Source organism: Vibrio sp. 1-Bac 57, from assembly GCF_037546855.1.
Classification (GTDB): domain Bacteria; phylum Pseudomonadota; class Gammaproteobacteria; order Enterobacterales; family Psychromonadaceae; genus Psychromonas.
The window spans coordinates 1-57671 of sequence record NZ_JALAAC010000017.1 but is presented as its reverse complement, the minus strand read 5'-3'; the positions used below and the strand labels follow the sequence as shown (position 1 = coordinate 57671).

51 protein-coding genes are annotated in these 57671 nt (G+C 36.9%); 37 read left to right on the top strand and 14 right to left on the bottom strand.

The window, feature by feature from the left end:
- Positions 1-451: 451 nt before the first annotated feature.
- From MT391_RS12310 to MT391_RS12295, 4 genes are all read left to right on the top strand, one after another.
- Complete coding sequence (locus MT391_RS12310) at positions 452-1669, top strand: ammonium transporter (protein ID WP_499498302.1); 1218 nt, start codon at positions 452-454, stop codon at positions 1667-1669.
- Positions 1670-1855: 186 nt separating this feature from the next.
- Complete coding sequence (gene upp, locus MT391_RS12305; protein ID WP_166370545.1) at positions 1856-2482, top strand: uracil phosphoribosyltransferase; 627 nt, start codon at positions 1856-1858, stop codon at positions 2480-2482.
- A gap of 122 nt (positions 2483-2604) precedes the next feature.
- The gene (locus tag MT391_RS12300; RefSeq protein ID WP_166370543.1) at positions 2605-3879 is read left to right on the top strand and encodes a uracil-xanthine permease family protein; all 1275 of its coding nucleotides are present in this window, start codon (positions 2605-2607) and stop codon (positions 3877-3879) included.
- A gap of 206 nt (positions 3880-4085) precedes the next feature.
- Positions 4086-6500, top strand: a complete 2415-nt coding sequence (locus tag MT391_RS12295; RefSeq protein ID WP_499498300.1) for a DNA polymerase II — start codon at positions 4086-4088, stop codon at positions 6498-6500.
- Positions 6501-6776: 276 nt separating this feature from the next.
- On the opposite strand, the gene MT391_RS12290 is transcribed toward MT391_RS12295, so the two are convergent.
- Positions 6777-7829, bottom strand: coding sequence for an aldo/keto reductase (locus MT391_RS12290; protein WP_499498298.1), 1053 nt, complete (start codon positions 7827-7829; stop codon positions 6777-6779).
- A 363-nt stretch (positions 7830-8192) separates the two neighbouring features.
- Here MT391_RS12290 and MT391_RS12285 point away from each other — a divergent pair, with 363 nt between their 5' ends.
- The gene (locus MT391_RS12285; protein WP_166370537.1) at positions 8193-8429 is read left to right on the top strand and encodes a PA3496 family putative envelope integrity protein; all 237 of its coding nucleotides are present in this window, start codon (positions 8193-8195) and stop codon (positions 8427-8429) included.
- A gap of 518 nt (positions 8430-8947) precedes the next feature.
- The gene (locus MT391_RS12280; protein ID WP_166370535.1) at positions 8948-9499 is read left to right on the top strand and encodes an NADPH-dependent FMN reductase; all 552 of its coding nucleotides are present in this window, start codon (positions 8948-8950) and stop codon (positions 9497-9499) included.
- Between the two features lie 161 nt (positions 9500-9660).
- On the opposite strand, the gene MT391_RS12275 is transcribed toward MT391_RS12280, so the two are convergent.
- Positions 9661-10260 carry a hypothetical protein gene (locus MT391_RS12275; RefSeq protein WP_166370533.1) on the bottom strand — a complete coding sequence of 200 codons (600 nt, stop codon included), beginning with the start codon at positions 10258-10260 and terminating at the stop codon, positions 9661-9663.
- 279 nt (positions 10261-10539) lie between these two features.
- Here MT391_RS12275 and MT391_RS12270 point away from each other — a divergent pair, with 279 nt between their 5' ends.
- The 3 genes from MT391_RS12270 to MT391_RS12260 all read left to right on the top strand — a co-directional run bounded on the left by MT391_RS12270 (position 10540) and on the right by MT391_RS12260 (position 14405).
- Positions 10540-12510, top strand: a complete 1971-nt coding sequence (locus MT391_RS12270) for a DNA topoisomerase III (protein WP_499498296.1) — start codon at positions 10540-10542, stop codon at positions 12508-12510.
- Positions 12511-12605: 95 nt separating this feature from the next.
- Positions 12606-13313 (top strand): helix-turn-helix domain-containing protein, encoded by a 708-nt coding sequence (locus MT391_RS12265; RefSeq protein ID WP_499498294.1) that lies wholly within the window; start codon positions 12606-12608, stop codon positions 13311-13313.
- Positions 13314-13496: 183 nt separating this feature from the next.
- Complete coding sequence (locus MT391_RS12260) at positions 13497-14405, top strand: DMT family transporter (protein WP_499498293.1); 909 nt, start codon at positions 13497-13499, stop codon at positions 14403-14405.
- Positions 14406-14551: 146 nt separating this feature from the next.
- Here MT391_RS12260 and MT391_RS12255 read toward each other — a convergent pair whose 3' ends face one another.
- Together MT391_RS12255 and MT391_RS12250 are read right to left on the bottom strand one after the other, a co-directional pair.
- Complete coding sequence (locus tag MT391_RS12255) at positions 14552-15382, bottom strand: hypothetical protein (protein ID WP_499498291.1); 831 nt, start codon at positions 15380-15382, stop codon at positions 14552-14554.
- Positions 15322-15690 (bottom strand): hypothetical protein, encoded by a 369-nt coding sequence (locus tag MT391_RS12250; protein ID WP_499498289.1) that lies wholly within the window; start codon positions 15688-15690, stop codon positions 15322-15324. Before MT391_RS12250 ends, MT391_RS12255 begins: the two co-directional genes overlap by 61 nt.
- A gap of 93 nt (positions 15691-15783) precedes the next feature.
- Here MT391_RS12250 and MT391_RS12245 point away from each other — a divergent pair, with 93 nt between their 5' ends.
- Positions 15784-16182, top strand: a complete 399-nt coding sequence (locus tag MT391_RS12245; RefSeq protein WP_299665650.1) for a universal stress protein — start codon at positions 15784-15786, stop codon at positions 16180-16182.
- 194 nt (positions 16183-16376) lie between these two features.
- Positions 16377-17159: a TSUP family transporter gene (locus MT391_RS12240; protein ID WP_166370523.1), complete on the top strand. Its 783-nt coding sequence runs from the start codon at positions 16377-16379 to the stop codon at positions 17157-17159.
- Here the strand turns inward: MT391_RS12240 and MT391_RS12235 are convergent.
- Together MT391_RS12235 and MT391_RS12230 are read right to left on the bottom strand one after the other, a co-directional pair.
- Entirely contained in the window at positions 17110-17955 is an 846-nt protein-coding gene (locus MT391_RS12235; protein ID WP_499442386.1) for a LysR family transcriptional regulator, read from the bottom strand. The two genes, MT391_RS12240 and MT391_RS12235, sit on opposite strands and share 50 nt — an antisense overlap.
- Before the next feature lie 114 nt (positions 17956-18069).
- Positions 18070-18984 (bottom strand): LysR family transcriptional regulator, encoded by a 915-nt coding sequence (locus MT391_RS12230; RefSeq protein WP_499442384.1) that lies wholly within the window; start codon positions 18982-18984, stop codon positions 18070-18072.
- Positions 18985-19252: 268 nt separating this feature from the next.
- On the opposite strand from MT391_RS12230, the gene MT391_RS12225 reads away from it, so the two are divergent.
- Both MT391_RS12225 and MT391_RS12220 read left to right on the top strand, forming a co-directional pair.
- Entirely contained in the window at positions 19253-19714 is a 462-nt protein-coding gene (locus MT391_RS12225; RefSeq protein ID WP_166370517.1) for a DoxX family protein, read from the top strand.
- Positions 19715-19938: 224 nt separating this feature from the next.
- Positions 19939-20748 (top strand): DODA-type extradiol aromatic ring-opening family dioxygenase, encoded by an 810-nt coding sequence (locus MT391_RS12220; RefSeq protein WP_499498287.1) that lies wholly within the window; start codon positions 19939-19941, stop codon positions 20746-20748.
- A gap of 398 nt (positions 20749-21146) precedes the next feature.
- On the opposite strand, the gene MT391_RS12215 is transcribed toward MT391_RS12220, so the two are convergent.
- From MT391_RS12215 to ylqF, 3 genes are all read right to left on the bottom strand, one after another.
- On the bottom strand, positions 21147-24758 hold the full coding sequence (locus MT391_RS12215) for a PAS domain S-box protein (RefSeq protein WP_499498285.1): 3612 nt from the start codon (positions 24756-24758) through the stop codon (positions 21147-21149).
- Positions 24759-25263: 505 nt separating this feature from the next.
- Entirely contained in the window at positions 25264-27669 is a 2406-nt protein-coding gene (locus MT391_RS12210) for a diguanylate cyclase (RefSeq protein ID WP_499498284.1), read from the bottom strand.
- A 368-nt stretch (positions 27670-28037) separates the two neighbouring features.
- The gene (ylqF, locus tag MT391_RS12205; RefSeq protein WP_166370509.1) at positions 28038-28979 is read right to left on the bottom strand and encodes a ribosome biogenesis GTPase YlqF; all 942 of its coding nucleotides are present in this window, start codon (positions 28977-28979) and stop codon (positions 28038-28040) included.
- 419 nt (positions 28980-29398) lie between these two features.
- Here ylqF and MT391_RS12200 point away from each other — a divergent pair, with 419 nt between their 5' ends.
- From MT391_RS12200 to cyoE, 6 genes are all read left to right on the top strand, one after another.
- Positions 29399-29824, top strand: a complete 426-nt coding sequence (locus MT391_RS12200; protein WP_166370507.1) for a hypothetical protein — start codon at positions 29399-29401, stop codon at positions 29822-29824.
- A gap of 354 nt (positions 29825-30178) precedes the next feature.
- A complete protein-coding gene (gene cyoA, locus MT391_RS12195) occupies positions 30179-31090 on the top strand; it encodes a ubiquinol oxidase subunit II (RefSeq protein WP_499498332.1) in 912 nt (303 codons plus the stop codon).
- Between the two features lie 2 nt (positions 31091-31092).
- Entirely contained in the window at positions 31093-33081 is a 1989-nt protein-coding gene (gene cyoB / locus MT391_RS12190; protein WP_499498282.1) for a cytochrome o ubiquinol oxidase subunit I, read from the top strand.
- A complete protein-coding gene (gene cyoC / locus MT391_RS12185; RefSeq protein ID WP_499442359.1) occupies positions 33078-33698 on the top strand; it encodes a cytochrome o ubiquinol oxidase subunit III in 621 nt (206 codons plus the stop codon). Before cyoB ends, cyoC begins: the two co-directional genes overlap by 4 nt.
- Positions 33698-34027, top strand: a complete 330-nt coding sequence (cyoD, locus tag MT391_RS12180; protein ID WP_499442358.1) for a cytochrome o ubiquinol oxidase subunit IV — start codon at positions 33698-33700, stop codon at positions 34025-34027. The genes cyoC and cyoD overlap by 1 nt, the downstream gene beginning before the upstream one ends.
- Positions 34028-34159: 132 nt before the next feature.
- On the top strand, positions 34160-35044 hold the full coding sequence (cyoE, locus tag MT391_RS12175; RefSeq protein ID WP_166370497.1) for a heme o synthase: 885 nt from the start codon (positions 34160-34162) through the stop codon (positions 35042-35044).
- 244 nt (positions 35045-35288) lie between these two features.
- On the opposite strand, the gene MT391_RS12170 is transcribed toward cyoE, so the two are convergent.
- Entirely contained in the window at positions 35289-36659 is a 1371-nt protein-coding gene (locus tag MT391_RS12170; RefSeq protein ID WP_499498280.1) for an MFS transporter, read from the bottom strand.
- 319 nt (positions 36660-36978) lie between these two features.
- Here MT391_RS12170 and MT391_RS12165 point away from each other — a divergent pair, with 319 nt between their 5' ends.
- From MT391_RS12165 to MT391_RS12130, 8 genes are all read left to right on the top strand, one after another.
- A complete protein-coding gene (locus MT391_RS12165; protein WP_499498278.1) occupies positions 36979-37416 on the top strand; it encodes a GNAT family N-acetyltransferase in 438 nt (145 codons plus the stop codon).
- Between the two features lie 150 nt (positions 37417-37566).
- Positions 37567-38013 carry a GNAT family N-acetyltransferase gene (locus MT391_RS12160; protein WP_166370491.1) on the top strand — a complete coding sequence of 149 codons (447 nt, stop codon included), beginning with the start codon at positions 37567-37569 and terminating at the stop codon, positions 38011-38013.
- Positions 38014-38204: 191 nt separating this feature from the next.
- Positions 38205-39089, top strand: coding sequence for a chemotaxis protein (locus tag MT391_RS12155; RefSeq protein WP_499498276.1), 885 nt, complete (start codon positions 38205-38207; stop codon positions 39087-39089).
- A 119-nt stretch (positions 39090-39208) separates the two neighbouring features.
- Positions 39209-39694 (top strand): cupin domain-containing protein, encoded by a 486-nt coding sequence (locus MT391_RS12150; protein WP_499498274.1) that lies wholly within the window; start codon positions 39209-39211, stop codon positions 39692-39694.
- 170 nt (positions 39695-39864) lie between these two features.
- Positions 39865-40653 carry a DUF3047 domain-containing protein gene (locus MT391_RS12145; RefSeq protein ID WP_499498272.1) on the top strand — a complete coding sequence of 263 codons (789 nt, stop codon included), beginning with the start codon at positions 39865-39867 and terminating at the stop codon, positions 40651-40653.
- Between the two features lie 111 nt (positions 40654-40764).
- Complete coding sequence (locus MT391_RS12140) at positions 40765-41667, top strand: DUF6279 family lipoprotein (protein ID WP_499498271.1); 903 nt, start codon at positions 40765-40767, stop codon at positions 41665-41667.
- A 53-nt stretch (positions 41668-41720) separates the two neighbouring features.
- The gene (locus MT391_RS12135) at positions 41721-42059 is read left to right on the top strand and encodes a DUF4144 family protein (RefSeq protein ID WP_499498269.1); all 339 of its coding nucleotides are present in this window, start codon (positions 41721-41723) and stop codon (positions 42057-42059) included.
- A 150-nt stretch (positions 42060-42209) separates the two neighbouring features.
- A complete protein-coding gene (locus MT391_RS12130) occupies positions 42210-42821 on the top strand; it encodes a glutathione S-transferase N-terminal domain-containing protein (RefSeq protein WP_499498268.1) in 612 nt (203 codons plus the stop codon).
- A 173-nt stretch (positions 42822-42994) separates the two neighbouring features.
- On the opposite strand, the gene MT391_RS12125 is transcribed toward MT391_RS12130, so the two are convergent.
- The 3 genes from MT391_RS12125 to MT391_RS12115 form a co-directional block, all read right to left on the bottom strand.
- Complete coding sequence (locus MT391_RS12125; protein WP_499498267.1) at positions 42995-46105, bottom strand: efflux RND transporter permease subunit; 3111 nt, start codon at positions 46103-46105, stop codon at positions 42995-42997.
- Positions 46106-46109: 4 nt separating this feature from the next.
- Positions 46110-47285, bottom strand: coding sequence for an efflux RND transporter periplasmic adaptor subunit (locus MT391_RS12120; protein WP_499498265.1), 1176 nt, complete (start codon positions 47283-47285; stop codon positions 46110-46112).
- Between the two features lie 233 nt (positions 47286-47518).
- On the bottom strand, positions 47519-49387 hold the full coding sequence (locus tag MT391_RS12115) for a DUF294 nucleotidyltransferase-like domain-containing protein (protein ID WP_499498264.1): 1869 nt from the start codon (positions 49385-49387) through the stop codon (positions 47519-47521).
- Positions 49388-49772: 385 nt separating this feature from the next.
- Here MT391_RS12115 and MT391_RS12110 point away from each other — a divergent pair, with 385 nt between their 5' ends.
- The 5 genes from MT391_RS12110 (at position 49773) to MT391_RS12090 (ending at position 54347) form a co-directional block, all read left to right on the top strand.
- Complete coding sequence (locus tag MT391_RS12110) at positions 49773-51089, top strand: CinA family nicotinamide mononucleotide deamidase-related protein (RefSeq protein WP_499498262.1); 1317 nt, start codon at positions 49773-49775, stop codon at positions 51087-51089.
- 69 nt (positions 51090-51158) lie between these two features.
- Positions 51159-51494, top strand: a complete 336-nt coding sequence (locus MT391_RS12105) for a rhodanese-like domain-containing protein (protein WP_166370473.1) — start codon at positions 51159-51161, stop codon at positions 51492-51494.
- A gap of 355 nt (positions 51495-51849) precedes the next feature.
- Positions 51850-52815 carry an endonuclease/exonuclease/phosphatase family protein gene (locus tag MT391_RS12100; RefSeq protein WP_499498261.1) on the top strand — a complete coding sequence of 322 codons (966 nt, stop codon included), beginning with the start codon at positions 51850-51852 and terminating at the stop codon, positions 52813-52815.
- Positions 52816-53174: 359 nt separating this feature from the next.
- The gene (locus tag MT391_RS12095; RefSeq protein WP_028870287.1) at positions 53175-53366 is read left to right on the top strand and encodes a CsbD family protein; all 192 of its coding nucleotides are present in this window, start codon (positions 53175-53177) and stop codon (positions 53364-53366) included.
- 396 nt (positions 53367-53762) lie between these two features.
- A complete protein-coding gene (locus MT391_RS12090) occupies positions 53763-54347 on the top strand; it encodes a YqaA family protein (protein WP_166370469.1) in 585 nt (194 codons plus the stop codon).
- A 199-nt stretch (positions 54348-54546) separates the two neighbouring features.
- On the opposite strand, the gene MT391_RS12085 is transcribed toward MT391_RS12090, so the two are convergent.
- Entirely contained in the window at positions 54547-54723 is a 177-nt protein-coding gene (locus tag MT391_RS12085) for a DUF6435 family protein (RefSeq protein ID WP_166370467.1), read from the bottom strand.
- Positions 54724-54841: 118 nt separating this feature from the next.
- Between MT391_RS12085 and MT391_RS12080 the strand changes: the two genes are divergently transcribed.
- The 5 genes from MT391_RS12080 to MT391_RS12060 form a co-directional block, all read left to right on the top strand.
- A complete protein-coding gene (locus MT391_RS12080) occupies positions 54842-55201 on the top strand; it encodes a MerR family transcriptional regulator (RefSeq protein WP_499498260.1) in 360 nt (119 codons plus the stop codon).
- 338 nt (positions 55202-55539) lie between these two features.
- Positions 55540-55926, top strand: a complete 387-nt coding sequence (locus MT391_RS12075; RefSeq protein WP_166370463.1) for a carboxymuconolactone decarboxylase family protein — start codon at positions 55540-55542, stop codon at positions 55924-55926.
- A gap of 264 nt (positions 55927-56190) precedes the next feature.
- Positions 56191-56640 (top strand): GyrI-like domain-containing protein, encoded by a 450-nt coding sequence (locus tag MT391_RS12070; RefSeq protein WP_499498258.1) that lies wholly within the window; start codon positions 56191-56193, stop codon positions 56638-56640.
- A gap of 143 nt (positions 56641-56783) precedes the next feature.
- On the top strand, positions 56784-57299 hold the full coding sequence (locus tag MT391_RS12065; RefSeq protein WP_166370459.1) for a GNAT family N-acetyltransferase: 516 nt from the start codon (positions 56784-56786) through the stop codon (positions 57297-57299).
- Positions 57300-57533: 234 nt separating this feature from the next.
- The coding region (locus MT391_RS12060; RefSeq protein WP_499498331.1) for a thiamine pyrophosphate-binding protein at positions 57534-57671 on the top strand (138 nt) is incomplete at its 3' end.

The following is a 57671-nucleotide window of genomic DNA, read 5'->3' as shown; positions in this document are numbered from 1 at the left end:
CATTTTTAACTCCGTGGATAACAAAATGTGAGCGCTGTTATTTGGTGCGGAAATACTTAATTTTTTCATCCCTCAATTTAATCTGGCTGCATGTTGATGCCTTTAAAATTGCACTGCAATAATTGCAATTTTATTGGTGATTTAATGGCATTACGCTCAGTATTGACTGCTAAGCACTATTGATAAAATTTCTAAGCTAATAAACACTAATATTTAGCATGAATAGTCTAAATTCTATGAGTTGATATTATTTATTTAATATAAATTTAAGCGAAGTAAATGTCTTATTTTTATAAATTTCGTTATTTAGCTGTTTTTTTATTCTATTTTTATCACTAATATTGATTTATGGTTAAAGAAACAGCGAATATAGCCATAAAAATATGTTAACTAGCTGGCTGATCGGTTAAGGTTCTGTTGAATTTTTTTAAGGGCTTTAGAGAGGGATTTTATGGAGTCAGTACAAAACCATGTTACTGCATTAATTAGTAGTGCAGATACATTATTCATATTATTAGGCGCAATCATGGTATTTGCCATGCATGCGGGGTTTGCTTTTTTAGAAGTAGGCACCGTGCGCCATAAAAACCAAGTTAATGCCTTGGTTAAAATCATGTCTGACTTCGGCGTGTCTGCGCTAGTCTATTTCTTTTTTGGTTATTGGCTCGCTTATGGGGTGACATTTTTTGATGGCGCTGCTGTTTTAGCTGAAAACAATGGTTATGAACTCGTTAAATTTTTCTTTCTAATGACTTTTGCGGCAGCTATACCGGCTATTATTTCGGGTGGTGTTGCAGAACGTGCCAAATTTAATCCAATGTTAATTGCAGCGGCTCTTTGTGTCGGTCTTGTTTATCCTTTCTTTGAAGGTTTAATGTGGAACGGTAATTACGGTTTTCAAGATTGGTTAGCAGCTAATTTTGGTGCAGCTTTCCATGATTTTGCTGGTTCGATTGTTGTGCATGCTGTTGGAGGATGGATTGCTTTTGCTGCTATTATTGTTTTAGGTAGCCGTAATGGTCGTTACCGTAATGGCAAAGTAGTGGCTTTTGCACCATCTAACATTCCATTGTTGGCATTAGGTGCTTGGATATTATCTATTGGTTGGTTTGGTTTTAATGTTATGTCAGCTCAGGCAATTGAAGGTATTAGCGGTTTAGTTGCAATGAACTCTTTAATGGCAATGGTCGGCGGTATTATTAGCTCATTGGTAATTGGTAAAAAGGACCCAGGTTTCATTCACAATGGTCCCTTAGCTGGCTTAGTCGCAGTTTGTGCCGGTTCGGATTTAATGCATCCTATTGGTGCTTTAATGACGGGATTAGTCGCTGGTGGTTTGTTTGTATGGCTATTTACTTATGTGCAAAGTAAATTTTCAAGTTTTGATGATGTCTTAGGTGTATGGCCTTTACATGGTATTTGCGGGTTATGGGGTGGTATCGCTGCGGGGATATTTGGCCTTGAAAGCTTCGGTGGTTTAGGTGGGGTAACCTTTATGAGCCAATTTATTGGATCTATTGCTGGTGTTATTTTTGCGGTTACGGGGGGCTTTATTGTTTATAAAGTGGTGAATACAATCATGCCGGTACGCCTTAGTGAAGAAGATGAATTTAATGGCGCAGATGTTGCCATTCATAAAATCGGTGCCACTAACCTGAATAATAATTAATTATATGATTATCAATCAAAAGGCTAAGAAGTGATTCTTAGCCTTTTTTTTAAATTTTTTATTCTTTATCTTTTATTTTTTAAAACAACTGCGCATTTTCAATTTATAATGACGCAAAACATTATCCTAATATATTGAGCTGTTATTATCAGCCAATTTTAAATTTTACCCTTTTGGAGAAATATCATGAAAGTAGTTGAAGTAAAACATCCCCTTATCCAACATAAATTAGGTTTATTACGCGAAGCGGATATTAGCACCAAACGTTTTCGTGAGTTAGCTCGTGAAGTTGCCAGTTTATTAACCTATGAAGCAACTAAAGACTTAGAGCTAGAAACAGTGACAATCCAAGGTTGGGAAGGTGAGTTAGAAGTTCAACAAATTGCAGGTAAAAAAGTTACTGTTGTGCCTATCTTACGTGCTGGTTTAGGTATGATGGATGGGGTTTTAGATTATATTCCAAGTGCTAAAGTAAGTGTGGTGGGTATTTATCGTGATGAAGAAACGTTAGAGCCTGTTCCTTATTTTCAAAAATTGGTAAGCCAAATTGATCAACGTTTAGCATTAGTCGTTGATCCAATGCTAGCAACGGGTGGTTCAATGATCTCTACATTGGATCTTATCAAAGAAAGTGGTTGTACTAATATTAAAGTATTAATTTTAGTTGCCGCACCAGAAGGTCTAAAAGCACTGGAAGAAAAACACCCTGATATTGAAGTTTACACGGCTTCTATAGATTCTCATCTTAACGATCATGGTTACATCGTACCTGGTCTAGGTGATGCGGGTGATAAAATATTTGGTACCAAATAGTCATAATCACGCCTTATAAAATATGAGCATGTTCACTGGATTCCATTTTATGATGGATATTTTAAAAGTAGCATGCTTAAAAAATGAACTTGTCAATTTGAAATTATTAAAGGGAATTATTCATGTCTGAAATTGCTTCAGAACATCAATCGAAACCGCCTGAGCAAGATATCACAGCCAATCTTAATGTATTTCAGCAACTACTTGCTGGCTCTCAAATGCTATTTGTTGCCTTTGGTGCGTTGGTCTTAATGCCATTAATCACTGGATTAGACCCTAATGTCGCATTATTTACTGCGGGTATTGGTACGCTCTTGTTTCAATTGGTAACAAAAGGACAGGTACCAATCTTTTTAGCCTCTTCTTTTGCATTTATTGCGCCCATTGCCTATGGGGTTCAAACTTGGGGTATTCCAGCGACTATGTCAGGCTTATTTGCTGCTGGCGTTGTTTATATGCTGATGTCTTATGCAGTGAAGCTTAAAGGTGTTGATTTTATTCATCGGTTATTACCTCCAGTTGTTGTGGGGCCTGTGATCATGGTGATTGGTCTTGGCCTTGCTCCTGTTGCTGTTAATATGGCGCTCGGTAAAACGGGTGATGCAAGTATGGTATTAATTGAACAAGATATCGCGATGATTATCTCTTTTTCTTCTTTAATTACCACACTATTAGTATCAACCTTAGCAAGAGGGATCTTTAAATTAGTACCTATTTTTTGCGGTGTGATTGTTGGTTATTTATTATCACTATTTTTCGGTATTCTTGATTTCAGCGCGATTTCTGAAGCTGCTTGGTTAAGTGTTCCACAGTTTGTTACACCCGAGTGGAATTGGCATGCGGTATTATTCATGATCCCAGTAGCGATAGCACCAGCGGTTGAACATGTGGGCGATATTCTTGCTATTAGTAACGTCACTGGTAAAGACTACCTTAAAAAACCAGGATTACATCGTACTCTGTTTGGTGATGGTATTGCGACCAGTGCTGCTTCGTTATTTGGTGGTCCACCTAATACAACTTATTCAGAAGTGACTGGTGCGGTCATGTTAACACGTAACTTTAATCCAAAAATAATGATGTGGGCTGCAGCCATTGCCATTTTATTAGCCTTTGTTGGTAAGTTTGGTGCTGTATTACAAACTATACCAGGTGCAGTCATGGGCGGCATCATGATGTTGTTATTTGGTACGATTGCTTCTGTTGGTTTAAATACAATGATCCGCCATCGCGTTGATCTATCACTGCCACGTAATATGTGTATTGTTTCAGTTACCTTAGTGTTTGGTATTGGCGGTATGGCACTTGGTATTGGTTCCTTTAGCCTGCAAGGTGTGAGCCTTTGCGGTATAGTGGCAATCTTATTGAATTTGTTATTACCTCGTCACCGAGCGTAGTTTTTAATGGTTTAAGTATTCATGTATTGAAGTGCTTCTAATTGCTATTCACAATTAGTCGCATGAAATATTACATCTAAAAAGAGGCTGATTATCAGCCTCTTTTTTTGCCTTTTTTATTTCTTTTTAATTGTTTGCAATGCTTTGTTTTTAATTACTTTTATTAAGCGGTAACGTTTACGTTGAAACTATCCTAAAATAGCAATATGACTGAATCTTCTATTACCTCTCTATCCGGTTTAATTCTATCGCGTCAGCAAGTTGAGACAGCGAATGGTGTTGATCTTATTTTTTGGTTAAGCACCGACCGTGGGCCGTGCAGACTTGTAGTACCACAACAACGTTATGTGTTTTTAATTGAACAGGATCAACTTGAGCAAGCGGAGCAAGTTTGGAAACAAGAAAACTGCCAACCTAATTTTATTCGTCCGCTTGATATTAAAACCTTTAATGGCAAAAAAATATGTGCTATTTACACCTTTAAACAACAACTTCATAAATGGTGCCAATTAGCATTAATGCAACAAAGTATTGCCACCTATGAAGGAGATATTAAACTCAGCGACCGATTTCTAATGGAGCGCTTCATTTATGGCTTGGTGAAAGTTTCTGGTCAAATTGAATGGTTAGGCAAGTATTGGTCCTGTCAGCAAGCAACTTTATCTAATGAAATTAATCCCGATGTCATTAGCGCCAATGTAACCTTAAATATGGTGTCACTCGATGTGGAATGTAGTCCGCAAAGTGAGCTATATAGTATCGCATTGAGTATGCATAATGTCGGTGACAAAAAGCAAGCACATCATTCGGTATTGATGATAGGCAGGTCCCAATCTGCTAACGATATTAATATCATTTGGGTTAAAGATGAACGGTCATTATTATTGCAATTAATTGCTTGGTTTGAACAATATGATCCCGATGCAATCATCGGTTGGGCAGTTGCTAACTTTGATATGCGTTTATTAGCACAACGCGCTCAAATTCTTAATGTCCCATTAACCATTGGCCGAGATGGTAGTGCCTTAAAATGGTTAACACATAGAGATGATCCGGATAGTGGCTCCGTCATACTAAACGGACGCGTGGTGTTAGATGGTATCGACGCATTAAAGAATGCCAGTTTACATTTTGAAAGCTATAGCTTGGAATTTGTCAGCCAGAGTTTATTTGGTGAAGGTAAGTTAATTGAAACCAATAGCGATAAAGGGTTAGAGATTAAACGCCAATTTGAGCAAGAGCCTGTCACACTTGCACGTTACAACTTGCAGGACTGTTTATTAGTTGAGCGTATTTTTGAAGATAAACAACTCGCAGAATATACGATCCAACGAGCACGATTAACAGGACTCGCTTTAGATAGAAGGGGAGCATCAGTTGCCGCCTTTACTAATTTATATTTACCATTATTACACCGTAGCGGTTATATCGCACCTAATCTAGGAGATGTTCAAGCACAACATTCTCCCGGCGGGTTTGTGATGGATTCGATTCCAGGTTTGTATGAGTGGGTGTTAGTACTAGATTTTAAATCCCTTTATCCAAATATCATTCGCAGCTTTAAAATTGATCCAATGGGCATGATTGAAGGTTTATTAGCGCCTGAAGAAGAAACTATTCCAGGGTTTAGAGGGGCAAGGTTTAGCCGAACTGAACACCATTTACCTAGTTTATTAAACACATTAACCAGCGCGCGAGAGCAAGCCAAAAAAGAAAAAAATAATGCATTTCAGCATGCAATAAAAATTATTATGAACAGTATGTATGGGGTATTAGGATCTGCAGGGTGTCGGTTTCATGATACGCGCTTAGCCAGTTCAATCACCTTGCGCGGCCATCAAATTATGCAACAAACTGCTCGCTTTATTGAAAACAAAGGGCAAAAAGTCATCTATGGGGATACTGATTCAACTTTTGTTTATCTTAAAGATTGTAATAATTTACAACAAGCGAATGAAATAGGTCAACAATTAGCCTTAGACATTAATCAGTATTGGGCAGATTTATTACGGCAGGACTTTGACCTTGACTGCTTTTTAGAGATTGAGTTTGAAACGGCTTTTTCTAAATTTTTTATGCCAACTTTACGTGGCCAAGATACCGGCTCTAAGAAACGCTATGCAGGGTTAACCGCCACAGAAAGCGGTGAAAAAATGGTATTTAAAGGATTGGAAACCGTACGCTCAGATTGGACTGAATTAGCACAAACATTTCAGAAAACGTTATATCAAAAAATATTTGCCGAGTTACCGGTGGAAGCATATATCACTGATACCATTGAGCAACTAAAACAAGGTTTATTAGATGATAAGCTCGTCTATCATAAAAGGTTGCGCCGTCCTTTGGCTGATTATATTAAAAACATTCCCCCGCAAGTACGTGCCGCACGGTTAGCAGATCAACAAAATGCAGCGTTGGGGTTACCACTTCGCTATCAGCAACGGGGGCGCATTGGTTATTTATTAACAGTAAATGGGCCAGAGCCACAAGAGTATTGTCATTCTGATATTGATTATCAGCAGTATATTGATAAACAACTAAAACCTATTGCGGAGGCAATTTTGCCTGTATTAGGTAAAGATTTTAATATGATCACGTCGGATCAAATGTCTCTATTTTAGAGATGGAGGGGAACTGCTATTAAGCCAGTTAGTTTGTGCTTTAGAGAAAGTTATCAAGACTAAGTGTCAAGGTTAAGTATCGAAAGTAGGAAGTGTTGTTCCCGGCAATTCTTAAATACAGTAGAAAGTGAAATGATAAAAGCGCCGAAGTGTTTACTGGAAGCTTCGGCACTTGATTTAGGTATGGCTCATCAGTTGATAAATTAATAGCTTAATAAGCTAATAGGTTATTTACTCTCACTTACCAGTTGCTACAGATGATCGTTTGAGTCATTGTTAATAAGGCGCTGGGTACTTTTTAAATATCGTATTGATATCACTTAACGCTTGTTCAGATAAAGGCGCTTTAAATGCCTCGATATTCTCTTTTAATTGCGTCATTTTAGTTGCGCCAATAATGGTCGAAGTCACTCCATCTATTTGGTCGCACCATTTCAAGGCCAATTGTGCTGTGGTAATGCCATTCTGATGGGCGATATCTTGATAAGCTTTTACCGCTGCTTCACTTTCAGGCGTATCTCTAAATAAACCATTACGCTGCTTAATGCTCCAACGACTCCCTGCTGGGCATTGCCCATCTAAATACTTACCACTTAGCATACCCGTTGCTAATGGTGACCAAGGTAAGTACGCAATATCTTCATGTACACAGTTTTCAATTAAATATGGCCAATCTTTGGTATGTAATAAATTAAACTCATTTTGAATCGATACCATACGCGGTAAGTTATGCTGTTCACTAAGTTTCAAGAAGCTATTAATGCCCCAAGGTGTATCGTCTGATAAACCGCAGTATCTTATTTTCCCAGCTTTAACACACTTATCTAAACCTTGAAGTATATCGAGCATCGAATCTGTTTGTTGTGCTGTCTCACTATCAGAGAATTTAAACGTATTAGGTGTGTGACGTCCAAAATGAGGAGACTGGCGATTTGGCCAATGTAATTGGTAAAGGTCAATGTAATCCGTTTGTAAGCGTTTTAAAGAAGCTTCTACTGAACTAATCACTGCTTCACCTGTTATGTCGCCGCCGTTTCTTACCCAAGGTAGGCCTGATCCGGCAATTTTAGAGGCTAAAATAATATCTTTACGTTGACTGGCATTATTATGTAAATAATGTCCAATGATTGATTCTGTTTTTCCATATGTATCAGCAGAAGGAGGTACTGCGTACATTTCAGCGGTATCGATGAAATTAATACCCTGCGTTAATGCATAGGCTATTTGCTGGTCTGCATCTTGTTGATTATTCTGCAACCCCCAGGTCATGCTTCCTAAACAAATTCGAGAAACTGATTCACCACTGCTGCCTAACGTTGAAAACTGCATATTCACCCTTTTATGTCTTGAAAAAGACCCTTAATGTAACTGCTTATGAAGCTGTTGTATATTATCCAATTGATGAAAAATAGAGTGATAATTATTATCGTCAATGTTTTTTTATCATTAAATCGACTAAATCATCACGAAAATGGCTATTTAATCTCATATTTTATAGAAAGTGCTTTTTAATCTTGTTTTTTATGTAAATTTTTATCGAATTATTTTAAATAATGAGTTAAAAAGACTAGGTATGGTTTTTTATTTAATCGTAGATAAAAGTCTCCCGTACTTAATATTTAAAATTAGTTTTTTGTAGTTATAAATAAGCCTATAACGGCATAGCAATACTGTCATGATTGGAGAATTAAAATGGCACACTCAAATAGAAACTCTCTACAAACTGAAGATGAGACTCAAGATATCACTGATTTTTTTCCTGAAGATGATTGGGATGAAAACAATGCATCGATGAAGAAAAAACAAGCATTATTAAACGATAGAAAAAGAGGCAAAGTTCGCCGTAGTATTGAAGAATTAAAAGAAAGAAGACGTTTAAAAGAACTATTAGGTGATGATTACGACGACTTAGATTACTTAGATAGTTAATATATTTTTATAGATAAATTAAGAATTTTGCTTTGTAACTTACTTACAAAAAGTTAGATTCATTAAACATTAATTTAGTGATTTAGCTTAAGTCAAAGTACAGGGCAATTATCGTTTTATCTGTTAAAAAGGGTTGATGGAAACATCAGCCTTTTTTTTACATTTATTTTTCTACACTTATTATGCTAATTTAGAATTCAATTGATTTTACAACTGCCATTCTAAGGTATTAAGCTATTCCACCACATTTAACCAAGCTGCTTTGTTCATTTTCTTACTATTCATATGATTCTGTTAGTGATGTCACTAAACCCGATAGTAATTAATATCGATCAGCCATACCAATTTAGCGCTGAATATGGCCTAATATTGTTAGGCAAAAATCAGTTAGTTATATATGAAAGAACAATTAATTAACAAAATTAATATACCTTATCGTATTCCATTAATAGAATCGTTTTCGGTGTGTTTTAATTCTTATCCTCATTTAAAAAGTGATCATCAGTAAGGGATTCCGCATGAAAGTATTAGCATTGGCAGCCAGTAATTCAAAAAACTCAATGAATCGGAAGTTAGCAAACTACACCGCACATTTAATAGAAGGAGCTGAAGTAGAACTATTGGATCTTAATGATTTTGAAATGCCAATTTACAGTATTCAACGAGAAGTAGAGTTAGGAAAGCCACAACAGGCACAGGACTTTTACGATAAAATTACCGAAGCTGACGCGATTGTCATTTCTTATGCAGAGCATAACGGGTCATTCACGGCGGCTTATAAAAACCTTTTTGACTGGACCTCACGTATCGATATTAAAGTGTATCAAAATAAACCGATGTTAATGTTGTCAGCTTCTCCTGGTCCAGGTGGTGCTGCATCAGTATTGGCCTCGGCGGTGGGTTCTGCTCCTTATTTTGCGGCTGATTTAAAAGGTTCGTTGTCTATGCCAAACTTTTTTGATAACTATAATATTGAAACTCGTTCGGTAAAGAATACAGAAATCGATGCCAAACTAAGAGATTTAGTTACACTGTTAGTTAATGATATAGGTGCTAGCACTGTAATTTAATTTTATGTTTTGTTCCTCATAAAGATGCATTAATTTAATGCATCTTTATTGCACTTATCAAACGAATAAGCAGAGGGGCATGCTATATGTTTCTTGTGTCATTTTTTGGCTTAATTAATTTTTTACATAGTTAAATTTAGCATGGTTAAATCATGACATAGCTAAATTTCATCAGGTTCAAAAGCTTGGTTTGCTTTATCAAAAGCATCTTCTTTAGTTGGTTCATTTGACTCTTCAAATATTTTATCTAATTTCTCACTACCTTCTTGCCATAACTCTTTACTTGATTGTTTGCCATCCTTCCAAAGTTCTTCGCTAGTTTCTTTGCTTTTATCCCAAATTTCTTGGCTAGATTTTTTACTACTTTCCCAAAGTTCTTTGCTTTTTTCTTTGCTACTTTCCCACATTTTTTTGCTGGATTCTGTGCCTTCTTTCCAAGCACCAGTGGTGGTATCTTTTCCTGCTTCTATCGCATCTTGGCTGATTTTTTTACTTTTTTCCCAAACTTCTTCGCTGGATTTTTTAACTTCGTCCCAAGATTTAGTAGACTCAGTTTTTTTGGCTGCTGAAGTTTTATATAGCGTATCTGCGTTAATCACAGTGTCCACCGTTGCTTTTGCTTGGCTTACCTGTTTGGTGCTTAATGGTGCGTCAACCACTGTTATTGGAGAATCTTGGTTGATTTCATCGGCATTACAGGCCACAACAAATAGCACACTACATAGACATAATGATGATGTTACTTTTTTGGTTAGTTTCATATTTGGTTCTCTCGTTAAATTCTTTATCAAATGTACTATTTCAATGATTTTATAAATCTGTTGGGTTCTTTCAAAACAATGACATTTAATCAATCTGGCGTTCTATTAAGGTAAGCATATGACAATAATGCAAAGTAATACCAATATTATAAAAGACACATATTCAAAAGTATTGTTTATTAGTCAAGCAATTGTGAACATAGTTGCAAATAAAAGCGTCCAATACTTGAATTATGGCAGTAGATAAAATACTGTCTATAAAAACAGTTGGAGTGTACGTTGAAACTATATATTGCTGAAAAACCAAGTTTAGGGCGTGCCGTTGCAGACGCATTACCTAAACCACACCGAAAAGCCGATGGTTGTATTTATGCCGGAAATGGCGACGTGGTAAGTTGGTGTATCGGCCATTTATTAACGCAAGTTGACCCAGAAGCTTATGATCCCGCTTTTAAGCAATGGAAGTTTGAGCACTTACCTATCATTCCCGTTCAGTGGAAGTTGAAGTCTGTTGCCAACACCAACAAGCAATTAAGCATTTTAAAAAAATTAATTAAACAAGCTGATCAACTAGTGCATGTTGGGGACCCTGATCGAGAAGGTCAACTGTTGGTTGATGAAGTGATTCATTTTAGTGGTGTTAAAGGCAATAAATTAAAACAAGTCGAGCGTTGTTTAATAAGCGATTTAACGGTTAATGCAGTGAAGCGTTCCATTCAAAATTTACGTTCAAACCAAGATTTTATTCCACTTTCAACTTCAGCATTAGCAAGAACGCGTGCCGACTGGTTGTATGGTTTAAATTTAACCCGTGCTTATACTTTATTAGCCCAAAAATCGGGTTATAAAGGGGTTATTTCAGTGGGGAGAGTACAAACGCCATTGTTAGGGTTAGTGGCAAGGCGTGACTATGAAATCGAGCAGTTTGTTAGTAAACCATTTTATGAAGTACTAGCGCATTTAAATGTTAATCAAGATAAAAGTACTCAACAACCTTTTACTGCTAAATGGCAACCTAGTGACGCTTGCGCTCCTTATCAAGATTCAGAAGGGCGAGTGCTAGTTAAAGCCTTAGCTGAAAATGTTGCCGCACGTATTACAGATCAACCCGCCACTGTTATTAGCTTTATTAATAAAAATAAAAAGCAGGTTGCACCTTTACCTTATAATTTATCTGGGCTACAAATTGATGCCGCTAAACGTTTTGGCTACAGCGCACAACAAGTATTAGATGCCGCCCAAGCTCTTTATGAGCGATATAAACTAATTACCTATCCACGTTCAGATTCCCGTTATTTACCGCGTAATCATCATCAACAAGCTAAGTTTGTTACACAGGCAATTGCTAGCAACGAACCGCAAATGCAACAAGCGGTGCAGGGTGCTAACTTATCAATTAAAGGCCGTGCTTGGAATGACAGTAAGGTTGATGCGCACCACGCGATTATTCCGACAGATACTAAAAAATCCACTAGTTCATTAGATATTGTTGCTAAAAATATTTATCAATTGGTTGCTCGTCAGTACCTTAGTCAGTTTTATGATGATTATTGTTATGCAGAATGTATTGCTGAAATTGAAATAAATAAAGGGCTGTTCATCAGTAAAGCGAAGTCAAAGCAAAGTGACGGTTGGAAAGTTTTGTTTCCTCAAAAAGAAACTGAAAGCTTTTTACCGACATTAAAAAAAGGCCAGATATTATATTGTGAGCGTGGTGAAGTGATTGATAAAAATACACAACCTCCAGCACACTTTACTGATGCAACCTTACTCGCTGCGATGAGCAATATTGCACGTTTTATTAAGGATGCTGAGCTAAAAAAAGTACTTAAAGAAACCGATGGTTTAGGCACTGAAGCGACTAGAGCTGGCATTATCGAGTTGTTGTTTAAGCGTCAATTTTTACAGCGCATTGGTAAAACGATTCAAGCAACAGAGGTTGGTAGAAAATTAATTGAGAGTCTTCCTGACAAATTAACCTTGCCAGATATGACTGCTTTGTGGGAAATGCAGTTAAATGCAATTAGTCAAAAGCAACAAAGTTATCTGGGGTTTGTCTCTCCATTACAAGAACAGCTTGGTGATATTATCAAAAAAGCGATTGCTGATGGCCCACAAGCATTAGTCAACCTGCCTGCAAGCCCTGCTGGGTTTAAAAAGTCATTTGCTAAAAGAAAACCAGCTGCTAAAAAAAGTGCTAGTGCTAGTAAAACCACAAAAACAAAAAGAGCTGCCACAAAATCTCGCTAAAGGTTTAATATCATTGTGAAATTCTTCGATATTATGGTAATTGTCTGATAATAAATAGCTAATAAACACGGCAATATTTAATGAGGGGCACTGCGATGCAAGATAATTTAAGCATAAGAGCATATAGCAAGCAGCGAAGAGGGCATGTGCACTGTTATCACCAGCTAGTTTTGCCGATATTAGGCACTATTATTATCGAGCTTGAAGGATACCAAGGTAAAGTCTCCGTTGGAGAGTGTGTTGTGATCCAATCCGAGACCTTTCACTTATTCAGAGCCAATGAAGAAGCTCGATTTATTGTCGCAGACCTTAATCTATTACCTGATAATTTATTAAACATGGACTCTGTTGTTTTCTCTGTCTCTTCGCCACTTAGAAGTTATCTCTTTTTTATTGAAAAACAATTACAACACAAAGTCGATAGTTCGATTGAAAGCTTGATGCAGCAGATGTTTTTTCAACTGTTGCAGCAACAAAGAGTGGGCGAACAAATAGACTCTAGGGTGAGATCCGTAATTCAGCATATATCCGATGACCTATCATTAACATTCACTATTAACGGGTTAGCCGACATCGCTTGCTTGAGCCCAACACAATTTAAGAAAATATTTAAGCAGTCGATGGGTCAAAGTGTGCTGCAATATATAACGATTCAAAGAATGGAAAAGGCAAAGGCATTATTAACGCATACCGATTCACCAGTGCAGCTAATATCGGAACAAGTAGGATATGGAGATATCTCTGCTTTTAGTCGCCGCTTTTCACACTTTTTTGGTTTGTCGCCTCGCCAATTAAGACGTTAATAAGTTCAATGCATAGATTCACCTGTAAACCTAACTTCATAAAGCCTAGCCTTATAAAACCTAACGCTATAAAAACAGTCTTGAAAAATGTAGTCTGATAAAACAATATAAGCGTCTTTTCTGCAAACTAATTTGTTAGCTCCAGATTTATACTTCGACTCATTAATCGTCTAAAGGATCAACATGAGCAAGTTAAGCATAACTAATAAGTCAGAAACATACGGTGTATCAGCTATCTTATTTGCTTCTTTATTATGGGGCACAACAGGCACGGCTGCATCGTTTGCATCTACCGTGAATCCACTAGCCATCGGATCCTTTTCTATGGGCGTCGGTGGTTTAATGTTAGCTATTTTTGGTGCGAAAAATCTACGACATGATGCAAAGTGCCTGCTAAAAGAAGGTAAACTACTTTGCATAGGGGCTATTGCCTTAGCCGTTTACCCATTAGCCTTTTATAGTTCAATGCGCTTATCGGGTGTCGCAATAGGCACGGTTATCTCAATCGCTAGTGCTCCTTTTTTTGTCGCCTTAATTGAGTGTCTTTTTAGCAAACAAAACAACATCGACCGTCGTTGGGTACTGAGTTTATTTATCGGGTCTGTTGGCATTGTATTGTTAGCTAGTTCAGAAACAAACCTGACTGAACAGACCCTTGATGATTCAAGCAAAGTGATTGGTATCGTCCTTGGTTTTATTGCAGGTCTCGCTTATGCACTTTATTCATGGGCCGCAAAAGCATTGATTAATCGCGGAATAAGTTCGAAATCAGCAATGGGTAGCATCTTTGGTATTGGTGCGGTACTGCTTCTCCCTATTTTATTATTGAATAGCAATGATCTGTTTGCGACACCCATCAATACTGCGGTGGTGCTTTATATCGCAGTAATACCTATGTTTATCGGTTATATTTGCTTTGGATATGGGCTTAACACTATTCATGCAAGCAAAGCCACTTTGTTGACTTTGTTTGAACCTGCTGTTGCTGCTGTATTTGCAGTGGTTGTGGTCGGAGAATCAATTTCTGTATTAGGGTGGGCTGGTGTTGTCCTTATTATGCTGTGTTTATTACTGCAGTCGTATAAGTCTTAACTTAACATATTTCTGACAGCCTATTAACGCTCAAGTTAATAAGCTGACTAGCTTTTCTTCAGATTTATTTAGTTGATTAATTTAAAATTGTTTCTAAGTATGGCCTCCTTCAGGGCTGATTTCTTCATTATTACTTCAGTAGAGGGTTATGTATCAATATTAGCCACATTAATTGTTTCAACACCTGCTATTGCTTGGTGCTTTTCTTTTTCAATAGCAAAAACAACCAATGCAATTAAACGATAAAAACCATGAATAAATTTACCATAGGGCATGGAAAGAAAAAATGTCATGACAATACCTAAATGTAAGCTTAATACCAAACCTACCCATTGTGTATCCTTTACTAACATCAGTAAAAGCCCAGAAATACTAGTCAATAAAAGTAATGCGAGAAAACTCACATCCATGCCTTTATTGGTTTTTCCTTTCATTTCATTGGGTGCTCGATATTTGATCGAGAGTAAGCCAATCGGTCCTACAATTAATCCTATGCCACCCAAGATCCCAAATAGCTTTGGTAAGCTAATGTAGTGATAGGGTGCTGGTAAATTAAATCCATAATGCATGACTGTCGCCGTTGATGTCGCAGCAAAGCACAGCATAAAACCCCAAAATGTCATTTGATGATACCAGCGGCGTGCCATGGAAGGTTGTTCAGTTTCGTGAGAGCAACCTTGACCATTACCCCCATCTAAATATTTTAATGTTAATGCATCTTTCACACCTTGTCTTACCTGTTTCCAGTTCAAGCTAAACGGAGAAGGCAGGCACATGGTTTTCCAGAATTTGATGATCGAGGCAAGCATTGCAATCGCTACAAAAGCAGAGACAGTGGAAAATATAAAGGCCATTGTATTGTGCGAAATTACGCCGTAAAAGGCTTGCTCTTGTACAGTCCAAAAACCATCCCCAGTTATATCTTGGTGATTATAAAGAAGCTTGTAATGACTATAATTGATAATAACGACATCCATAAACCATTATTGGCAAAAAGCTTCCCCATAAATCCTGGCCATGCATATATACCATAATTTTCTTGTCGCAGTTCTGCCATCGCAGCAGGTACGTTAAGGTCAAATTCATGTGGAGCAGTATATTGACAGTTGTGATAGCAAGAGCCGCAGTTATGGCAAAGGTTGGCTAAATAATCTAAATTATCTGCGTTAAATTCTAAACGTAATTCCATCGCTTGAAACACTGCACAATGACCTTCGCAATAACGACATGCATTACAAATGGTCATGACTCTTTGTGCTTCTGTTACTTTATTAGTTGTTCGCATAATCAGCAGCCTCATTTCCTGCAATTCTTCCAAATACATTACCAATGGTTATGCCTATGACACTAACACCACTAGTATGATGCATTACCTGTATTGGTTAGGTGCATTGATTGTGAGTTTTCGCCTAAAACGATTGTAATTGCTTGGAATGGAGATGATGCAGGAGCTCGTGCCGTCAGTGCTGCTATTCCTGTTTTACAAAAGGCAGATAGAGTTGTCATTGTTACTAGCGAGCGATCATTATTGAAAAAGCCCACACAGCAAGATTTACAGGTGTTTTTAAAACGCCATCTAATCGACTCTGAATGTGTGTCTTTTTCTACCAGCCGCTTAAATACACCGCGCAATATATTAAAAGAGGCGCTGGATCAAGAGGCTGATCTCATTGTCGCAGGTGCACTTGTACATCAGAAGTTACATAAGCAAATGTTTGGTGGCGTAACGCAAAAATTATTACGCCACACTCATATTCCTCTGTTTATGATGGCATAACCCTCCATTCATTAGTCAACCTATTTAGCCAATCCAATAGCCAGTTTATTAGGCTTCTCTGAAAGATGGTGAACAGTGCTAGTTACTGTCACCATCTCCTATGAAAAATAGGAATACATTAATTTCCATGCTTTTGCTCATCTAACTAGCTGCTCAGTGTTATAGTCGCGGCCTTAATAATGATAAGGAAAAGTATGGAAATTTCACTAGAGGTCATGGCGTTTCTCGTCGCTGTTGCAACATTAGCCGGATTTATCGATGCAATGGCTGGTGGTGGGGGATTGTTGACCGTTCCTGCTTTACTCGCTGCGGGTATTCCACCTGCACAAGCATTAGCAACGAATAAACTACAAAGCTCTTTTGGTAGTTTCTCCGCAAGCTTATATTTTGTTCGTAATGGTATTGTGCAGTTAAAACCGATGCGTTTACCCATTTTATGTACCTTTGTCGGCGCCGCAATAGGGGCTGAAATCGTACAACATGTAAAAGCTGATTTATTATTGAGTATTATTCCAATTATACTGATTGCGATTTCAAGTTACTTTCTTTTCTCTTCTTCAATCACGCCACATCCTGACGATAAACCGAAACTGTCAGAAACTGCCTTTGCTTTTGTGATTGGTGGAAGTGTGGGGTTTTATGATGGATTTTTAGGTCCAGGTACGGGCTCTATTTTTACGGTCTGTTTTGTTGCACTAGGGCGTTATGGCTTGATAGCAGCAACAGCGCGCACCAAAGTGTTAAATTTCACCTCAAATATAGCAGCGTTGCTGTTTTTTATAATTGCAGGGTTACCAATATGGGAGTTGGGATTATTGATGGCCATTGGCGGCTTTTTTGGCGCGCGTTTAGGTGCAAGAGTGGTGTTAGGTAATGGTCAAAAAATCATTCGACCATTAGTGATCATTATGTCGATGACCATGGCTATTAAGTTGTTATGGGAACAGCACTCGTTATGGCTTTTATCAATGTTTTAACTCTTTGGTTCTGATAATTGTTGGGCCGTAAGCAGATGTGAATTGGGCGATATAAAGGCCTTAACTGTTCAAAGGTAAAACAGTCCTTAGCTTGTATTTTCATGGTTTTTACAATAGAAAGTGGCACTAATGCAGGCGCTATACCGCCGAGTGCAAGTTGCGCTGAAGCGGTATAAGAGTCCATTTGCATTAGTGGCTCAATACCTAGTGTCGTTAATATATCTAACTGGTAACGGTTAGCTGGGTTCGATAGGTCATTGGTTAATATTTGCTTAGGCAGTGTTAATAATGCGGATTCGCTGACCAATACAAAAGGCTCTTGCCATAGACAAATCATTTTTAGTCCGTGATGTGCTGGGATCTGACCAGCACAAAAGCCGATCGTCGCTTTACCCGATTGCACGCGTTCAATAATCCTTGGGGTATGGTGGGTGCTAATACGAATCGCGGCATCCTGTTGACAATAATCCCCCATGATACTGGCAAGGTATCCTGCGACTAAGGTTTCCGAGCAAGCAAGGGAAATAATCGTTTCATCTTTTAACGTATGTTGTTCGTAAATACGTCCCTGTAATTCTTGAAATGTAGGCCCAATGCTAGCGATCAACTCATTCGCTGCAGGCGTTAAGCGTACATGCCGCCCATCAGGTGCAATCAACTTTTTACCTAATTTCTTTTCTAATAATGCGATACGTTTGCTTACCGCAGACTGGCTAATATAAAGCTGACTACCTACTCTGCTCATGGTTTTTTCATGGCTGAGCATTAACAACGTTTCAATGCCTTCAAGTAACATAAGATAAAGGGACCTAATATTTAAACAATAAATTATCAATGCTTATTTGGAATAGGTGAAAATACTATCGCAAAAAATAGCAACTAGCGAGTAGGATAACAATAATCTTTAGGCTTATTTACTTATCGCTTGATCCCAGTAGGGCGGTGAACCGTAATAGTGCTCGATAAAATCAATAAAGCATCGAACTTTGTTAGGTAATAGTTTTCTATTAGCATAGACCGCATATAACCCCACTTGCTCAGGCTCGAAATCAGGTAATACTGGTATTAATTGACCTTTTTCAAGCGCCTCATGTACTATAAAAGTGGGTTGCAATATTAATCCTGCACCTGCTATAGCAGCTTCCGTTAATACGTCTCCATTATTACTATGGAATGCACCAAGATGATTAGTATTTTTAGCTTTTAACCATTGATAAACGTCCCCTTTTCCTTCGATGTCCATATAACTGTAGTGGAGGTAGCGATGATTTTTGAGCGCTTCAGGGTGGCTTGGTACGCCATTTTCTTGCAGATATTCAGGAGATGCACATAATATAAGACGAATAGGGGTGAGATATTTTGCAATTAAAGATGAGCTTTTAAGACGTCCAATACGTAATGCAATATCAACACCTTCTTCAACGATATCTACTTTACGATCGTTTAGCTGTAAATCGACATTCACTAACGGATATTGCATTTGAAAATCGGCAATTAATTTAGCCATGTGCCTTAAAGCAAAAGAGACAGGTGCATTGATACGAAGTGTGCCTTTAGGAGTTTGTTGTAATCCTCCTAACTGAGAATCCATTTCATCAATGCTTAACAATATTTGTTGTGCATGCTGAAAATAATGGGTCCCCGCCTCGGTTAAACTAACTTTACGTGTGGTTCTGTGTAATAAGCGCACATCTAATCGCTCTTCAAGCTTAGAAACATATTTACTGACTAGCTGTGGTGATAATTGCAAAGTTGTTGCCGCATTGCTGAAACTACCTTCTATAACAACGGATACAAAAGCCCGCATCGCATCAATTCTATCCATTTTACTTGTTCCTTTAGCTGACTTATTTTATTTTTTAATTAACTATCTATTCAACTTTTCTATTTAAGTTATTCATTTGACTTTTTTATTTAATCAGCACAACTAATTTATTTATTACAAATTAAATCTTAAAAACTCAATTAACAACATTTTGTTGTTAATTATTCGTTATTATACATATTACTCTTTTATTTTGTTGATAGTAAAGTACATACATCCCACAACAGGGGCAACACTATTAATTATTAACTTTATCAAGGAACAACCCATGAAATCATCATTGTTAAACAAAGTACTGTCATCTAAAGCAGGCGTTGCTGCATTAATACTACGTGCGCCAATTGGCCTTATTTTAGCTGCTCATGGTGCGCAAAAATTGTTTGCGTGGTTTGGGGGCTATGGACTAGAGGGGACTGGACAGTGGATGGCAAGTATAGGAATGACTCCTGGTTACCTAATGGCATTACTTGCTGGAAGTGCAGAGTTCTTTGGTGGATTAGCCATTCTATTAGGTTTGTTAACTCGTCCTGCGGCAGTGGTTGCGGCTTTCACTATGGTCGTCGCTATATTCTCCGTACACATTAATAATGGTTTATTTATGGCTAATAATGGGTATGAATATGCATTAACACTTTTAGTTGTATTGGTTGCTATCGCTGTACAAGGTGGTGGTAGTTATAGTCTTGATCACTTCTTACTTGAATTGAATAGTAAAAAGCAGAGTAAATAATTTAATTATTCCCTCTTTCTTACTTTATTCTTTCTTACGTAATTCATTGTTGCGACTCAGTGCGCGACAATGATTTATTAGTAAGTTTTGAGCTACTTTTAGACTTTTATCAGTCTACTTAAACACTTGATATTTTCGCTTAGCGAGCTTTACCAGTGTTGAACTCAGTAGCTAGCTAGTACTCAATTGAACACCTTAAACCTAATTTATTGTTTGGAGTTAATATGAAAAACGTAAATATCGCTTTTATTTCTCATGGTGGTGGCCCTATGCCATTGTTTGATGACCCTGCGCACGCTGAAATGGTGTCTTATTTAAAATCGCTACCCCAAAAAATATCTAAACCAAGTGCTATTTTATTGATTAGTGCGCATTGGGAAGCAGAACAGGTGATGATCACTGCGCAGCCAAACCCTGAATTGATCTACGATTACTACGGCTTTCCTGCTCCAGCATATGAAGTGAAGTATCCAAGCCCAGGAGAACCTGAGCTTGCAAAACAAGTACAGCAGGTATTAAAGCAATCTGGCATACCAGCTAAACTTGAATATAAAAGAGGTTATGACCACGGTGTCTATGTTCCATTGACGTTAATGTATCCCGCTGCTGATATTCCTGTTATTCAGCTTTCATTAGTGAATAGTCTAGATCCTGCGCAGCATCTAGCCATTGGGAAAGCACTACAGTTACTTGATTATGATAATTTACTAGTGATAGGGTCAGGCTTCTCATTTCATAATATGAAAGCATTCTTTGCACCTAATACGGCTGATAACCAATTAAAAAATCAACAGTTTGAAGATTGGTTAAGTATAACGTTGAGCGACAAAAATATTCGCGAAGATGATCGTAATGAAAGAATGACAAACTGGGCTCAGGCTCCGCATGCTCGCTATTGTCATCCACGAGAAGAACATTTATTACCTTTGCATGTTTGTTATGGGCTGGCGGGAAGAGCAAGTGATGAACATGAAAATATAACTATTCTTAACAAACAATCTAGCGCCTTTATATGGCATAGCCAAGTAAAATAATGAAATGAAGGATTAAAATCATAGAGTTTGATCTCTTTATGTAATTGAATATGAAATGGATATTACTTAATCGTTTACTTGTATTTTTTAGCATTATATCAAGGAAATTAGGTTAAATTACAAAAGTATAGTGGCCTATTAAAATTAGTCATCACTGCCTCGGCTAGCCTATCAATAGATTCAATTTCATCATATTGATATATTGATTTTATTCCGTATTTGTATAGCCGAGTGTCACTTATGTAAAGTGATTCTAATTTAGTTGAGATTACCGGCGGCATAAATCTTTTTTATTGAAAATCTAAAAATAAGATATCGGCTATTTCTACCTCTAGTCAGGATATATATAGCCGTTGCCAACCAATATTAGTCATAACGTAAAGGTTAACTAATATTTCCTATAGGCCAATTGTGTTGTTCATTTCAATAAAAGCCAAATCAAGCTCAGCTAAGTCAGCGCGTGCCGATTCTAGTTCTCCGGCTTGGTATTTAAGCTGTAACGAATAAGCTATTTTATGTATTTTGTCATGAGCATTTTCAAGCTGTTGCATCTCTTCTTCTGTAAATAACTGCTCTTGTTTCCTTAGGAAAGTCCAGTTACCACAATGACATAGTTGATTATCAAGTATTGGCCAAACTATTTTGTTATTCGGGGGTAATAAAATCTGTTTTCTTAGTTTATCTTTCCACTGTGTGGTAATTAGCTTAAATATTTTCAGATTTTTTTGTTTATTATTGTGCTCTTTTTTACTGCAAGTGATCCAGGTTTGGTTAGGAATATAGCCACTTAACCATTTCGACAGGGCTGGTGCTGACATCGGTTTCGCTATTCCATAACCTTGAGCTTGTTGGCATCCCATCAATAACAGCATCAATCCATGCTCATTAGTTTCAACGCCTTCAGCAATAACATTACGATTAAATGATTTTGTTAATGAAATAACACCATCAATAATTGAGTAATCACTTGGATCATCTAGCATGTCTCTGACGAAACTTTGATCAATCTTAATCGTTTCCGCAGGTAAACTTCTTAAATGAGTTAATGATGAGTAACCTGTGCCAAAATCATCCAAAGCAAAACTGACACCTAACAGCGTTTGACACTCCTTGATAATATGAGTAATTGTTTTGAGATCACCTAAAGTAGAGCTTTCCAAAATTTCTAATTGCAAACATTGAGGTTTAATTGCAGGGTGTTCAGCTAAGCACTGTTCAAGCACAATAAAAAAAGAGGAAGAGAGCAGGTGATAAGAAGCAATATTGATACTCACTTCAAGTTCAATACCTTGTAGCTGCCAGTTTTCAAGTTGTTGCAGGGCCTCATTGATAACCCATTCTCCAATCTTAATTTCTAATGATGTTCCGTCGATAAATGGTAAGAAATCTAGTGGTGGTATCATGCCTCTTTCTGGGTGAAGCCAGCGAATTAAGGCTTCGGCTCCAAACACCTCACCTGTTGCCATATTAACTTTCGGTTGATAGTACAATTGAAATTCATTATTGATTAAAGCGCGATTAATTTCTTCTAATTGAAGGTTGTGTTGAATTATACGTTGGTCTGAATCTGGACTATATAATTGAGAGCGATTTTTACCCGCTAATTTAGATTGGTACATTGCATGGTCAGCATGACGTAATAGAGTATCTATATCAGCATTATCTGATGGATAAAGGGTAACACCACTAGAGACAGTAAGATGATGCTCAATATCATCAATTATATAAGGTATGGCTAACGCTTTATGAATGCGTTTGACGGTTGCTTCATATTGTGAAGGCGATTTAATATCATTCAATAAGATGGCAAACTCATCACCACCTTGGCGGGAAACCGTGTCTTCTTCTCGGATGCAACCAATAATACGTTCTGATACTTCAATTAATAAATGGTCACCCGCTTCGTGACCATAGGTATCATTTACAGGTTTGAAATTATCTAAATCTAGGAAGCACACCGCTAGTTGATGGCCTGTACGAATACTATGGGCAATAGATTGATGAAAACGATCTATAAATAAAGCTCTATTAGGTAATTTAGTCAGTACATCATAGTGCGCCATCAGGTTAAGTTTTTCTTGTTGTTGCTTAATGCTGGTAATATCGGAAAATACACCTATGTAGTGAGTGACTCGATTTTGTTGATTGGTTAGTGATGAGATATTGAGCAGTTCAGCATAGAGTTCTCCTTGTTTTGTTCTGTTCCAAACTTCGCCTTGCCAATGCCCGTGGGTTTTAATTGATGACCACATCTCTTCATAAAACTGCGGGCTTTGCTTACCAGACCCTAAGAAGCTGGGCAGTTTACCCATAACTTCCTGTTTGCTAAAGCCTGTTATTCTAACGAAGGCTGGATTAACATCCACAATAAGTTGCTGAGCATCTGTAATGACAATACCTTCATTAGTATCACTAAATACTTTAGAGGATAGTAGTAATCTTTCTTCTGCTTTTTTACGTTGGCTAATATCCTGAGCAACGACAAGAATAGTTTTAGCTAGGCCGCCGACTTTACGAGTAAGGGAAATGGTCTGCTCAACCCAAACGATATGCCCATCTTTGTGCATATAACGTTTATCCATTGTTGTAGATTGTTCTTTACCACTTATTACTTTATTTCGTTTATGTAAACTGCTTTTTAGATCATCAGGGTGTGTGATTTTTTCAAAAATATTAGGGTCTGACATTTCTTCTTTACTGTAGCCAACCATATCGCAAAACTGTTGATTAATACGAATGACCTTTTTGATATCAAAACTGACCAATGCAACGCCAACCGATGCTTGTTCAAAAATAGTACGAAATAGTTGTTCACTGACCTCTAAAGATTCTCTGGATTCATATTGATCTGTAACATTACGAACAACACACACAAGTTGGTCATGCAAATGAATTCTATTAAGTCGAGCTTCCAAGTGAGCTACTTGATTATTAGTAGATAATTGATAATTAAAAGTAACTACCTTATCTACCTGCATGATCTCATCTATTTTTGATTGGAATAATGCGCCAGTATCTTTTGGTAAAATATCTTGCATGCGTTTACCAATAAATTGTTCGGGTACTTTAAACAGCTCGCTTTTATTTTGTGTACGATAATCTAGAATTTTTCCATCGGATTGTATACGAAAGTAAGTATCTGGTAGCGCGTTAAATATGCTTTGTAGTTCAGCACTATGTTGTAAATTAGCATGCTCTGCTTTTTTTAGATCGGTTATATCTTGTACTATTCCGACCATTAACTTTGATTGACCTGGTGCGTCAATCACATGTCCACCTGAAGCTAAAATCCAACGAATTTCACCATCGGTTCGAATAATTCGACACTCAATTTTCCAATTCATTTTATTTGCAATAGCTTGTTGGAGTTTGTTAGTTACCTCTATTTGTTCTTCAGGGATGACGTGTTGAAGAAATGTATCTGCAGTCCAATGGGGTACCAATGAGTCGTAACCAAATATTTGGTCGTGTGTCAGAGAACGTTGAGAACTCTGGTTAACAAGATTAAGAGACCAATTACCAACCTTGCTTTGTTCTAGAACCAGCTCTAAGTCAGTATCATCTTTTTTTGTTGTATCTTCTATTTGTCTATATTTTTGTCTGTGTTTTGTCGTATCAATAGCTTGGATCATATAACCAGAGAGTTGGTTATTAGGGGTATAAATAGCAGTTGTCGATACATCAGTATAATAAACAGAGCCATCTGCAAGTTTGTAACTATCTTCCGTTATTACCGCTTTTTGTTGACTGGACGCTTTAGCTAAGCGTTTCATCCAAAGACTCTCCCATTCAGGCAAGTTAGACCATGCAGGGGATTTCCAAAATAGCTTGCCAATATAATCTTCTTTTTTCACACCTTTTGATGTTAATGCTAAGTCATTAACGTCTAAGACATTTCCTTCCGGTGAGAGTATTGCCATGAAATAAAATGGTTGATTGAAAGCCATTTTAAATAACAGCTCCGTATCATTAATCAGTAGGTGAGGTGACTTTGAATTGTTTAATTTCATAGTTTCACATTATACAAAGTTGGTAGAAAAAATAGGCTAGGAAAACTGAGCGTGCTTAAAGGAAGTTGGACGTTTATAAGTTTTTGCATTGAGAGAAAAATAGTAGATTTTTTTATATAAATTTTAGCGCTTATTTGTGGTTCAAGGTTTGTCATTTTTTATCCTTGCTATTTAAGCTGAGTAGCTAATATAAGCTTACTATTAATAGATGGCTTCGGGGACAACTTGAATGGTCTGATAGTGAGGGAGTAGACCTAATATTAGATGAAAATAGTATATAAATTTTATATGAAAACAAATATAGCTGATAAATGTATATCAATGTAAATCATTGATCACAGCTTAAAAAAAATCATTTAATATATCTTGATAATAACTATTTTTAAGAGATTTAAACTCTGAAAGTAATATGGCGTTTACCAGTATGATGTACAGGCTCAAAAATATAACTAGTTTTATTGTCTGCAACCTCCGCCTAGAACCTTTTGCTTTGAATCTAAGTTGTTTATTTCTTAATAATTGTTTGTACTTGATTTCTGCCTTTATTTTTGGCGGTATATAATGCTGAATCAGCTTTGCCGATGAATTGTTCTAAGGAATCGCCAGTTTCATATTCTCCAACACCTATGCTAACTGTAATCTTGATTAAATTCATTCCTTCATCCAGTTGATAAGGATGCAACTCTATATGTTTTCGTAGTTTTTCTGCAACGATTAAACTTTGTTGTAAATCCTCTTTAGGTAGCAGTAAAATAAATTCTTCTCCGCCATAGCGCACCAGTAAATCATCAGCTCTTAAGGTTTTTCTAATATTGTTAACAAAATGAGTTAACACTTTATCTCCAACAATATGTCCATGAACATCATTTACTTTTTTAAAATAATCGATATCAATTAATAATAGAGAGAGAGGTTGATTAAGCATATCGGCTTGTTTAAAAAAGCATAGCGACTTTTCATCTAAATAATGTCGATTAAAAACACCGGTTAAATTATCTTTGTAAGCAACGTCTTGTAATAGACGTTTTGAATGTTCGATTTGCTGAGTGCGCTGTTCTATTTTTAGCTCTAAGCTTTCATTTAGTTCCTGTAAGGCTTTTGTTTTTTCTGCAACTTTTTCATTCAATTTATTATTTAAATCTTTCAACAAACTCTGTCTGTATACAAAGGCCGCAATAATGACTAATACAATTAATAATAACCACCATAATAATTGATAGTTAAATTTATCAACATATTGAATGGATGCACTTTTATCGGTAATGCTCTTGATTGATTTTTGCGATAAGTTATCAATTAGTTTGTTAAATATACTTAATAAAAGGGGGTGGTCATTTCTAACGCCAAGACCTAGCTCCCTTTTTTGGTCAAATTTCCCACTGACTTTTAACTGTCCTAAGAAATCTTCTTGTAAAAAATAGCCAACAGCATCTAAAGCATCAATGAAACCATAAAGTTCGCCGTTAGCTACTTTATTAAGGCCATCTTTTATCGACTTAACATTTACTATAATGATATTGGGATAAGTATTTTTAATCATATCCTGTTGTGCGTAGCCTTGAACCATGCCAATTTTTTTATCTATTAAGAGAGTAAAATTGTTAACGAATGGCAAGTCTGGTTTAGTTACTAATACACGGGGGAAAGTTAAGTAAGGAGCCGTAAAGTTAAGATACTCTTTTCTCTCTTCAGTGACACCAGCAAATGATAAAAGGTCACACTTCCTTTGTTTGGCAAAAAGCACTGATTCAACCCATGATTTAGTTCTTACGACTTCTAATGGAATAGATAGGCGCTTTCTAAAGATATCAAGAAACTCAGTATTCAACCCAATATGTTGACCTGTATTATCAAAAGCATCATAGGGTAACCAGTTAGGATCAATACATACTGTTATCTTTTGCTTATTCTTTAAATAGCTTTTTTCCTGCGATGTTAAGAACAGAAAAGGGTTCGTTTTATCGTAAATGAACTGACTGAAATCAATCGGTCCTTTATCAACCCCTAGTACCTTATATAAATCAAAGCTCTTTTTTAGTTTATTCTCATCAATAACACCAAGTGTTGGTGTATTGAGGTAGGCTAATTTTTTAAGTGCTTTTGCTTCAAATAAAAGGGCTGATTTACTTATGTTTTGTTCATTGTATTTTTCAAATATTATATCAACGGCTTCATCTATATTATCAAACGCATATTGCCAGCCTTTTAAAGATGCGGCTCTAAAGGCTTCGGCCTGTAGTTTATTATTAGCCATAAAATTTTGGCTGGTATACAAAAAATCGCTATACAAATCAAAACCATAATCTTGTGGTGAAAAAGTATTAAAGGGTACACCTAAGGCTTCTAAATCGTGTGGGGTTTTTGATACATAACCAGAGATTAAATCAGTTTTGTTATTGATGAGGTCTTTTATATCATGCGTATGAGTTAAATAAGTTAAGTCTGATTCTTGCACATGGTGTGAACTCAACATGGACTTCAATGAGACTTGCTGAGCATCGGCCTGGGTGGTCATGATCCGTTTACCTAGGAAATCTTTGAATGTATCAATATGAGATTTTTTAGTGCTGAAAATAGCTAAGGGACTGGATTGAAAAAGGGCATACAAAGCAATTATTTTTTTATGTTGAGCTTGCTCTAAAATGAGGTTTTCTTTACCAACTGCAAAATCTACTTTGCCATCAGTGACTAATTGAGCGATCTCATTTTGTATCTCAATGTGAAAAGGTTTTATTGTCAGTGCTAAACCAACTTCATTATAAAAGCCTTTTTCTTTGGCCATATAGTAGCCAGCAAATTGAAATTGCTCAAACCAAGAAGCTTGCAAAGTTATTTGCTTGAATTCTTTTGCATGCAGTGTATTAACAAACAATGCAAAAAAACAAATACACACTCTGATATTGATGGGCACTCAGAATTCCTTTTTTGACAATGCAGATTTACATATCAGATATTAAATAATACTAATGCTCAATTATTAATGATAACAGATATTGCAGAGTGCATATAAACCTTTTTTTGATAAAGGAGTTATATAAATCAATTTAAAATCTGCGCGATAAAATATCTATGTATATTGTGGATAAAAAACAAGGAATAGGTAGGTAGGATTGATTGTTACAACAATGTCATCACATTAGTATTAGCATTATTTACAGGGTTTATAAAAAATGTAAAAAGCCAATGTGATGTTTATCTAAGACTTATCTAATAGCTATATTTTCCTATCTCATGCTTAAACACTTTAGCGTTAATTCGCATAGTAAGAAGTTATCGATATTATCTATTTTTCTTGTATCTTTTTCTTCTTGCTTCTTTAACTTCAATTTTCTTTTTCAGTTTTTCTGCCATGATCACTTCAACTTCCAGTTTTTCAACCGCCACCATTTCAGGTATTTCTAAACTTAATAAACCTAATGCGCCAGAACGCAGCTCGTTTAACAGGATTGTTGATACTTTGTAGATATCAAAATGCCCACCTGCACGCAATGCACCGCGACGTTTAGCAATCAGTTCCATTAACTCATGGTCCGATTGCGGAGTTTCCTCAAACTCATAACGCTGCTGTAAACGAGGCAAATAGTGTTTTATTAAATATTCCGCTGCGTAATATGCAATATCTTCATACTCAATAGCAGTATCTTTAATCGCTCCCGTTACCGCTAAACGATAACCAGAATTTGCATTCTCAATTTTAGGCCATAAAAAACCTGGTGTATCGGACAACATAATGCCACTTGGTAAGCGGATACGTTGCTGATTTTTAGTCACTGCAGGTTCATTACCCGTTTTAGCAATAATACGATCAGCTAAAATATTAATGATGGTGGATTTACCTACATTAGGAATACCCATGATCATGGCTCGAATTTGTTTATCTTGCCCTAATCGATTAGGTAACATCTTTTCACAGAGTTTAGTGATCTGATGCACTTGCTCAGGTTTGCTAGTGGTAATGGCAATCGCTTTTACATCTTGATCTTGTTCTAAATACTCAATCCATCTGGCGGTAATTTCTGGATCCGCAAGGTCCGCTTTATTTAATACTTTAATACAAGGCGTTTTCTTTCTAATAGCTGCTATCAGTGGGTTTTCGCTACTGTAAGGGATACGTGCATCAACAACTTCAATAATAATATCAACTTGTGGAAGTACTTCTTGAATTTGTTTGTGTGCTTTGTGCATGTGTCCAGGAAACCACTGGATATTCGCTTTACTCATTTAATTTTACTGCCTTTGGAATTTTTATATCATGACTGATATTTAAGCTTAACATGACTTGAAACCCTGCTTGAAAATTAAATTCGTTAATCGGGGGAAGGTTTTTAAGTACAATGTTGATAATTTGTTATTTTAACTGATGATCGGATAGATAGACATGTAATTAATGGTTAATAATAAGCCATAGCCATAAAAAGCTATTTGAACCTGATGGCAACAAATTTTTACTGCTTTATTGGTATTGAAAATTAATTCATTTATTACTTAACGTCTTTTCTACTTGTCGCGCTCAACGACTTTGTTATACTGCCGAAAATTCCCTTGCTTCTTACTAGTTTGTTGATTTACATCATGCAAATATATTTGGAAATGAAGTAGGAGGTTTAATTGATTTTTCCGGATCATTAAGGTAATAACTTTTGAGTGTACTGTTTCCTCTACAATATTGTCAGCAAATTAAATCGCAATCCACAGTTAGTGGATTAGGTTTGAGTGCCCGTGCAATAGGAATGGAGGGCAAGTTACTGCCTATTTTAACGCTATTATGCATTTATGTATTCATGTTGTTGAATGGCTTAATTGACGATATTAGCGAATTAAATCATCTATTAAGTGAAGGGGCTTTTTCTGAGTCTATGTCAGTTAATAGTGGCAGCCTTTTTGATGACTCATTAATGTCGAGTCAACTATTAATTGGTTTATGCTGGTTATTATTTTTATACTTTCCTGCTCGCCGAACGGCGATGGTGTTACGTAAAACAGCGGTTTCTTTTTGCGAAACCCTACAATCTTTTATTTCCCTCAGTATTCACGGTTGCCGTGCTCCCCCAGCTGTAAATGGTTAATCGCTACCTGTAGCTTAGCTGTTTTAGTTTTTTAATCATCTTTGTTTTTTGTAGCCGCATGTGTTTGCGATTCACCTCCCTTATTCAATCTACTGTTATTTTTTGTCACCCTATTTTTGTGTTGAGTAAAAAAATATCAGAGAATTTCTACTCCGTTGTTTTATGTACCGACTTTATAGTCGCTGTGGTGCATCAAATAACATCTTTTAAATTTTAGGTTATATCAATTCACTTAATTACATGTGTTTAGTTGATTTACTACAGTAAGTTAGCTTTTTCATTAGTTATGTGAATTGGTATTAGTAGGATAGTCCATTGTTAATTCGCAACCTTTGTAATATAGCCTTAGCTAGCATGGTGCTGGTTTTGTCCGGCTGCTCAGGCGGAGTGCTCGACCCAAAAGGTCAAATAGGTATTGATGAGAAAAACTTAATCATCATCGCTACTGTACTCATGCTACTCGTCGTGATCCCCGTTATTGTAATGACTTTATATTTCGCTTGGAAATATAGAGACACACAGACCCACGAAATTTATGCGCCGAAATGGGCCCACTCAAATAAAATAGAAGCTTTTGTTTGGGCAGTTCCAATCCTTATCGTGATTATTTTAGGCGTGATTACTTGGCAATCAACTCATAGCTTAGACCCTTACAAGCCGATTGAAGGTAAAGGCAAACACCTTACTGTTGAAGTTGTTTCCTTAAACTGGAAATGGTTATTTATTTATCCGGAACAAGGTATTGCGACAGTCAATGAATTGGTGTTCCCAGCAAATGTACCGGTTGAATACAAAATCACCTCAGAAAGCACCATGAATTCGTTCTTTATTCCACAGTTAGGTAGTCAAATTTACTCAATGGCCGGTATGCAAACTAAGTTGCATTTGATCGCTAATGAGCCAGGTACCTTCAAAGGTATTTCTGCTAACTACAGTGGTGCTGGTTTCTCTGGTATGAAATTTAATGCGATTGCAACGCCTACACAAGCTGACTTTGATCAATGGGTGAGTGATGTTAAAGCGCAGGGGGGCTCATTAACGAAAGCAAATTATGATCAATTAGCTTTAGCCAGTGAGAACAATCCTGTGACTTATTACGGCAGCGTTGATAAAGGCTTGTTCCATACCATTATCATGAAATACATGGCTGGTATGAATGGCTCGCGCAATATGGATAAAAATAAAGAGATGGGAAGTATGAAACATTTGCATCATGAAATGGCTGAACATTCAGTTAGCTCAGCTAACAGCCAAGGCGAGGAGTAATTATGTCGTTTTTAGGTAAATTATCGATAGATGCCATTCCGTTCCATGAACCTATTTTAGTGTTCACTATGGGTGCCATCGCTATCGGTGGCATTGCACTTTTTGCACTCATTACAAAGTATAAAAAGTGGGGTATTTTATGGACTGAGTGGATCACATCCGTAGACCATAAACGTTTAGGTATTATGTACATCCTTCTTGCTTTAGTGATGTTGTTCCGTGGTTTCAGCGATGCGATCATGATGCGTTCACAACTTGCATTAGCAACCAGTGGTGCGCCGGGTTATCTTCCGCCTGAACATTATGACCAAATATTTACGGCACATGGTGTGATTATGATCATCTTTATGGCGATGCCATTTATGGTGGGATTAATGAACATCATTTTACCGTTACAAATTGGTGCGCGTGATGTTGCTTTTCCTTTCTTAAACAATTTAAGTTTTTGGTTAACAGCCAGCGGTGCCATTTTAATTAATATGTCACTTGTGTTTGGTGAGTTTGCTAAAACAGGTTGGGTTGCTTATCCACCACTTTCGGAGCTGACATTTAGCCCTGGAGTGGGAGTAGATTATTATATTTGGGCCCTACAAATATCTGGGTTGGGTACATTATTAACATCTGTTAACTTTTTAGTGACGGTCTTAAAAATGCGTGCACCAGGTATGACATTAATGAAAATGCCTATTTTCACTTGGACCTGTACTTGGGCAAATATTTTAATTGCAGCATCTTTCCCAATCTTAACCGCATTGTTAACAATGCTAACACTTGACCGTTACCTTGGTTTCCACTTCTTTACTAATGATGGTGGTGGTAACGCCATGATGTACATCAACCTGTTTTGGGCTTGGGGTCATCCTGAAGTTTATATCTTAGTACTACCTGCTTTTGGTATATTCTCTGAAATTATCTCAACCTTTACCAGTAAACGTTTATTTGGTTATACGTCAATGGTTTATGCAAGTGGTGCAATTTCAATCTTAGGTTTCATCGTGTGGTTACATCACTTCTTTACCATGGGGTCGAGTGCCAACGTTAATTCCTTCTTTGGTATGGCGACCATGGTTATCGCTGTGCCAACAGGGGTGAAGCTTTTCAACTGGTTATTTACTATTTACCGTGGTCGTTTACAAATGACTGTCCCAGTAATGTGGACACTTGGATTTATGGTTACCTTTACTGTCGGTGGTATGACGGGGGTGTTATTAGCGATTCCAGGTGCTGATTATGTTCTACATAATAGTCTGTTCTTAATTGCACATTTCCATAATACGATCATTGGTGGTGCGGTATTTGGTTACCTTGCTGGTTTCACTTTCTGGTTCCCTAAAGCGATGGGCTTTAAGCTTAACGAACGTTGGGGTAAAGGTGCTTTTTGGTGTTGGTTAATTGGTTTCTTCCTTGCGTTTATGCCACTTTATGTACTTGGCTTCCTCGGTATGACTCGTCGTTTAAATCACACTAATAATCCTGATTGGAACATCTGGTTACACATTGCCATGGTGGGTGCTGTGATCATTATGTTCGGTATTATTTGCCAAGTGATTCAATTGTACGTGAGCTTTAGAGACCGTGAGGCCCTTGATGATAAAACGGGTGATCCGTGGAATGGCCATACACTTGAATGGGCAACATCTTCTCCTCCACAGTCTTATAATTTCGCCGAAATTCCACATATCGATGATATTGATGCATGGACGGATATGAAAGAAAAAGGCCAAGTTTATCAAACTAAAGCGAGCTATGAACCTATCCATATGCCTAAAAACACAACGGCAGGCGTATTTATGGGGATCACTTTAACGGCGTTCTGTTTTGCCATGATCTGGCATATTTGGTGGTTAGCGATTGTAGGTTTGGTGGGCGGTATTGCTGTCTTTATCCAACGTTGTTACAGCAAAGATGTCGATTTTTATGTGCAACCACAAGAAATATTAGCAACAGAAAAAGCCCATAATTTAAGCGCAAGTAAGGGGATAAATGCATGAGTACTGTTAGTGCACAAATAGATACTAAAGCAGTATCTCATGAGCATCATGAACACCATGATACTTCCGGAGATACGATTTTTGGTTTTTGGTTATACCTAATGACTGACTGCTTGTTATTTGCCTCGTTCTTCGCGACTTATGCTGTTTTATTTATGAATACAGCGGGTGGTGTATCGGGTAAAGATATCTTTGAACTCGATTTTGTAGCAGTAGAAACAGCCGCATTATTGATCAGTAGTATTACTTTTGGTTTTGCCATGATTGCTGCACAAAGACAAAAAAAGGGATGGACCTTAAATTGGTTGTTGATCACTTTTTGCTTAGGTGCTTCGTTCATCGCTATGGAACTTTATGAGTTTACTCACCTTATCGAGCATGGTAATGGCCCTCAAGGAAGTGCTTTCTTGAGTTCATTTTTTGCCTTAGTCGGATTACATGGTTTACATGTAACAGCGGGTTTGATCTGGATGACGGTAATGATAATAGAAGTTGCTCGTCGTGGTCTTGGCAATGCAACAGTGACTCGTTTGAGTTGCTTAAGCTTATTCTGGCACTTTTTAGATATTGTTTGGATCTGTGTTTTCACTGTTGTTTATTTAATGGGAGCAATGTAATGAGCCATAACGAAATAGAGCATGATGCCTCTCATGGTAGCGTCAAAACCTATCTAATTGGTTTTGTATTATCTGTTATTTTAACTGCCATTCCATTTTATGTGGTGATCAGTGGAGACTTTTCAAAAGTCACCACTCTGTGGAGCATTGTTATTTTAGCAATAGTACAAATTTGGGTGCATTTGAAATACTTTTTACACCTTAATTTTATTACCGAAAACGGTCGTTTAAACAGCTTCTCATTCCTGTTCAGTGCGATGATTATCATTATGGTAGTGGGATTATCTGTTTGGATTATTTATGCATCAAACGCAATGATGATGTATTAAATTAATCAACCCTGCGGCAATCGTTTGTTGCAGGGTTATTTTCAATCAGAGTTGATACTAGGATACGTAAAAGTTTACAAACTTAGTAAAGCGTATTAAACCGAGTTATAGATGGCAAAAAAGAGGTTAAAGATGTTTCGTCGTTATTGGAGTGTGACCAAGCCGGGTATCATTATGGGGAATTTTATCAGTGTGGCGGGTGGTTTTTTACTCGCGTCACGTGGTGATATTGATCCATGGTTGATGATCGCAACATTATTAGGTTTATCTTTTGTGATTGCTTCTGGGTGTGTCATTAATAATGTGATTGATAGAGATATTGATATCAAAATGGCGCGCACGCGTACGCGAGTAACTGTGACTGGCGAGATGTCTGCGCTAGCAGCTTTATGCCACGGTGTTGTATTAGGGGTGATTGGTTTTGGTTTATTGATTGCTTATACAACGTCGGCTGCTGTATTTTTTGCTGTATTTGGTTATGTTATTTATGTGGGTGTTTATAGCCTCTATATGAAACGTAACTCTATTTATGGCACATTTATCGGTAGTTTATCCGGCGCTGTGCCACCTGTGGTTGGCTATTGCGCAGTAACAGGGCGCTTTGATATGGAGGCGTTGATATTATTAGTGATGTTTAGTTTATGGCAAATGCCACACTCTTATGCGATCGCTATTTTTCGCTTTAAAGATTATCAAGCTGCGAATATTCCAGTGCTACCGGTAGCTAAGGGAATTGATAAAGCAAAACGTCATATTGTGCTTTATATTGCCATCTATGCGTTAGTGGTGATGTTATTGCCTATTGGTGGTTATACTGGCGCGGCTTTTATGGCGGTTGCTTGTACGACTAGTTTTTGGTGGTTGTTAATGGCATTACGCGGTTATCGTCGTGATATTGATGTGATTGGTTGGGCTCGACAGGTGTTTGGTTTTTCTATTGTTAATATTACTGCATTGAGTATTGCGATGGCGATGGATTATCAAATGATTGCTCCGCAATTCGCGCTGTTTAATTGAGTTAAAGGCGTTTTGACAGTGCAAGCTAGTCTTTGCTAATCCTTATCATTGCTAGTAACTAACACGCCTAGTAATTACATTATTGCTTATTAATATGATTAATAATTAACATGATTGGTCGCTATGACGATTGATAGTTGATAGTTGATAGTTGATAGTTGATAGTTGAGGCTATTTAAAATAATAAAGCTTAAATAGACAAGCTAAAAAGGCGTTAAGTTAATACTTAACGCCTTTTTTGCTATTATTCAACTTGATTTAACAGGCTTTTAATCTTGGTAATATTTACTATTTTTTCATCAACTTTCAAATAAGCAATCGCTTCAGTAAATACCACGGTTGCTTCAATAACACCGGGCATATTAATTAATTGTTCTGCTACTTCTCCCGCTTGTTTTTCATTTTCAACATTAATGGTGAAGCTTAGGTTTTTAGACTTTTTAAGTGGGCTCATTCCTAAACTAATGATTAACCATATACAGCAGATCACTGCCATCACTAAGAAAATAGATTGTTCACCAAAATTACTGGCAATGGCTCCACCTAATACACCGCCGCTAAAAGCGCCTAGAAATTGGCTACTAGAGTAGATGCCCATCACACTACCTTTTACACCAGCAGGGGCAAGGCGCGATAGTATAGAAGGCATTGTTGCTTCTAAATAGTTAAATGCTGTGAAAAACATGATCACAGTGATCACTAAACCGGTAAAACTTGTTGGCAAGTACCAAAGTAGAAATAGCGCTAGGGTAAGTAATAAAACCGATGCCGATAACATTTGTTTTTCTTTTTGCTTTTTAATCGCAAAAATCATAAATGGTACCATCAAAAAGAATGAGCCGATTAATGTGGGTAAATACAATTGCCAATGATCTTCAAGCTGTAAACCACTTTCAACAAACTGTTTAGGTAATGTAATAAAACAAGCCGTCATCGCCATGTGCAGCGCGAATACACCAAAATTTAAGCGCGACAATTGAGGGTGGCGAATCAATTTTTTGAGTTGAGCAGGTAAAGCAACACTATCACCACGTGGGGCTTTATTAACAGAATGAGGAACTAAAAATTGAATTAATAACATCGCAAAAATAGTTAATAGTGCAATAAACCAGAACAATCCACTTAACCCAAAGGCTTCTGCCACAATAGGGCCTATTATCATCGCAATAGTAAATGATAAACCAATGAACATACCAATGGTTGCCATCACTTTAGGGCGTTGTTCTTCACGACTTAAATCTGCTGCTAATGCCAAAATAGCACTCGCAATCGCTCCGGTTCCCTGTAATGCTCGGCCCAATACCACGCCATAGATAGTGTCTGACATAGCAGCCACAATACTACCTAACAGAAAAATGAATAAGCCAATCAAAATAATCGGTTTACGCCCATATTTATCAGATAAAATACCCATGGGGATCTGTAACATAGCTTGAGTCAAGCCATAAGCACCTATCGCTAAACCGATCCAGATTGGGCTATAACCTATTAACTGTTCGCCATAAATAGCAAAAACAGGCAGGATCATAAATAAACCCAACATACGCAGACCAAAAACAGCAGCTAAAGAAAAAGCCGCTTTTTTTTCAATACTATTTAAACCGTTAGAACTCATAAAATATCTTAATGTTGTCTATACCCTAGATGGGCGAAGTGTTACAGAGGATGTGATGATTATTTTATCACGCTATTAAGAGTACACAACCCGCAAAGATAAGTAATGCCGATTTCGCTAAATAGCTGAATAATCTTACTGGTTAAGATGCATCAATTCTGTGTTTGAAATTTTGTAAAGGAAAAACCATTTGACGCAATTACTTCATGGAATTAATGCTATAAAATCTGCATTATCAGATATTCGATTATTTATTGCTATTGGTAAGTTTATTGTTATCTTAAATTCAAGGTCGTAAATAATCTAAAGGAGGGGATAAATGTCAATTCGTAAATATACCGACGACGATTTTGAAGCGTTGCAGAATATTTATAATATCGCTAGGCCCGATGAGTTTTATGCAGAGCAGGGAAATTTTAAATTCATACCATTAGCAGATGATGAATATATTATGTTCATGTTAGGTGAGTCAGAAGTGTTTGTTTATGAACAAGATAGCATTCTTGGTTTTTGTGGTTTTAGCGGAGATCGTATTAATTGGCTTTTTGTCGATCCTAGTAGCAGAGGTCAAGGTGTAGGCCATAAACTACTGCAATATGTTTTACATAAACTTGAAAAAGGGGCCTCATTGTCGGTATGGAAATCAAACCAACGCGCGCAATCGCTGTATAAAAAGCTAGGTTTTCGTATCAGTGGTGAGTTTCAAGTCGGCTTCCAAGGCCATCAATTAATGGTTAACACTATGGTTTATCCTTAAATGAAATCAACGCGCACAATCACTGTATAAAAAGCTAGGTTTTCGTATCGAATCATAGGCGGGCACTTGACCTGCTCACATACTCCGAACGCATAACCTGCTAACATAGCCCATAGAGTTTTCACACAAATGTTAATAGGTGAAACAGTAATGGATTTAATAATAGAAATGGGCACTATTGATGATGTGTTGCTAGTTGACGCTTCTACTCCTGAATTTGAACAACAACATACACAGCAATCAATTACCGCTAGATTAAATGCAAAAACCTCGCTTATTTTAGTTGCAAAAATAAAAGGGCTTGTCGTTGCTTACAAAATTGGTTATGCACTATCGGAGAATGTATTTTACAGTTGGTTAGGTGCTGTAGTTCCTGCATATCGTCAACAAGGCATTGCTACTCAATTACGTGTTTATCAAGAACAATGGGCTGTTAATTCCGGATATAGTTGTATCAATGTCAAGTCCATGAATCGTTACCCTGGCATGTTACAGTTGTTAATTAATAGTGGTTACCAAATCCATGGATATCAAGCAAATGAAGATGATAAGTATGGAGAAAATGGCAAAATTTTATTTATAAAAAAGCTGATATGATATTTGAGCCAACGGGGTGGTAACTGATATATACCTTGAAGTATTATGTGGTTGTATTGTGCAGAAAATATCACATGTTTTACATTAAACTTTAAGCAATAAAAAATTAAAATATAAAATATATTGTTGTTGTTTGCAGATTGAATGCAGCTTTAAAAACAGCACTCAGAGTCATTTAATAAGGATTTAATATGCAATCAACATCTAGTCAATCGCAAGGATTATTGCTTTTTAGACTATCTCAACTACAAAATTTTGCGCTAGGCACCTTAAAAATAAAAGAACTTGTTCCTTATATGCCACTTACCCAATTACCTAATGCGGATGCCAATATATTAGGTGTTGCTAGTATTCGAGGCCGAACGCTACCTATTATTGATATGGCTGCTGCGGTAGGTTACCCAGCGATGAGCGAAGCTGAAAAAAAACAGGCAACCATTATTATCACCGATTGTAGCCGCATGCATGTTGGATTTTTGGTGCGAAAAATAGAGCGTATTGTCGAATGTAATTGGAAAAATATTGACCCGCCACCTAGTTCATTAGGGCATAAAACCTATATTACCGGTATTACTCGTTTTGAAAATCAACTTATTCAGCTATTGGATGTCGAATTGCTACTGGCTGAGCTATTCCCTGATAAAGATGAAAAAGCGGTGGAGATCACTGGCGTGCAAAAAGGGTTATTACAGAATTCTCACATTTTATTAGTTGATGACTCTTCCGTAGCTCGTCGTCAACTAGAAAGTGCATTGACTAAAATTGATGTGCCTTTTAAGGTTTGTAAAAATGGTCATGATGCCTTTGCCGTCATGAAAGACTGTGCTGCAAAAGGCAACCCAATCGACATACTGGTTAGTGATATTGAGATGCCAGGGTTAGATGGCTACGAATTAACCTTTGAAGTACGCAGCGTACCAGCCATTGCAGAAACCTATGTTATTTTGCATAGTTCGCTATCCAGTGCAATGAGTATGGATCGAGCCAGTCAGGTTGGTGCAGATCAAGCATTAGCCAAATTTGATGCTAAAGAATTAGTGAATGCGATGTTGATAGGTGCCAAAAAGAAACACTAGTACCTAGTTTATGAGCATAGTTAACGAGTAGATTTTTGCTTTCTGGAAAACATTAGCTCAGCGGTGTATGCATTAAAAATTAACATTATTAAGGGTCAAAAAATTAAGGGGCACAAACTTTGAATGAAATTACACTGCCTGTTTTAACTGCGTCGGTCATTAGTAAGCAAACTCTTTTGCAAGTAAAGGATGGCGAGCAGGGGGCTAGCCAAAAAATGACAGAACAAGGCAATGCAATTAAAGAAAGTTGCAAAACCAGCCATTCATTTTTTACTGACGTAACTTATTCAGTAGTAGATTATAACGGTTTATTTATTACTGACAGGATAGATGTGCTCAACTTTCGCCATCGTAGCAGCGAACCTGGCTATTTTAGTACTTGGCATGTGGCCGGTGATCCTACTCTAATTATTATTCGTTCAGGTATTTTACGTATCACGCTACGCAGTGGCGAATTTCGAGACTTTAAAGCAGGGGACTTATTTATTGCACAGGATCGTTTACAAGAAAATGAAGCATTTGATGACCATATTCATGGCCATTGTGCTGAATTAATTGGAGATGAAACCTTGCTTGCGGTCCATATTAAGTTGGCTTCAATCTAATCATTTATCAAAACTGGCCTTATTGAGTCGATTACTACAAGTGGATTGTTAAAAATTGGAGTCGCTCGTCAATTGTATTTTTAGTACAAACAAATTTTTCTTTTTAACCACAGCCTATTTTCTATAATTCAACGATTTCCAAATTTATCCATTATTTATAAGGTGTTTATATGCGCATCAATCGTCATTTTTGCAAATATCTGTTTACTGTGCTTAGACAAAAAGAGTTGAAGACCGTTTGGGCTCTGAACTGTATCTTGGTAATGTTTAGTTCAAATGTGACCGCTAATGAGCAAGTTGAACCTTTAATTGTTCCCGCAACTTCAACTCACTTTGCAAACCCAGTGTTAACAACAGATATCACCATTGGCCATTTCTCACAGGGAGACCTTACTGGGTGGGAAGAGAAAGAGTTTTCAGGTCAAACAGACTACCAAATAGTTACCGATGCCAGCACTTCAGCTAATACGGGGAAGGCGAAAAAGATACTGAAAGCAAACAGTAATAATAGTGCTTCTGGGCTGTTTAAAGAACAACGTATTGATCTGCAGAAAACACCTTATTTACATTGGTCTTGGAAAACACAGCATTTATATTCCGGTTTGAACGAAGTTAAAAAAGAAGGGGATGATTTTGTTGCGCGTATTTATATCGTAATCGATGGTGGTATGTTTATATGGAAAACAAAAGCACTGAATTATGTCTGGTCATCTTCTTTTAAAGAGAACGAGTTTTGGCCGAACCCTTACACCTCTAACGCTATTATGTTTGCCGTTGAATCAGGCACTAAAAATATTGGTAAATGGGTTAAATATAAACGTAATGTTAGTGTGGATTTACAAAAGGTGCTGGGAAAAGAGGTCCGCTATATCGATGCCATTGCAGTCATGACGGATAGCGATAGTTCAGGGCAACAAGCCACTACGTATTATGGAGATATCTACTTTAGTGCAGAGTAGCTATCACTATTGTTTTTATCAGATTATAAGTTTGAATATATGAGATAAATAGCTGCCTTGAGCTGCGCAAAATTAGCCGCCTAAGCATAATGACGATCTGGAGTGCATGTTATGACATTTAACAGATATCGGAATTCAACATATAAAAGCATCAATATGCGTTTGTTGTTGAGACTAATGATGGCTTTATTGCTAGTTTCTATCACAGCCTGCTCAACTAAACTGGCTTATAACAATCTTGATTGGATTGCCTCTTGGTATGTCGATGATTATGTCACATTAACGAGTGCCCAAGAAAAGCAACTTGATAGCAGTATCGAGTCATTGTTGTTATGGCACCGCAAGACTGAATTACAGAATTATGTGGTGCAAATTAAATATATAAAAATTGATTTAAAAAATGGCATAAAGCATTCAACGATTAAAAACTATATTAATGCATTAAAGCAGTTTTGGGATGTTATTTTACTCAAAGCTGAACCGGATGTGATGCGATTTGCTAATTCCTTGTCGGATAAGCAAGTGACTGAATTATTAGCTGAAATAGAGCAGCAGAACCTTAAAAAAATAAATGATTTTGATAATAGCAGTGAAAGAGAACGCTTAAAAAAACGTTTTGAGCGTATTGAAGAGCAAATAACTGAATTTACTGGGCCGCTTGATACGCAACAAAAAAAACGACTTACTCTGCTAAATGCTTCTCTATTATCAGCTTTTGAACAACGTATTCAGTTTCGACGCGACTGGGCAAAGTCAATCGCTGCCGCTTATCAATTACGGCAACAGAAACATCACAAGGAGAATGATCGTGTTCAATTTGAACAGGCATTAAGACCTGCTTTGATCAATACTAATAGCTTACGTTCTCAAGAATATTTAGCCATTTTTGAGCATAATCAGGCCCAGTGGGTTGAGTTTCTTCCTCAATTGGTGAGTTCATTAAATGTAAAACAATTAAGCAATGTACAGTCGAAATTAGATGATACCATTGCAGATATACAAGGTTTATATTAACGATTATTATTTTCTCAGTTCGTTTTTAGTTTATTATTCAATGAGGTATATTAATGATTTGTTGGCCGTGTTTATTAAAATTAGAAGGAGAGCATGAGCTTATTTACTTAGCTGATGAGTCTGAATTTATTGCTGAATGCGAAGAGTTAATTGTCAGTGATGATGATTACGTCGTTGACTCAAATGGTCTAAGTTATTTGCTTAAATTTAGCAATAAATCGAGCAATAAGACTAACAATAGTCGCGTGCAACTCGTTGATGCTGAACGTCAGCTTTCTAAGCAAGAAGTGACACTGTTAATACGTGAACATGAATTTAGTAAAGCGAATGTGTGCCTGACTAAAATTGAATTCCTAACTATCTCCTGTGCTGTGCACTCTTTAGTTTATTAATTCAATTGCATTAGCGTCAGTACTCGCATTAATAAAAATGAAACGATGTAATGACACAATAAATAACAATATCATTAATAATAGCAAAAGCGTTATTGATGGAATTAGACGAGTAAATTTATAACTAAAATATAACAATGGAGCGATAAAATGAAATTGATTGTAGGTACCGGTTCAACATGGTCACTAAGAGTATGGATATGTTTACAGCTAATTAAAGTAGAAGCGTCTGAGCAAGTGATTGATTTAAGCAGTACTGATCACCAAGCAAAAATTTTAGAGTATTCACCAAGTGGACTTGTACCTGCCTATATTGATGGCAACATTGTGATTAATGATTCGCTAGCAATTATTGAGCACCTAAATGAACATTCTCATGGTGGGCTGTATCCTATCAGTGTTAAACAACGAGCCTGTGCAAGAAGTTTATGTGCAGAAATGCATTCGGGTTTTACCTTACTACGCGAACAATTTCCTTTCATGTTAATACCTGCAAAAACACCAGCAATTTTGAATCAACAAATTCACCAAGAGTTAGCCCGTGTGGAGGCTATTTTTGAAAGTGCAACCTTGCCTTATATGTTTGAGCTTGCCGGTGCAGTCGACGCATTTTATGCCATTTTAGCATTTCGTCTTAATAGCTATGGTATTACATTGCCAGGTAAAGCTGGAGAATATCAGCAAAGTCTTTTACAGTGGGATTTATTAAAAAATGCGATTAAACAAGCTGAACACTGGGAAAATATGTGTGCAATTAGTTAACAGGTTTATTGGCGTTATATCAGCAGTTAAATAAAGGGGCAGACAAAGTAAACATTTAACTTCGATTTTAACTTCGATTATAATTTCATTGCTTACGGGCTCGCAGCTCAAAATAAAAAGGCTAACTCACGATAAGTGAATTAGCCTTTTTTAATGCTTATATCACGCTATTGTTATTTTGTTAGGATCGAGCGCGTCTTTTTCACCATTTTCAGAATTAAAACAAAGAATAAAGGTGCAAAATAAATCACTAAGCAGGTTGCTGCAATCATACCACCAAGCACTGATGTACCAATGGCATTACGCGCATTTGCGCCTGCTCCGGTACTGATCACTAAGGGTAAAACACCTAAACCAAATGCTAATGATGTCATAATGATCGGACGTAAACGCATTTCACAGGCTTTGACTGTAGCATCAATTAAGTTCATTCCTTTTCCATATAACTCTTTGGCAAACTCGACAATCAAAATGGCATTTTTAGCCGTTAATCCAATAGTGGTCAATACGCCTACTTGGAAATAAACATCGTTTTCAAGCCCTCGTATCATAACCGCTGCTAACGCGCCCAAAATACCTAATGGAACAACTAAAATGATCGCGATTGGAATGCTCCAACTTTCATAAAGCGCTGCTAAACAAAGGAATACCATCAATAGCGAAATGCCATACAAAATAGGTGCTTGGTTACCTGCTTCTAACTCCTGATATGACATACCAGTCCAACTAACTTGTACATCACTAGAAAGCTCAGCTGCTATTTTATCAACTTCAGCCATTGCATCACCGGTACTATAGCCCGGTGCTGCTTCACCTAATATTTCGACTGCAGAGTTACCATTAAAACGTGATAATTGCGGAGAGCCTGTTCCCCAATGTGAGGAACTAAAAGCTGATAATGGTACCATTTCACCTTTATCATTACGTATAAACCAAAGGTTCATGTCTTCTGGTGTCATACGATATTCAGCATCAGCCTGAATATAAACCTTTTTAGATCGACCTCGGTCTATGAAGTCATTCACATAAGAAGAACCCCATGCAATAGAGAGCGAGTTATTAATATCATCAATATCGAGACCTAATACCTTGGCTTTTTCATAGTCAATATCGAGGTAAAATTGTGCCGTATCTTCCAAACCATTTGGTCTTGCATTTTGTATCAATGGACTTTGTGCTATTTTTTCTAATAATTGGTTACGTAGCTCAATGAGTTTTTCATGACCAATACTACCCACATCTTGCAGATAAAAGTCAAAACCAGTTGCTTGCCCTAATTCACGAATAGGAGGGCTACTAAAAGCAAATACAGATGCTTTTTTATAACCTGAAAAATGCTTCATAGTACGTGCAATAATAGCGTCCGCATCGGTACCTGGTTCAGCTCTTTCTGCCCAGTCTTTTAAACCAATAAACGCCATACCGGCATTTTGGCCTGTTCCAGAGAAGTTAAACCCTGCAACGGTAAAAACAGAAGTCACTAAATCTGGCTCATTTTCTTCAAAGTAGCTTTTTACTTCATCCATTACTACATTGGTTTCTTTCAGGGTTGTCCCCGTTGGTGTTGATACCATTACCATAAATGAACCTTGGTCTTCATTAGGTAAAAAAGAACTTGGTAATGAGTTATATAAGTAAACAGTACCGCCGAACAATAGGATATAAATTAAAGAAAAACGAATCGGACGCAATAATAAGTGTTTAATAGAGGTGTTATATTTTCCTAATAATTTGTCAAATAAACGGTTAAATATTTCGAATACTTTAAGGTTTCTTTCTTTATCAACCGGCTTTAATAACGTCGCACACAGTACCGGTGTTAATACTAAAGCCACTAATACTGATAATCCCATTGCAGATACAATAGTCAGAGAGAATTGTTTATAGATAATACCCGTAGAGCCAGACATGAAGGCCATTGGAATAAATACCACCATTAATACCATGGTAATACCGACTAATGCGCTGGTAATTTGTCCCATTGATTTTTTGGTTGCTTCAAATGGTGATAGTTTCTCTTCATGCATTATTCGTTCGACATTTTCGACAACAACAATCGCATCATCAACCAACAAACCAATGGCTAACACCAACCCAAACATGGTTAAGGTGTTGATAGAGAAGCCCAATACCGACATGATTGCAAACGTACCCAGTAATACAACAGGTACCGCAATGGTTGGAATTAATGTTGCTCGGAAATTTTGTAGAAATAACAGCATAACTAAAAATACTAATACGATTGCTTCTATTAATGTTGTGACTACTTCACTAATAGATATTCGAATAAAGGCATTGGTATCAACTGCTTTCGCTATCTCTAAACCAGTAGGAAATGACTCAGATAATTGTGCTAATTTTGCATCTACCCCTGCTTGCGTATCTAATGAATTTGCACCTGAAGCAAGTGTTATTGCAATACCTGATGTTGCGTAGCCATTAAAAGTAGGGATCACACTTGAGCTTTCGCTTGCTAGTTCAACACGCGCAACATCTTGAAGTCGGACCTGCGAGCCATCTGAATTAACTTTAAGATAAATGTTTTTAAATTCATCTACCGTTGTTAATAAACTTTGTGCTGTGATAGTGGCATTGATTAATTGTGACTCTGTTGAAGGTGTGCCGCCTAATTGTCCTACTGTGACTTGGCTATTTTGTGCTGATACGGCAGTAGAAATATCTACCGGTGTTAAGTTATAACTATTTAATTTAGCTGGATCTAACCAAATTCGCATGGCGTAAGATGGACCAAAAATAGTCACACTACCGACACCATTTACACGGCTAATAATGTCTTTAATATTAGAGTTTGCATAATCTTGAATGTCTCCTGCACTCATCGAACCATCTTCAGAATATAAGGTGGTTACGGAGATAAAACCAGACGTACTCTTAGTGACAGATGTACCTGCATTTTGTACTGCAGCAGGTAAGCGACTGCTGACTTTTTGTAAGCTATTTGATACCTGTACCTGTGCAGTATCGGGGTCGGTATCGGCACTAAAAGTTAATGTTATTTTTGCGCTACCAGAGGAATCACTGGTTGACGACATGTAAAGCAGGTTATCTAATCCTGTCATGCTTTGTTCAATAACCTGGGTCACAGTATCTTCAATGGTTTTAGCTGACGCACCCGTGTAGTTTGCCGAAATTGAAATTGCTGGTGGTGCAATAGTAGGGTACTGCGCTACAGGTAATGTCAAAATAGAAGCTATACCTGCCATCATAACAACAATGGCAAGCACCCAAGCAAAAATAGGTCTGTGAATAAAAAAGTTAGACATGTAATTAATCCTGATCTTTTGATTGATTGTCAGTTTTTGTTGTTGCAGTGTTAGAGGCGTTATCAACAATGACTGTTAAGCCATTTTTAACTTTAGCTAAATTGTTAATGACGACATTATCACCTGCTTTTAATCCCTCTTTAACAACCCATCCGTTATCTACTTCATTACCCAATACGATAGATTTTTTTACTATCTGATTGTTATCATCAACAATAAATACCGAAGGTAGTCCTGACTGGCTTCTTACAACAGTTGATTGTTTTACAATAAGGTAGTCACGCGCCTCTGGCATTGAAATTTTAGCTCTAACATACATTCCAGCTAACAGGGCATTATCTGGATTTGCAATAATTGCACGTAAAGCGACTGTGCCCGTTGAACCATTAGTTTGAGTATCTGTAAATTCTAAGTGGCCAGTTTGATCATAAATAGTGCCATCTTCTAGTGTGATAGAAACAGGGACAGTTGGATTTTTAGTGGTAGCATTTTTAAATTCTTGTTGTATTTTATAAAAAGCAACTGCAGATTGTTGCATATCAATATAGACATTATCAGTTTGAATAACAGTGGTAATGTAGTCTGATTGACCTGATGTTAATAGCGACCCTTCTGACACTTGAGAGAAGCCTGCTTTACCTGATATAGGTGCTTTAATTTTGGTGTAAGATAATTCTATATTTGCGTAATCTAACGTTGCTTGGCGAACGGCTACTTCAGCTTTGGCCTCTAGGTATGCGGCTTCTGCAGAGTCAAATAATTGTTGGCTACTTAGTTTTTTCTTTAATAGCTGGGCATAACGCGCCATTTCTTTTTTTGCATTTCTTTCGCTGCTTAAAGCTTTTTTTAGTTCAGCATTCGCACTGTTAACGGTTGATTGATAAGTCGTTGGGTCTATTTGAAAAAGGATATCTCCCTTTTCTACATAACTGCCTTCCTTGTATAAGCGGCTTTCTATTATACCTGTGATTTGTGGCCTTACTTCTGCTTCTTTAAAAGCGGTAATCCGCCCCGGTAATTCGGTCGTTAAACGTAATGTTGAATAAGTTAACGTTGCAGTATCAACGTGGATACTTTGCACCGGCCTTTTATTGGGCTCAGTTTGATCACTACACCCGAATAAGCCCAAGGGTAGTAGTAATAACAGTAAAGAGTATTTAACTTCGCGAGCAAAAAACATAGATCAACCTTAAATGAAAATTTAGTATCAATAGATACGGATTCTTCAATAATCTCATGGAGAGGGTTAAGAGGAAGTTAAGGTTTAATTAAGGAAGGTCTTTAGTTTCGATTATGGTTGTTATTTTGACGACTATTTTGGTTTTGTTATGCTGTTATAGATTACCTTTAAAGCATTTACTTAATAAGTGCGAAGCAGCTTTCCTAATTATTAAGTAAACCGTTAAATAATAGTTACTTAGTGAATTTCATAAATTTCATTTTTATCTGGTTCTGAAAACTGCTTACAATGCGAAAAGAGTCTTTTAAATGCTGTCGCTCAAAACTGCCAAATAAATTCGGTGTTAATAGGTTATCAATGGTCTGATTATTCTCTATTGCTTGCTGTTGGTGTTGATACCTCAAATGGCAAACGTATTGGTAGGTGCCTTTCAAATCTTGATAAGTCACTTTATTGAGAATTTTTTCTTGATATAACCATTTGATACGTTCATTAGTATTGATATAGCGACAATTATTCATGATGGAATAAATACGCACGACGTCAGATATACAACTGATCGCTGCTTTTTTGATGTTTAAAACACGATTATTATGGCCGTCTTTCTCCAACACTAAGTTCTGAAAAATACCTAGTGGAGGACGAGTTCTCAGTGCATTTTTAACCAAAGCCAAGGATAATTGAAAATTATTACTGATCTGCTGCTGACGATATTCATTGATACCATCAAACAAATTTTTATCCCCGTAAATATGGCGAATTTCAATAAACACATTTAGGTTAAGCAGTGAATCATACTCTGGTTTATCACTCCATTTCCGATAATACTCTTTCCAGACTTTGCTATTTTGGCACCATTTGGGTGTTGCTGCCATAAATCTACCGGTACATAAAGTGTAACCAAGGTTAGATAACCCTTTACAGATATACATAGCCAGATGATTAAAATACATACGGTCAGCTCGCGTTGCATCCTCAGCTAGAATAATTGCGTTATCTTGATCTGAAGCTAAATGAACTTCATTACGAGCATGTGAACCGGCGACCATCCAAGAAAAAGCGCAGGGTGGTTTACCAAAGGCTTCAATCGCTAATTCAATTAAGCGATGGGTAAAAGCATCATAAATAGTCGTTAGTGTTTGTCCGACTAAACTAGGTGAAGAAGTACTTTCCATTATTTCTTGGAAGGCCTCATTACGTTGCTCCGACAACTCAATTAAATGCGTAATAGAATGCGCATGGCGAATTTTATCGACTAAGTAAATACCTTGAACACCACTGTTTTGGATTAAATCTTTGGGGGTAATATAGCCAATCACTTGATGCTTATTATCCACCACTGGAATGTGTTGAATATTGTATTTAGTCATCAAGCGTATTGCTTCCATCACCAACTCATTACCAAAAATAGTATAAGGGTTGACGGTCATTACAGTACTAATTGGTTGATTTATATCAACGCAATCAGCGACAACACGGTGGGTGATGTCTTTATCGGTGACCACACCAATTAATGCGTTGTCTTTGGCAATAATAAACGCACAGGAAACACCTACCGCATCGCGCATTTGATTGGCAACACTTTGTATGCTGTCATCGGCTGATACCAAGGCCATTTTAGAGGTCATTAAATCAGCGCAGGCTCGCATATATTGATGTGACGATTGACGTGACTTATTTGGATCTGTGATGCTAGCTTTTAAACGGATTTTTAAGCTTAAATTCAACTGTGACTTAATGTCAGGATAAGCTTCAATTTGTTTCATCAACACACGGTAATTGAATTGATAGAGTAAGGTCTCTTCAATGGCAGTCGTTGAATAGGTTTGTTTAGCATCATCGGGCTGCAGGTTAAATCCAAAAATATCATCATTACTTAGTTTTGAACGTAGCGAACCATCTGGATTATTTTGTTTAATAACACCATTTTTAATAATATAAAGGTACGATTTTTCAAGATCTTGGTTTAGTATTTCTCCTTCATCAAGCACAATAATATCAACGGCTTCAGCAACCTCTTTGAGTGTATTCCTTGGAAGTTCACTGAAGGTAGGGATGGTCTGCAGAAAAGACAAAATGTTGGGAAGTACTTGATTATCCATATTAACCATGCTTTTTGTATTGAATGTTGATCGTTGTGTTGACCGAGAAATTAAACCTATTCTTAAATTGTACTTATAGGGTAGTCTACGTTTTTGATCGGTGAATTGAAAGCTGCATATTATTTGTACTTACTCGATAAAATCAGCTTTAATTGTTAACTGTGAACGATAATAGATATAGATAAATTAACAGCCCTAATACCTTGTCGGAGCCGCTTTGATTAATCAAATATAGATAGAATATTTTTTATTTGAACATGTTAAAGTAAACCAACAATCAAGGCGTTATTACCAATCCTAATGGGCGTACCATCTTTTAGTCAGTATAGATGAGTACGCTAGCATTGTTTTATGTAAGCAATCAAACAACTAATAAAGAGAGTTTATGAAGCTAGAAATGATATGCACTGGTGAAGAAGTATTAGCAGGACAGATTGTCGATACTAATGCTGCCTGGTTAGGTAATCAATTGATGGATAATGGCTTTGAGATGCATCGTCGTACCACGGTTGGTGATAGATTAGCTGATTTAATCGAAGTATTTGAAGAGCGAAGTCATCGTGCCGATATCATTTTAGTGAATGGTGGGCTCGGGCCTACTGCTGATGACCTATCTTCGTTAGCGATGGCCAAAGCAATGGGCGTTGAGTTAGAAGAGAGTACCGAATGGCGTGCTACTTTAACTGAGTGGGCAAAGGGACGAAATATCACCTTAACGGCTAGTAATTTAAAGCAAGCTTTGTTACCTAAAGGTGCATTAGTTGTTGATAATCCAGTGGGTAGTGCCTGTGGTTTTAGAGTTAAATTAAATCAAGCTTGGTTCTTTTTTACACCTGGAGTTCCCCATGAATACAAAAAAATGGTGTTAGAGCAATTTATTCCCTTTGTTAAATCTCAGGCAACAAAACAGAGTAAAGTTGAAGTCACTAAATTGTTAAGTATTGGTATTGGTGAATCAGAGATGGCTGAACGTTTAGAACAACTTACTTGGCCAGCAGGTATCACGCTTGGTTACCGTTCTTACATGCCTTATTTAGAGTTAAAGTTAATCGCACGTGATGTGACTCAAGAACAGCAATCGCTAGCAATATCACAAGCGGTTAGTTTATTAGGTGATGGTATTGTTGCGAGAAATAAGGACACCTTAGCGGCAGAAGTACATCGTCTGCTTAGTGAAAAAGATAGTACTTTGGCCATTGCTGAGTCATTAACTGGCGGCGAGATTTGCAGTCAATTAGTTGCTTTTTCTGGTAGCTCTCATTACCTTAAACAAGGTGTTGTTAGTTATTGTAATGAAGCAAAAATAGGCTTACTTAATGTACAAGCAACAGATATTGCTGAGCAATCTGAAGTTTCATTAATTTGTGCAGCACAGATGGCCGCTGGCGTAGCTTGCGCTAACCCCAATATCACAACGCCTGATTTTGCGATCGCGACTACCGGTATTGCAGGCCCTAGTGGCGGCTCAGATCAACACCCAGTTGGTACGGTGGTGATTGCGGTTAAAGCACAACAAAAAATCTATTGCCAGATGATCAATATAACCGCGACGAGAAGTCGAGATTACATTCGTGATTTAACCGTCGCCATTGCCTTTGATATGTTACGCAGAGCTATTTTAGAGTTATCACCGATTGCGGATTACAGTTATATTAAACGCACTGACTCAGCGGTTTACAATTTGCGAGATCTATTAAATTAACCTGAAGACTATGGTTAACTCAAACTGTGGTTAACTAAAAACTATGGTTAGCTCAAAAGGAGTTATTTAATGAAAATTAAAAGGCTTATTAGTATCGCTTCATTTACCTTGGCTATGCTATTTAGTTCATTGTCTTATGCTGATGAACCGGTGTGGATTGATGTTCGTACCTTAGTGGAAAATCAACGTGACAATATTGCAGGAGACTTACGTATTTCGCATTCTAATATTGTTAGAGAAGTGGTTAAACTGTTTCCCGATAGAGAAACAGTTTTCTATTTTTATGATAAAACTGGGGGGAGATCTGATATCGCCATTTCAGCGCTAAAGCTAGAAGGATATAAAAATTTACACAATGCTGGCAGTATTGAGGAGGCGCGAAAACAAAGAGGACTTTCTCAGTAAAGTATTAATGGTTACGCTAGCGAAAAATTATCGCACACAATGGATCATGAAATACAAAGTATCGATTATTACTTTATGAACTTCCTAGATGATCTTATTCTTACAAGATTATCTCTTCATTACCCTGTCATTAATTAATGCACACGTCATAGAGCATAACGTAGTTCTCACTGCGCTATAATTAAGGCATATTAAGGCATATTAAGGCATATTAAGGCATATTAAGACATAATTAGCACCAATTATTTAGAAATACATAGCTATTTAGATCAACATAGTTATTAAAAAGTGCTTATTTAAAAAATGGCTATTTAGAAAATAGTCATTTAAAAGATAGTTAGCCAAGGAATTGAAGATGTTTGAAATTATTATTATCCTATTCACTTGCATCATGTTGTGCGTGACACTAGTGCCTTTATTACCGAGTAATCATTGGTTATCGAGAGTATGGGAATTTCCGCGCGTACAAATTGCCGTACTCACTGTGAGTCTTACCATTGCTAGCCTCTTCCTTGCTTCTCCTAGCATGGCAATTGTGCTTGTTAGTATTAACGGCTTATTATCTTTGTATCAAATTGCTTGGATTTTTCCTTACACAAGGCTATATCCAATACAAGTGAAAAAGGCGACCGCACCATATCAACAATCAATTAAAATAATGACCAGCAATGTACTGATGCCCAATCATTCTGCTGATAAGTTAATTAAGTTAATTCAGTCATACCAGCCTGATGTGGTGGTGACCTTGGAAACAGATCAATGGTGGGAAGATGCATTACACCCCATCCATAGCGAATATCCACATCGAGTTAATTGCCCATTAGATAATTTATACGGTATGCACCTTTACAGTAAGTTTGTATTAGAGGATGTGCAATTATTAGAGCTTATCGAGGAAGGGATCCCTTCAATACACTGTTATTTAGTGTTAAAAAATAATATTAAAGTTAAATGTCATTTTCTACATCCTGCGCCGCCAAGTCCAACAGAGAACACAACCTCAACGCCAAGAGATCGGGAGTTATTGGTAATTGCAAAGCAAGTTGCAGGACAAACGGAGCCTATTATAGTGACCGGCGATTTAAATGATGTTGCTTGGTCGCCAACTACGCGTGCTTTTAGGCGTATTAGTGGACTTAAGGATCCAAGGATGGGCAGGGGCATGTTTAATACGTTTCATGCCAGTTATCCTATTTTACGTTGGCCTCTAGATCATATCTTCCATAGTGAACATTTTGAGTTGGGCACAATACAAAGAATGCCGTCTATCGATTCAGATCACTTCCCTTTACTCAGTGAGTTAGTTTACGTTAATAAATAATCACTATAGCGTTGCTAGATTCAACTGTTATGGCGTAAGGCATTATTCAATAATGTAACTTATTGAGCATCTGTTTTCATTGTGCCCCATGAAATATTGACAAGCAGGGCTGTAATTATTACAAAGAAGTCACATGCTTATCACTTACATTTTATTTTATTATTTAATAATCAATGGTTTATGTGTTGGCATGGAACTTGGTTATAGTTACATGGAACTTGGTTATAGTTAATTGAGTTCGATGAAAAGTTTGTAGCATCAAGGATTCTAATTACGATGTTATTTTGAAATAATCTTTTTAATCGCTCTTCTATTAAACCAAGTTTAATAAACCTTATAATAAAGCAAGGAGTTACTTAATGAACAACGATATTATCGAAGGTAAGTGGAAACAAGTTTCAGGTACACTTAAAGCGAATTGGGGTAAATTAACTGATGATGATTTACAAGAAATTGATGGTAACCTAGAAAAGTTTCAAGGAAAAATGCAAGAGAAGTATGGAATGGCTGAAGATGAAGCCAAAAAAGAGTTTGAAAAATCATACTACTAAGTCGTTTTACATAGGGCAACGACCGTACTCAAGCTGTACATACATCGATGCATAAGTTAAGTGCTAAGTAGGTTTGTAGTAGTAAAATGTTGTCTAAGTTCTAGGGGTAGCCCCTGATTGCTGCCCCATTAATCAGTCCTCCATATCAATACGCCTTCATACTTATATGCTAAAAATGAAGCCATTAACGTTATTTTAAAAGGGTGTATTCAAAATTATTTTATTGATGATGAATAATATTCATATCTGCAACTCTGATACTAAATAACTGCTACTTGATATTTAAATAACTACTAAATAACTTAGATAATCAGTTAACTTAGTCATCAGCTGATTTAACCATCAGGTAACTGAAACGGCAGCTAACCGAGATCAAAGCCACTAAAGAGATACATTATGCCAATCCAAAAAAAGATAAAACAAAAAACACGTAAGTTTATTGATTCAAAGCATATGTTGAGTGGTATTACGATTGCATCATTTTTGGAATCAACCATTGTTCCCATCCCATTGGAAGCGGTATTAGTACCGTTAATGCAGGCACGTCGCGAAAAGCTTTGGCTTATTGCCTTAATGGCAACCTTAGGTTGTATTGTGGGCGCTTTATTTGGTTATGCACTTGGGTATTATTTATTTGATGTGGTTGGCGATTGGATCATTGAAACATTTTCAAACCCAACACAGTTTGAAAATGTCAGACAAAGCATGGAAAATCAAGGATTTTGGTTTGTTATTACACTAGGCATTATTCCGATTCCATTCCAAATCGCAATGCTTGCTGCTGGTGCAACTAAGTACTCACTTACTTTATTTTTAATTGCTTCTGCAATTGCACGTTCTATTCGTTACTTTGGTTTGGCGTTAGTTGTATATTATGCAGGAAACCATGCTGAACGCATTATCAATAAACACAAAAAGAAAGCGATGATTAGTCTAACTATTCTAATACTAGGAGGGTGGGCATTAAGTGCTGTCTTATAAGCCATTTAGTATTAGATCATTGTCAATCGCCACAGCTCTAAAACAATCGCTAGTATAATATTTGATACCCTAATGATCGATACCCTAATAAACAACACCATCTCAATCTAAGTTAATAGGGACTGTCAAAGGCTCTATCACATGCAACCAAATGAGCTCTTAAATACAAAAATAAATTTATAAGGCTATCAATAATCTTCTACTTGTTTGCATTTTCTAAGACGATTAACTGCTTTTCAATTTCTTGTGCTTCAAAGCTTAATTGCGAGTAAGTTCTTATATCGCCGTTACGCTGTGCGTTCATTGCTTCCTCTAATTTTGCAGACAGTTGTTGGTTGAGTTTTTTAATTGGATCTTTTTTAAATATTGAAAACATGATTTACTCCTTGAGGTTGTTTCGAGTTATACGTTTTGATCACTCATTTGGTTTACTTTGTTAGTGTATATTTTAATTATTAGGACTTATTACTTGAATTCAAGATTAGGAAAAATGCATGAATATTAAAAAATTTTCAGAGGCAACCAAGCTCACTGCTTATACCGTTAGATATTATGAAAAAATGGGGTTGTTAAAAAACATTTCTCGTAATAGCAGTGGCCACCGTTGGTTTACAGAGCAAGATATAGTTTGGGTCGCCTTTATAAAACGATTAAAAGATACGGGGATGCCACTGGAAGGAATCTTGAAGTATGCAGAATTAAGAGAGCAGGGCATTTCGACATCAGAGCAAAGAATGCAGATGTTACAGGATCACGCCCTTAAACTTGAGGAAAATATTACTGAGCAGCAGTTAAACCTTGAGAAGCTGCAACAAAAAATCACCTATTATAGCGACGTCATTAAAGTGCAATGAATATAGGCATCAATATAATTTATAAACAATTTGTACTCGCTATTATTTCAATTGCCTTTCCTTAATATACCTTCCTTAAATCATTAAATAACAAGTCATTAAAATAAAAGTGTTACAGCTTAATTCTTTGATATTAAATTTCTTATAAGGTCACTGTCGATAATTGAAATTTTCATAAACTTATATTAATAAATCTACGTTTTGCCCATTGGCTAATCTTCTCAACTTTTTCCTTTTTTTAAACACTTGACTTAGAGTTGACTCTAGGTTGTAGAGTGGTTAACGAAATCCGATTGTTATTGAAAGTCGGCTTATTAATAAATACATAAGGAAAGAAAATGAATAATAAACGTTATCAAGATGGGCTTATCAAATTACAAGAAATTGATGGAGAGGCAGGGCAAAAAGTGATTGATAGTTTAGCAACTATTTCTCCCGACTTAGCCAAGTATACTATTGAGTTTGCCTTTGGTGATATCTACCCTAGAGCAGGGCTTGATCTTAAGAGTAGAGAATTAGCAACGGTGGCCGCATTAACCGCAATGGGGAGCTGCTTACCGCAATTAAATGTACATATTAATGGTGCGCTGAATGTAGGATGTAAACCACAGGAAGTGACAGAAGTAATTATACAAATGGCTGTTTATGCAGGTTTTCCTGCTGCACTCAATGCGATGCAGATAGCAAAAGAAGTTTTTATTGAGCGTGCCATTATCAATAGTTAATATTAGGAAATATAGATACTTGTGCATCACAGTTTTCCTGTAATGCACAAAAGCATAACTTTTTATAAAACACACTTCAAAGATCAACTCCTCTCGAAAATAACCAGGATAATATTTATAAATTTTAAACCTTATTCTTGATTGTGATATAACTAACCTCAACTCATCATGAGCAAAACTATTCACTGCTGCATAGTATTGCCTCATAGTAGTGCTTCTGTTGAATACTTCGGTAAACTATCCGATTTTCTACATGGATTTGTTATGACAATACGTAATGTTTCAGAAAAAATACTGCATGGCTTAAGTATTAGAACTGATAATGAAACTGAAATGAGCGCTGATAAAGGAAAAATAGGCGCTTTGTGGCAACAGTTTGGTAAGGTTGTTGATGTTGATTATCAAAGTGGAGAAAGAGTTTACGGAGTATATTTTGATTATGAATCAGATGCTCGCGGTCAATTTAGTGTATTAGCTGGTTTTGATGGTAAAAATTTACCTGCATCTATACCTTTACAAAAAGTAGTAATCTCCGCTGGCAAGTATCTTGTCTTTAAACACAAAGGAGAAATGCCACAAATTGCCATTGATGGGTGGACTGAGGTTTGGAATTATTTTTCGAATCCAGAGGCTAAACATCAGCGCACTTATTCCACTGATTTTGAGTTTTATTCAAACTATAATGAAATTGAAATACACATTGCGATAAAATAACACTCGCTATTGTGGTTACTGCTCAGCCTGCATTGTATTCTTTAATGCCAATGCCAATGCTAATGCTAATGCTAATGCTAATGCTAATGTGAATGGTTATTTTGGCCAGAAGCTCTATTAGGCTCATTAAATATAGGTAATAAATGCAACGCTTTGAATATTGTAATGCTAAAGATTGTGCGCAAGAAATGCTCAACTTAGGGCAAGTTAACATGAAAATGTGGTACTTATTCCAATGGTTAACTGAGCATGAGCAATTGCGTCATGGTACTCAAGCTGAATTACTCAAGTTGTATGTTGATGAACAGCTGGTGGCTTATAGTCTGTTAGAAAATTATGAAGCTTGCATGGATAAAACAACTTTATTCGACGGCATCTTATATCAGGATTTAGGCGTAATACACTTTGTGACTATGCCTGACTTTCGTAAACAAGGTTATGCGAGCCTATTAGCTGAGGTGATGTATCGAGATGTTATTCAGCCTTTATTGGCTCGACATACAGATGTACATGCATATATTACTGCCACCGGACGAGCCGTTCCTTTAATGGAGCGCACGCCTATTTCACCTGCCAAGATGGTAAAAGAATTTTATTCTGAGGTTACCTTTGAAGAAAAAGTGGTTAATTACCTACGTGCTCAATCATCGGACTGTTAGTTTATGAAGATACTTAATTAATCCACTTAACTAATTCACTTAATTAAGACTCTAATTTATAAACCCACCACTTTAGTGGAGTGTAATATATCAATTTAACCACATATTTTGTGTATTGCAGCACTGTTGAAAATATTTTACCCATTCTGTCGATCTAGTTCTCACTTTCTTACCTATTTACAAAATACACTGATTTTAGTTTTTAAATTTAAGTTTAATTTTTAGGAGTTATTTATGCCATCGAGTTCTACTTCTCAGCCTTCTCGTCAAGAGTTAGCTAACGCAATACGCGCCCTTAGTATGGATGCTGTCCAAAAAGCCAATTCAGGTCACCCAGGCGCACCAATGGGTATGGCTGATATTGCGCAGGTT

Bases quoted from the DNA above. Each gene is read 5' to 3' on its own strand.
- MT391_RS12290 (WP_499498298.1), bottom strand. From the start codon at position 7,829: ATGCAGTTTTCAACGTTAGGCAGCAGTGGTGAATCAGTTTCTCGAATT.
- MT391_RS12075 (WP_166370463.1), top strand. From the start codon at position 55,540: ATGAATAATAAACGTTATCAAGATGGGCTTATCAAATTACAAGAAATT.
- MT391_RS12120 (WP_499498265.1), bottom strand. From the start codon at position 47,285: ATGTTTTTTGCTCGCGAAGTTAAATACTCTTTACTGTTATTACTACTA.
- MT391_RS12070 (WP_499498258.1), top strand. From the start codon at position 56,191: ATGACAATACGTAATGTTTCAGAAAAAATACTGCATGGCTTAAGTATT.
- MT391_RS12250 (WP_499498289.1), bottom strand. From the start codon at position 15,690: ATGCGAACAACTAATAAAGTAACAGAAGCACAAAGAGTCATGACCATT.
- MT391_RS12255 (WP_499498291.1), bottom strand. From the start codon at position 15,382: ATGGATGTCGTTATTATCAATTATAGTCATTACAAGCTTCTTTATAAT.
- MT391_RS12100 (WP_499498261.1), top strand. From the start codon at position 51,850: ATGTTTGAAATTATTATTATCCTATTCACTTGCATCATGTTGTGCGTG.
- cyoD (WP_499442358.1), top strand. From the start codon at position 33,698: ATGAGCCATAACGAAATAGAGCATGATGCCTCTCATGGTAGCGTCAAA.
- MT391_RS12220 (WP_499498287.1), top strand. From the start codon at position 19,939: ATGAAAAACGTAAATATCGCTTTTATTTCTCATGGTGGTGGCCCTATG.
- MT391_RS12260 (WP_499498293.1), top strand. From the start codon at position 13,497: ATGAGCAAGTTAAGCATAACTAATAAGTCAGAAACATACGGTGTATCA.
- cyoE (WP_166370497.1), top strand. From the start codon at position 34,160: ATGTTTCGTCGTTATTGGAGTGTGACCAAGCCGGGTATCATTATGGGG.
- MT391_RS12065 (WP_166370459.1), top strand. From the start codon at position 56,784: ATGCAACGCTTTGAATATTGTAATGCTAAAGATTGTGCGCAAGAAATG.
- cyoA (WP_499498332.1), top strand. From the start codon at position 30,179: ATGGTGCTGGTTTTGTCCGGCTGCTCAGGCGGAGTGCTCGACCCAAAA.
- MT391_RS12300 (WP_166370543.1), top strand. From the start codon at position 2,605: ATGTCTGAAATTGCTTCAGAACATCAATCGAAACCGCCTGAGCAAGAT.
- MT391_RS12295 (WP_499498300.1), top strand. From the start codon at position 4,086: ATGACTGAATCTTCTATTACCTCTCTATCCGGTTTAATTCTATCGCGT.
- MT391_RS12280 (WP_166370535.1), top strand. From the start codon at position 8,948: ATGAAAGTATTAGCATTGGCAGCCAGTAATTCAAAAAACTCAATGAAT.
- MT391_RS12110 (WP_499498262.1), top strand. From the start codon at position 49,773: ATGAAGCTAGAAATGATATGCACTGGTGAAGAAGTATTAGCAGGACAG.
- MT391_RS12085 (WP_166370467.1), bottom strand. From the start codon at position 54,723: ATGTTTTCAATATTTAAAAAAGATCCAATTAAAAAACTCAACCAACAA.
- cyoC (WP_499442359.1), top strand. From the start codon at position 33,078: ATGAGTACTGTTAGTGCACAAATAGATACTAAAGCAGTATCTCATGAG.
- MT391_RS12155 (WP_499498276.1), top strand. From the start codon at position 38,205: ATGCAATCAACATCTAGTCAATCGCAAGGATTATTGCTTTTTAGACTA.
- MT391_RS12080 (WP_499498260.1), top strand. From the start codon at position 54,842: ATGAATATTAAAAAATTTTCAGAGGCAACCAAGCTCACTGCTTATACC.
- MT391_RS12240 (WP_166370523.1), top strand. From the start codon at position 16,377: ATGGAAATTTCACTAGAGGTCATGGCGTTTCTCGTCGCTGTTGCAACA.
- cyoB (WP_499498282.1), top strand. From the start codon at position 31,093: ATGTCGTTTTTAGGTAAATTATCGATAGATGCCATTCCGTTCCATGAA.
- MT391_RS12105 (WP_166370473.1), top strand. From the start codon at position 51,159: ATGAAAATTAAAAGGCTTATTAGTATCGCTTCATTTACCTTGGCTATG.
- MT391_RS12130 (WP_499498268.1), top strand. From the start codon at position 42,210: ATGAAATTGATTGTAGGTACCGGTTCAACATGGTCACTAAGAGTATGG.
- MT391_RS12115 (WP_499498264.1), bottom strand. From the start codon at position 49,387: ATGGATAATCAAGTACTTCCCAACATTTTGTCTTTTCTGCAGACCATC.
- MT391_RS12170 (WP_499498280.1), bottom strand. From the start codon at position 36,659: ATGAGTTCTAACGGTTTAAATAGTATTGAAAAAAAAGCGGCTTTTTCT.
- MT391_RS12215 (WP_499498285.1), bottom strand. From the start codon at position 24,758: ATGAAATTAAACAATTCAAAGTCACCTCACCTACTGATTAATGATACG.
- ylqF (WP_166370509.1), bottom strand. From the start codon at position 28,979: ATGAGTAAAGCGAATATCCAGTGGTTTCCTGGACACATGCACAAAGCA.
- MT391_RS12140 (WP_499498271.1), top strand. From the start codon at position 40,765: ATGACATTTAACAGATATCGGAATTCAACATATAAAAGCATCAATATG.
- MT391_RS12285 (WP_166370537.1), top strand. From the start codon at position 8,193: ATGGCACACTCAAATAGAAACTCTCTACAAACTGAAGATGAGACTCAA.
- MT391_RS12275 (WP_166370533.1), bottom strand. From the start codon at position 10,260: ATGAAACTAACCAAAAAAGTAACATCATCATTATGTCTATGTAGTGTG.
- MT391_RS12230 (WP_499442384.1), bottom strand. From the start codon at position 18,984: ATGGATAGAATTGATGCGATGCGGGCTTTTGTATCCGTTGTTATAGAA.
- MT391_RS12145 (WP_499498272.1), top strand. From the start codon at position 39,865: ATGCGCATCAATCGTCATTTTTGCAAATATCTGTTTACTGTGCTTAGA.
- MT391_RS12310 (WP_499498302.1), top strand. From the start codon at position 452: ATGGAGTCAGTACAAAACCATGTTACTGCATTAATTAGTAGTGCAGAT.
- upp (WP_166370545.1), top strand. From the start codon at position 1,856: ATGAAAGTAGTTGAAGTAAAACATCCCCTTATCCAACATAAATTAGGT.
- MT391_RS12160 (WP_166370491.1), top strand. From the start codon at position 37,567: ATGGATTTAATAATAGAAATGGGCACTATTGATGATGTGTTGCTAGTT.
- MT391_RS12225 (WP_166370517.1), top strand. From the start codon at position 19,253: ATGAAATCATCATTGTTAAACAAAGTACTGTCATCTAAAGCAGGCGTT.
- MT391_RS12135 (WP_499498269.1), top strand. From the start codon at position 41,721: ATGATTTGTTGGCCGTGTTTATTAAAATTAGAAGGAGAGCATGAGCTT.
- MT391_RS12165 (WP_499498278.1), top strand. From the start codon at position 36,979: ATGTCAATTCGTAAATATACCGACGACGATTTTGAAGCGTTGCAGAAT.
- MT391_RS12265 (WP_499498294.1), top strand. From the start codon at position 12,606: ATGCAAGATAATTTAAGCATAAGAGCATATAGCAAGCAGCGAAGAGGG.
- MT391_RS12095 (WP_028870287.1), top strand. From the start codon at position 53,175: ATGAACAACGATATTATCGAAGGTAAGTGGAAACAAGTTTCAGGTACA.
- MT391_RS12235 (WP_499442386.1), bottom strand. From the start codon at position 17,955: ATGTTACTTGAAGGCATTGAAACGTTGTTAATGCTCAGCCATGAAAAA.
- MT391_RS12090 (WP_166370469.1), top strand. From the start codon at position 53,763: ATGCCAATCCAAAAAAAGATAAAACAAAAAACACGTAAGTTTATTGAT.
- MT391_RS12125 (WP_499498267.1), bottom strand. From the start codon at position 46,105: ATGTCTAACTTTTTTATTCACAGACCTATTTTTGCTTGGGTGCTTGCC.